This is a genomic window from Gordonia sp. NPDC058843, assembly GCF_042743165.1.
Taxonomy (GTDB): domain Bacteria; phylum Actinomycetota; class Actinomycetes; order Mycobacteriales; family Mycobacteriaceae; genus Gordonia.
The window spans coordinates 57,672-113,636 of record NZ_JBHYNC010000001.1 but is presented as its reverse complement, the minus strand read 5'-3'; the positions used below and the strand labels follow the sequence as shown (position 1 = coordinate 113,636).

Annotated in this window: 54 protein-coding genes and 4 tRNA genes (2 of these 58 running past the window's edge); 29 read left to right on the top strand and 29 right to left on the bottom strand. The window is 68.3% G+C overall.

The annotated features are described in order from the left end of the window. Together ACFW3F_RS00540 and ACFW3F_RS00535 are read left to right on the top strand one after the other, a co-directional pair. On the top strand, positions 1-846 hold the 3' portion of the coding sequence (locus ACFW3F_RS00540; RefSeq protein ID WP_388053241.1) for an acetoin utilization protein AcuC. 399 nt of this gene lie to the left of the window's left edge; only the last 846 of its 1,245 coding nucleotides appear in the window; the start codon falls outside the window, past its left edge; its stop codon occupies positions 844-846. Continuing rightward, entirely contained in the window at positions 839-3,706 is a 2,868-nt protein-coding gene (locus tag ACFW3F_RS00535; protein WP_388053239.1) for a GNAT family N-acetyltransferase, read from the top strand. Before ACFW3F_RS00540 ends, ACFW3F_RS00535 begins: the two co-directional genes overlap by 8 nt. 57 nt (positions 3,707-3,763) lie before the next feature. On the opposite strand, the gene ACFW3F_RS00530 is transcribed toward ACFW3F_RS00535, so the two are convergent. Then, on the bottom strand, positions 3,764-4,702 hold the full coding sequence (locus ACFW3F_RS00530) for a sigma-70 family RNA polymerase sigma factor (RefSeq protein WP_388053670.1): 939 nt from the start codon (positions 4,700-4,702) through the stop codon (positions 3,764-3,766). Positions 4,703-4,987: 285 nt separating this feature from the next. Beyond that, positions 4,988-5,440 (bottom strand): DUF3099 domain-containing protein, encoded by a 453-nt coding sequence (locus tag ACFW3F_RS00525; protein WP_388053668.1) that lies wholly within the window; start codon positions 5,438-5,440, stop codon positions 4,988-4,990. 117 nt (positions 5,441-5,557) lie between these two features. Between ACFW3F_RS00525 and ACFW3F_RS00520 the strand changes: the two genes are divergently transcribed. Beyond that, the gene (locus tag ACFW3F_RS00520) at positions 5,558-5,830 is read left to right on the top strand and encodes a DUF3039 domain-containing protein (protein WP_188329134.1); all 273 of its coding nucleotides are present in this window, start codon (positions 5,558-5,560) and stop codon (positions 5,828-5,830) included. Between the two features lie 43 nt (positions 5,831-5,873). Here the strand turns inward: ACFW3F_RS00520 and ACFW3F_RS00515 are convergent, their stop codons facing one another. Continuing rightward, positions 5,874-7,055: a YihY/virulence factor BrkB family protein gene (locus ACFW3F_RS00515; RefSeq protein WP_388053237.1), complete on the bottom strand. Its 1,182-nt coding sequence runs from the start codon at positions 7,053-7,055 to the stop codon at positions 5,874-5,876. Positions 7,056-7,398: 343 nt separating this feature from the next. Between ACFW3F_RS00515 and ACFW3F_RS00510 the strand changes: the two genes are divergently transcribed. After that, complete coding sequence (locus tag ACFW3F_RS00510; protein WP_388053235.1) at positions 7,399-9,159, top strand: DEAD/DEAH box helicase; 1,761 nt, start codon at positions 7,399-7,401, stop codon at positions 9,157-9,159. A gap of 95 nt (positions 9,160-9,254) precedes the next feature. Here the strand turns inward: ACFW3F_RS00510 and ACFW3F_RS00505 are convergent, their stop codons facing one another. From ACFW3F_RS00505 to ppgK, 5 genes are all read right to left on the bottom strand, one after another. Next, positions 9,255-9,464, bottom strand: a complete 210-nt coding sequence (locus ACFW3F_RS00505) for a hypothetical protein (RefSeq protein WP_388053233.1) — start codon at positions 9,462-9,464, stop codon at positions 9,255-9,257. Positions 9,465-9,722: 258 nt separating this feature from the next. Next, on the bottom strand, positions 9,723-10,766 hold the full coding sequence (locus ACFW3F_RS00500; RefSeq protein ID WP_388053231.1) for a sulfite exporter TauE/SafE family protein: 1,044 nt from the start codon (positions 10,764-10,766) through the stop codon (positions 9,723-9,725). 120 nt (positions 10,767-10,886) lie between these two features. After that, on the bottom strand, positions 10,887-10,988 hold the full coding sequence (locus ACFW3F_RS00495; protein WP_388053230.1) for a putative leader peptide: 102 nt from the start codon (positions 10,986-10,988) through the stop codon (positions 10,887-10,889). 162 nt (positions 10,989-11,150) lie between these two features. Next, positions 11,151-12,701, bottom strand: a complete 1,551-nt coding sequence (locus ACFW3F_RS00490; RefSeq protein ID WP_388053228.1) for an RNA polymerase sigma factor — start codon at positions 12,699-12,701, stop codon at positions 11,151-11,153. 56 nt (positions 12,702-12,757) lie between these two features. Next, a complete protein-coding gene (ppgK, locus tag ACFW3F_RS00485) occupies positions 12,758-13,561 on the bottom strand; it encodes a polyphosphate--glucose phosphotransferase (RefSeq protein WP_388053226.1) in 804 nt (267 codons plus the stop codon). Positions 13,562-13,718: 157 nt separating this feature from the next. Here ppgK and ACFW3F_RS00480 point away from each other — a divergent pair, with 157 nt between their 5' ends. Then, the gene (locus tag ACFW3F_RS00480) at positions 13,719-14,645 is read left to right on the top strand and encodes an inositol monophosphatase family protein (protein WP_388053224.1); all 927 of its coding nucleotides are present in this window, start codon (positions 13,719-13,721) and stop codon (positions 14,643-14,645) included. 15 nt (positions 14,646-14,660) lie between these two features. On the opposite strand, the gene cei is transcribed toward ACFW3F_RS00480, so the two are convergent. Further along, positions 14,661-15,353 carry an envelope integrity protein Cei gene (gene cei / locus ACFW3F_RS00475; RefSeq protein WP_388053222.1) on the bottom strand — a complete coding sequence of 231 codons (693 nt, stop codon included), beginning with the start codon at positions 15,351-15,353 and terminating at the stop codon, positions 14,661-14,663. 411 nt (positions 15,354-15,764) lie between these two features. Here cei and ACFW3F_RS00470 point away from each other — a divergent pair, with 411 nt between their 5' ends. Then, positions 15,765-16,064, top strand: a complete 300-nt coding sequence (locus ACFW3F_RS00470; protein ID WP_004018846.1) for a DUF4193 domain-containing protein — start codon at positions 15,765-15,767, stop codon at positions 16,062-16,064. A 95-nt stretch (positions 16,065-16,159) separates the two neighbouring features. On the opposite strand, the gene ACFW3F_RS00465 is transcribed toward ACFW3F_RS00470, so the two are convergent. Next, a complete protein-coding gene (locus tag ACFW3F_RS00465) occupies positions 16,160-16,732 on the bottom strand; it encodes a DUF3093 domain-containing protein (RefSeq protein ID WP_388053220.1) in 573 nt (190 codons plus the stop codon). 22 nt (positions 16,733-16,754) lie between these two features. On the opposite strand from ACFW3F_RS00465, the gene dut reads away from it, so the two are divergent. Together dut and ACFW3F_RS00455 are read left to right on the top strand one after the other, a co-directional pair. Then, positions 16,755-17,240, top strand: coding sequence for a dUTP diphosphatase (gene dut / locus ACFW3F_RS00460; RefSeq protein WP_388053218.1), 486 nt, complete (start codon positions 16,755-16,757; stop codon positions 17,238-17,240). A 105-nt stretch (positions 17,241-17,345) separates the two neighbouring features. Continuing rightward, the gene (locus tag ACFW3F_RS00455; protein WP_388053216.1) at positions 17,346-18,209 is read left to right on the top strand and encodes a DUF3710 domain-containing protein; all 864 of its coding nucleotides are present in this window, start codon (positions 17,346-17,348) and stop codon (positions 18,207-18,209) included. Positions 18,210-18,215: 6 nt separating this feature from the next. On the opposite strand, the gene ACFW3F_RS00450 is transcribed toward ACFW3F_RS00455, so the two are convergent. Continuing rightward, positions 18,216-18,947, bottom strand: coding sequence for an alpha/beta hydrolase (locus ACFW3F_RS00450; RefSeq protein WP_388053214.1), 732 nt, complete (start codon positions 18,945-18,947; stop codon positions 18,216-18,218). Between the two features lie 180 nt (positions 18,948-19,127). Here ACFW3F_RS00450 and ACFW3F_RS00445 point away from each other — a divergent pair, with 180 nt between their 5' ends. Both ACFW3F_RS00445 and ACFW3F_RS00440 read left to right on the top strand, forming a co-directional pair. Further along, positions 19,128-19,502, top strand: a complete 375-nt coding sequence (locus tag ACFW3F_RS00445) for an OB-fold nucleic acid binding domain-containing protein (protein ID WP_004018839.1) — start codon at positions 19,128-19,130, stop codon at positions 19,500-19,502. Then, a complete protein-coding gene (locus tag ACFW3F_RS00440) occupies positions 19,499-20,173 on the top strand; it encodes a DUF3159 domain-containing protein (protein ID WP_388053212.1) in 675 nt (224 codons plus the stop codon). The genes ACFW3F_RS00445 and ACFW3F_RS00440 overlap by 4 nt, the downstream gene beginning before the upstream one ends. Here ACFW3F_RS00440 and ACFW3F_RS00435 read toward each other — a convergent pair. Then, complete coding sequence (locus ACFW3F_RS00435; RefSeq protein WP_388053210.1) at positions 20,154-20,816, bottom strand: potassium channel family protein; 663 nt, start codon at positions 20,814-20,816, stop codon at positions 20,154-20,156. The genes ACFW3F_RS00440 and ACFW3F_RS00435 overlap by 20 nt on opposite strands. Before the next feature lie 22 nt (positions 20,817-20,838). Beyond that, on the bottom strand, positions 20,839-21,507 hold the full coding sequence (locus ACFW3F_RS00430) for a potassium channel family protein (RefSeq protein ID WP_388053666.1): 669 nt from the start codon (positions 21,505-21,507) through the stop codon (positions 20,839-20,841). Positions 21,508-21,585: 78 nt separating this feature from the next. Here ACFW3F_RS00430 and ACFW3F_RS00425 point away from each other — a divergent pair, with 78 nt between their 5' ends. The 4 genes from ACFW3F_RS00425 to ACFW3F_RS00410 all read left to right on the top strand — a co-directional run bounded on the left by ACFW3F_RS00425 (position 21,586) and on the right by ACFW3F_RS00410 (position 28,180). Continuing rightward, complete coding sequence (locus tag ACFW3F_RS00425; RefSeq protein WP_388053208.1) at positions 21,586-23,601, top strand: APC family permease; 2,016 nt, start codon at positions 21,586-21,588, stop codon at positions 23,599-23,601. Then, on the top strand, positions 23,598-24,911 hold the full coding sequence (locus ACFW3F_RS00420) for a class I SAM-dependent RNA methyltransferase (RefSeq protein WP_388053206.1): 1,314 nt from the start codon (positions 23,598-23,600) through the stop codon (positions 24,909-24,911). Before ACFW3F_RS00425 ends, ACFW3F_RS00420 begins: the two co-directional genes overlap by 4 nt. Positions 24,912-25,024: 113 nt before the next feature. Continuing rightward, complete coding sequence (gene dxs / locus ACFW3F_RS00415; RefSeq protein WP_388053204.1) at positions 25,025-26,983, top strand: 1-deoxy-D-xylulose-5-phosphate synthase; 1,959 nt, start codon at positions 25,025-25,027, stop codon at positions 26,981-26,983. A gap of 48 nt (positions 26,984-27,031) precedes the next feature. Continuing rightward, complete coding sequence (locus ACFW3F_RS00410) at positions 27,032-28,180, top strand: glutamate--cysteine ligase (RefSeq protein WP_388053664.1); 1,149 nt, start codon at positions 27,032-27,034, stop codon at positions 28,178-28,180. A gap of 19 nt (positions 28,181-28,199) precedes the next feature. Here ACFW3F_RS00410 and ACFW3F_RS00405 read toward each other — a convergent pair whose 3' ends face one another. From ACFW3F_RS00405 to ACFW3F_RS00395, 3 genes are all read right to left on the bottom strand, one after another. After that, a complete protein-coding gene (locus ACFW3F_RS00405; RefSeq protein ID WP_388053202.1) occupies positions 28,200-28,628 on the bottom strand; it encodes an SRPBCC family protein in 429 nt (142 codons plus the stop codon). A 91-nt stretch (positions 28,629-28,719) separates the two neighbouring features. After that, the gene (locus tag ACFW3F_RS00400) at positions 28,720-29,997 is read right to left on the bottom strand and encodes an HRDC domain-containing protein (RefSeq protein ID WP_388053200.1); all 1,278 of its coding nucleotides are present in this window, start codon (positions 29,995-29,997) and stop codon (positions 28,720-28,722) included. Further along, a complete protein-coding gene (locus ACFW3F_RS00395; protein WP_388053198.1) occupies positions 29,994-30,620 on the bottom strand; it encodes a DUF3000 domain-containing protein in 627 nt (208 codons plus the stop codon). Before ACFW3F_RS00395 ends, ACFW3F_RS00400 begins: the two co-directional genes overlap by 4 nt. 92 nt (positions 30,621-30,712) lie before the next feature. On the opposite strand from ACFW3F_RS00395, the gene hemE reads away from it, so the two are divergent. The 3 genes from hemE to hemQ are packed head-to-tail and all read left to right on the top strand — an operon-like array spanning position 30,713 to position 33,951. Beyond that, positions 30,713-31,777: a uroporphyrinogen decarboxylase gene (gene hemE / locus ACFW3F_RS00390; RefSeq protein ID WP_388053196.1), complete on the top strand. Its 1,065-nt coding sequence runs from the start codon at positions 30,713-30,715 to the stop codon at positions 31,775-31,777. Beyond that, positions 31,777-33,198, top strand: a complete 1,422-nt coding sequence (locus ACFW3F_RS00385) for an FAD-dependent oxidoreductase (RefSeq protein WP_388053195.1) — start codon at positions 31,777-31,779, stop codon at positions 33,196-33,198. Before hemE ends, ACFW3F_RS00385 begins: the two co-directional genes overlap by 1 nt. A gap of 57 nt (positions 33,199-33,255) precedes the next feature. Further along, positions 33,256-33,951 carry a hydrogen peroxide-dependent heme synthase gene (gene hemQ, locus ACFW3F_RS00380; RefSeq protein ID WP_388053193.1) on the top strand — a complete coding sequence of 232 codons (696 nt, stop codon included), beginning with the start codon at positions 33,256-33,258 and terminating at the stop codon, positions 33,949-33,951. A 30-nt stretch (positions 33,952-33,981) separates the two neighbouring features. Here hemQ and msrB read toward each other — a convergent pair whose 3' ends face one another. The 4 genes from msrB to ACFW3F_RS00360 form a co-directional block, all read right to left on the bottom strand. Continuing rightward, a complete protein-coding gene (gene msrB / locus ACFW3F_RS00375) occupies positions 33,982-34,410 on the bottom strand; it encodes a peptide-methionine (R)-S-oxide reductase MsrB (protein ID WP_388053191.1) in 429 nt (142 codons plus the stop codon). Positions 34,411-34,445: 35 nt separating this feature from the next. Then, positions 34,446-35,735, bottom strand: a complete 1,290-nt coding sequence (locus ACFW3F_RS00370) for a glycosyltransferase family 87 protein (RefSeq protein WP_388053189.1) — start codon at positions 35,733-35,735, stop codon at positions 34,446-34,448. A gap of 59 nt (positions 35,736-35,794) precedes the next feature. Beyond that, positions 35,795-37,405 (bottom strand): alpha/beta hydrolase, encoded by a 1,611-nt coding sequence (locus ACFW3F_RS00365; RefSeq protein ID WP_388053187.1) that lies wholly within the window; start codon positions 37,403-37,405, stop codon positions 35,795-35,797. A 79-nt stretch (positions 37,406-37,484) separates the two neighbouring features. Further along, positions 37,485-38,303, bottom strand: coding sequence for a pyrimidine reductase family protein (locus ACFW3F_RS00360; RefSeq protein ID WP_388053185.1), 819 nt, complete (start codon positions 38,301-38,303; stop codon positions 37,485-37,487). A gap of 35 nt (positions 38,304-38,338) precedes the next feature. Between ACFW3F_RS00360 and zapE (ACFW3F_RS00355) the strand changes: the two genes are divergently transcribed. Further along, positions 38,339-39,352 carry a cell division protein ZapE gene (gene zapE, locus ACFW3F_RS00355; protein WP_388053183.1) on the top strand — a complete coding sequence of 338 codons (1,014 nt, stop codon included), beginning with the start codon at positions 38,339-38,341 and terminating at the stop codon, positions 39,350-39,352. 245 nt (positions 39,353-39,597) lie between these two features. On the opposite strand, the gene zapE (ACFW3F_RS00350) is transcribed toward zapE (ACFW3F_RS00355), so the two are convergent. The 4 genes from zapE (ACFW3F_RS00350) to ACFW3F_RS00335 form a co-directional block, all read right to left on the bottom strand. Further along, positions 39,598-40,611, bottom strand: a complete 1,014-nt coding sequence (gene zapE / locus ACFW3F_RS00350; protein ID WP_388053181.1) for a cell division protein ZapE — start codon at positions 40,609-40,611, stop codon at positions 39,598-39,600. Positions 40,612-40,704: 93 nt separating this feature from the next. Beyond that, on the bottom strand, positions 40,705-41,280 hold the full coding sequence (locus tag ACFW3F_RS00345) for a GNAT family N-acetyltransferase (RefSeq protein WP_388053179.1): 576 nt from the start codon (positions 41,278-41,280) through the stop codon (positions 40,705-40,707). After that, the gene (locus tag ACFW3F_RS00340) at positions 41,277-42,095 is read right to left on the bottom strand and encodes a sulfurtransferase (protein ID WP_388053177.1); all 819 of its coding nucleotides are present in this window, start codon (positions 42,093-42,095) and stop codon (positions 41,277-41,279) included. Before ACFW3F_RS00340 ends, ACFW3F_RS00345 begins: the two co-directional genes overlap by 4 nt. 19 nt (positions 42,096-42,114) lie before the next feature. Next, positions 42,115-44,061: a flavin-containing monooxygenase gene (locus tag ACFW3F_RS00335; protein ID WP_388053175.1), complete on the bottom strand. Its 1,947-nt coding sequence runs from the start codon at positions 44,059-44,061 to the stop codon at positions 42,115-42,117. A gap of 138 nt (positions 44,062-44,199) precedes the next feature. Between ACFW3F_RS00335 and ACFW3F_RS00330 the strand changes: the two genes are divergently transcribed. Genes ACFW3F_RS00330 through ACFW3F_RS00315 form a run of 4 tightly spaced genes read left to right on the top strand, consistent with a single transcriptional unit; the run spans position 44,200 to position 48,164 of the window. Further along, positions 44,200-44,838, top strand: coding sequence for a nitroreductase family protein (locus ACFW3F_RS00330; RefSeq protein WP_388053173.1), 639 nt, complete (start codon positions 44,200-44,202; stop codon positions 44,836-44,838). Next, entirely contained in the window at positions 44,835-46,445 is a 1,611-nt protein-coding gene (locus ACFW3F_RS00325) for a class I adenylate-forming enzyme family protein (protein ID WP_388053171.1), read from the top strand. The genes ACFW3F_RS00330 and ACFW3F_RS00325 overlap by 4 nt, the downstream gene beginning before the upstream one ends. Continuing rightward, positions 46,426-47,070, top strand: coding sequence for a TetR/AcrR family transcriptional regulator (locus ACFW3F_RS00320; RefSeq protein ID WP_388053170.1), 645 nt, complete (start codon positions 46,426-46,428; stop codon positions 47,068-47,070). Before ACFW3F_RS00325 ends, ACFW3F_RS00320 begins: the two co-directional genes overlap by 20 nt. Next, positions 47,067-48,164 (top strand): CaiB/BaiF CoA transferase family protein, encoded by a 1,098-nt coding sequence (locus ACFW3F_RS00315; RefSeq protein WP_388053168.1) that lies wholly within the window; start codon positions 47,067-47,069, stop codon positions 48,162-48,164. Before ACFW3F_RS00320 ends, ACFW3F_RS00315 begins: the two co-directional genes overlap by 4 nt. Positions 48,165-48,212: 48 nt before the next feature. Here ACFW3F_RS00315 and ACFW3F_RS00310 read toward each other — a convergent pair. The 3 genes from ACFW3F_RS00310 to ACFW3F_RS00300 all read right to left on the bottom strand — a co-directional run bounded on the left by ACFW3F_RS00310 (position 48,213) and on the right by ACFW3F_RS00300 (position 48,477). Next, positions 48,213-48,287: transfer RNA gene (locus ACFW3F_RS00310), tRNA-Val, on the bottom strand. A gap of 21 nt (positions 48,288-48,308) precedes the next feature. Beyond that, a tRNA-Cys gene (locus ACFW3F_RS00305) sits at positions 48,309-48,382 on the bottom strand. Between the two features lie 22 nt (positions 48,383-48,404). Continuing rightward, positions 48,405-48,477 (bottom strand) — tRNA-Gly (locus tag ACFW3F_RS00300). A gap of 253 nt (positions 48,478-48,730) precedes the next feature. On the opposite strand from ACFW3F_RS00300, the gene ACFW3F_RS00295 reads away from it, so the two are divergent. Further along, a tRNA-Val gene (locus tag ACFW3F_RS00295) sits at positions 48,731-48,802 on the top strand. A gap of 89 nt (positions 48,803-48,891) precedes the next feature. Here the strand turns inward: ACFW3F_RS00295 and ACFW3F_RS00290 are convergent. Next, complete coding sequence (locus ACFW3F_RS00290) at positions 48,892-49,659, bottom strand: GTP pyrophosphokinase family protein (RefSeq protein ID WP_388053166.1); 768 nt, start codon at positions 49,657-49,659, stop codon at positions 48,892-48,894. 250 nt (positions 49,660-49,909) lie between these two features. Here ACFW3F_RS00290 and ACFW3F_RS00285 point away from each other — a divergent pair, with 250 nt between their 5' ends. Then, positions 49,910-50,284 carry a DUF732 domain-containing protein gene (locus tag ACFW3F_RS00285; protein ID WP_388053164.1) on the top strand — a complete coding sequence of 125 codons (375 nt, stop codon included), beginning with the start codon at positions 49,910-49,912 and terminating at the stop codon, positions 50,282-50,284. Further along, entirely contained in the window at positions 50,281-50,634 is a 354-nt protein-coding gene (locus ACFW3F_RS00280) for a hypothetical protein (protein ID WP_388053162.1), read from the top strand. The genes ACFW3F_RS00285 and ACFW3F_RS00280 overlap by 4 nt, the downstream gene beginning before the upstream one ends. A 101-nt stretch (positions 50,635-50,735) precedes the next feature. Here the strand turns inward: ACFW3F_RS00280 and ACFW3F_RS00275 are convergent, their stop codons facing one another. Continuing rightward, the gene (locus ACFW3F_RS00275; protein ID WP_388053160.1) at positions 50,736-51,326 is read right to left on the bottom strand and encodes a hypothetical protein; all 591 of its coding nucleotides are present in this window, start codon (positions 51,324-51,326) and stop codon (positions 50,736-50,738) included. Positions 51,327-51,441: 115 nt separating this feature from the next. Between ACFW3F_RS00275 and ACFW3F_RS00270 the strand changes: the two genes are divergently transcribed. From ACFW3F_RS00270 to ACFW3F_RS00255, 4 genes are all read left to right on the top strand, one after another. Continuing rightward, positions 51,442-52,839, top strand: coding sequence for a glycosyltransferase 87 family protein (locus tag ACFW3F_RS00270; protein WP_388053158.1), 1,398 nt, complete (start codon positions 51,442-51,444; stop codon positions 52,837-52,839). Between the two features lie 56 nt (positions 52,840-52,895). Beyond that, positions 52,896-53,420, top strand: a complete 525-nt coding sequence (locus ACFW3F_RS00265) for a TIGR02611 family protein (protein ID WP_388053156.1) — start codon at positions 52,896-52,898, stop codon at positions 53,418-53,420. Between the two features lie 121 nt (positions 53,421-53,541). After that, positions 53,542-55,635, top strand: a complete 2,094-nt coding sequence (gene thrS / locus ACFW3F_RS00260) for a threonine--tRNA ligase (protein ID WP_388053154.1) — start codon at positions 53,542-53,544, stop codon at positions 55,633-55,635. Then, positions 55,628-55,965, top strand: the 5' portion of a protein-coding gene (locus ACFW3F_RS00255) for an HIT family protein (protein ID WP_388053152.1). The gene runs 226 nt beyond the window's last position; 338 of the gene's 564 nt are visible here — the first part of the coding sequence; it begins with the start codon at positions 55,628-55,630; the stop codon falls past the right edge of the window. The genes thrS and ACFW3F_RS00255 overlap by 8 nt, the downstream gene beginning before the upstream one ends.

Genomic DNA, 55,965 nt, shown 5'->3' with positions numbered 1-55,965 from the left:
CATCATGCGATGCGTTCGCGCGCCGCCGGATTCTGCATCTACAACGACTGCGCCATCGCGATCAGATACCTGCTCGACCACGGTTTCGACCGCATCGCCTACATCGACGTCGACGCCCACCACGGCGACGGTGTCCAGGTCGAGTTCGCGGCCGACCCGCGCGTGCTGACGGTGTCGCTGCACCAGCACCCGGCGACCCTGTGGCCGGGCACCGGGTGGCCGACCGAGGTCGGCGACGGCGACGCCGCGGGCAGCGCGGTCAACCTGGCCCTGATGCCCAACACCGAGGACCGGCTGTGGCTACGCGCCTTCCACGCCGTGGTGCCGTCGGTGATCGCCGAGTTCCGGCCGCAGATCATCGTCAGCCAGTGCGGCGCCGACAGCCACCGGGCCGATCCGCTCACCGATCTGTCACTGACCGTCGACGGCCAGCGCGCGGCGATGATCGCGATGCGCGACCTGGCCGACAAATACTGCGAGGGTCGCTGGATCGCGGTCGGCGGCGGCGGATACGGCGTGGTGAACGTGGTGCCGCGCAGCTGGACGCATCTCCTCGGGGTCGCCCTCGACCGCGAGGTCGACGTGACGTCGGACATCGACGAATCCTGGTGCGCCACAGCCGAACAGATCTCCGAACAGGTGCACTCGGACTACGCCGCACCACCCGTTCGGGTCATGGGCGACGGGGGGATCGTCGACTACCAGCCCTGGGCGGGCGACGCCGGCCAGGAACCACCCGAGGGTGTGCCGCCCAACGCCCAGCGCCAGACCGACCGCGCGATACTCGCCACCCGACGTGCGGTGTACCCGCTCCACGGTCTCGACCCGGAGGACCCCCGTGACTGACGACGCCACTCCCGCATCATCGGACACCCCCGCCCCTCCGGACGGCGACGACCACACTCGCCGCGCGGTGGCCGACCAGCCGGAACCGCGCAGCCCGTGGGACTATCCACGTCACTGGATCGCCGACGTCCTGGCCTCCGACGGCGGCGTCGTGCATCTGCGGCCGATCGTGCCCGACGACGCCGACCGCATCGTCGAGTTCCACTCCACATTGTCCGAGCGGACGCGCTACATGCGGTACTTCGGTCCGACCCCGACACTGCCGCCGCGCGAGGTGGCGCGGATGACGACGGTCGACCACCAGCAACGTGTCGCGATCGTCGCCGAACTCGGGGGCGAGATCATCGCGGTCGGCATCTACGAAGGACTCGGCTTCGACGGCAAACCCGAATCGGCCGAGGTGGCGTTCGTCGTCGCCGACCGACACCAGGGCCGTGGACTCGGCCCCATACTGCTCGAGCACCTCGCCGGGGCGGCCGCGGAGAACGGTTTCACCCGATTCGAGGCCGAGGTCCTCAGCGAGAACCCGAACATGGTCGCCGTCTTCCGCGACGCCGGCTATCAGCTCGCGCGGAGCTTCGACGGCTCGACCGTGCACGTCGAGTTCCTCATCGATCCCACCGAGGCGCTGCTGTCGGTGCGTAACGCCCGGGAGCGCGCGTCCGAGGCCCGGAGCGTCGCGAACCTGCTGCGCCCGACCTCGGTCGCGGTCATCGGCGCCTCGACGGACCCGAGCAAGGTCGGTAACGCGCTGCTGGCCAACATCATCGCCGGCGGCTTCACCGGACCGGTGTTCCCGGTCAACGGCCCCGCCCGCGTCGAGGAGGAGCAGCCCGAGCCGGGGCGGCGCGGGTTGGGTCACGAATCCACACCGGCCCGTCGCCGCACCAGGGAACGGCCGCCGTCGGTGCGCGGGATCCGCGCGTACGAGACCGTGCGTGACATCCCCGACCCGGTCGACCTCGCGGTGGTCGCGGTGCCGGCCGCCCGCGTCGACGACGTTCTCGACGACTGCCTGGTCAAGGGCGTGCGCACCCTCGTCGTGGTGTCGTCGGGTTTCGGCGACTCCGGCGAGGAGGAGGGGCTGGAGAACGAGCGACGGCTGGTCGCCCAGGTACGCGAACACGGGATGCGGCTGGTCGGACCGAATGCGTTGGGAGTGGCGAACAACGATCCGACGGTCGCGCTCAACGCGACGCTCGCCCCACGCATCCCGGCCGCCGGACGGGTGGGGTTCTTCTGCCAGTCCGGAGCCCTGGGGATCGCCATCCTCGACACCGCCGCCCGACGGCAGATCGGACTGTCGACGTTCGCCTCGGCAGGCAACCGCGCGGACGTCTCCGGCAACGACCTGTTGCAGTACTGGGACACCGACGCCACGACCGACGTCATCCTGCTCTACCTCGAGAGCTTCGGTAATCCGCGCAAGTTCTCCCGGATCTCGCGGCGGGTCTCGCGGTCGAAGCCGATCATCGCGGTCAAGTCCGGCCGGGGGGCGATGACGCCCGTGCGCGCCGCGCGGTCGGCGGCCAGCCTCGACGACCAGATCGCGCGCATGATGCTCGAACAGGCCGGGGTGATCCAGGTCGACACGATTCCCGAACTGTTCGACTGTGCGGCCCTGTTCGCCTATCAGCCGCTACCGCGCGGCCCGCGCGTCCGCATCATCGGCAACTCGTCGGTGCTCGGCAGCCTGGCGGCCGACACCGCGCGCAACGGTGGTCTCGAGGTCGTCGACACCGTCGACCTCGGTGCCGGCGCCTCCGAGGAGGAGTTCGAGTCGACGGTCTCGGCGGCGATGGCCGACCCGGGCGTCGACGGGATCATCGTGGTGTTCGTGCCGCCGGTGGCGGTCGGGGCCGATTGGCACGCCCGTGCACTCATGGCGGCGGCGAACACCCCCGACGCCGACGGCGACAAGCCGATCGTCACGACCTTCCTCGCCGTCGACGGCATCCCGCCGGGCCTGACGAGGCCCGGTCCGGGTGGCATGCCGACGAAGGGTTCGATCCCGTCGTACGGGTCACCCGAGCGGGCGGCCGCCTCGCTGGCCCGGGCCTGGCAGTACGCCCGGTGGCGATTGCGGCCGGAGTCCGTCGTGCACCGTCCCGAGGGCACCGACCCCGAGGCGGCGCGGATGTTCGTGCGCGAGGCCCTGGCGGGTGACGGCCTGTCCGACCGTGCCGGCGAGCGTCTTCTCGGTCATGTGGAATCGGCGAAACTGTTGCGCTGGTACGGCATCGACGTGGTCCCGTTCCGCGAGGTCACCACGATGCACGAGGCGTCGGCGGCGGCACGCCAGCTGGGACTGCCGGTGGCGGTGAAGGCGACGTCGGACAAGTGGCGCGGACGTCTCGACCGCGAGGGTGCGCGTCTGGACCTACCCGACGCGACGACGGTGGTGACCGCGTTCGCCGAACTCACCGAGCTCACCGGCGACCGCGTGCTGCACGTGCAGAAGATGGCCCCGAAAGGGGTCGGCACAGTCATCCGGGTACGCGACGACCCGTCGTTCGGCTCGGTGATGTCCTTCGGTCTGTCCGGGCGTACCTTCGATCTATTGGGGGATCACGGCTACCGGGCCGTCCCGCTGTCCGAACTCGATGCCCGTGAGCTCATCGAGGAGCCGCGCTCGGCTCCGCTGTTGTCGGGCTATCGCGGCGAGGAGCCGGCCGACAAGGAAGCGCTCGCGGACCTGCTGCTGCGCATATCCACGCTCGTCGACGACATCCCTGAGGTGCGCGAGGTGGTCTGCGACCCGATTCTGGCCTCGGTCGACGGGGCGGCCGTTCTCAACGCCCGGATACGCGTCGGTCCGGTGCCCGACAGGCGGGACACCGGACCCAGACGACTCGGTTGACCGAGATTGCAGTAGCAGGGGACTCAGTGGAGGAGGCGGCGCAGCGTGCGGGGACGCTCAGCTCGCGTAGGCGCGCAGACGCTCGGCACGATCACCGTGGCGGAGCTTGCCCATGACCTCACGTTCGATCTGACGTACGCGCTCGCGTGACAGCCCGAACATCCGGCCGATCTGGTCCAGCGTGCGCGGCTGGCCGTCGTCGAGGCCGTAGCGCATCCGGATGACCTGATGTTCCCGCTCGTCCAGCGTCGCGAGAACGGCGCGGATGTCGGAGTGCAACAGGCCGGCGATGACGGCGTTCTCCGCGGAGGTGGCCTCGGCGTCCTCGATGAAGTCGCCCAGGGGAGCTTCTTCGTCGCTGCCCACCGGCATGTCCAGGCTCACCGGGTCGCGGCTGTGGTCGAGTAGGTCTGCGATCTTCTCGGCGGGGATGCCCGACTCGTTCGCCAACTCGTCGTCGGTCGCCTCGCGACCCAGCTGCTGGTGCAGTTCGCGCTTGATGCGAGCCAGCTTGTTGACCTGCTCCACCAGGTGGACAGGGAGCCGGATGGTACGACTCTGATCAGCCATACCGCGGGTGATCGCCTGTCGGATCCACCAGGTTGCGTACGTCGAGAACTTGAAGCCCTTCGCGTAGTCGAACTTCTCCATCGCGCGGATCAGGCCCAGGTTGCCCTCCTGGATCAGGTCCAACAGCGGCATGCCGCGGCCGGTATAGCGCTTGGCCAGTGAGACCACCAGGCGGAGGTTCGCCTCGAGCAGATGGGCGCGGGCGGCCTCACCCTCGCGGACGACGATCGCCAGATCGCGCTTCTTGGCGGCGGAGAGCCGCTTCTTGTTCGCCAGAACGTGTTTGGCATAGAGGCCGGCCTCGATCTGCTTGGCGAGGTCGACCTCCTGCTCCGCGTTGAGGAGAGCGGTACGACCAATTCCGTTCAGATACACACGGACCAGATCCGCCGCTGGAGACTGGGCGTCGAGATCCTGTTCGGTCATCGCCGGCCGCGTACCCGGAGGGGTGACTTCGGCGAAACCTTTGGTCGGGGTCGAACGTGCAACTGTCGAGCGTGACATGCGGCCTCCTGACTTGAGTGCGTTCACTGGGTCCAACGTCCATGTGTGGGCGATAGTTCCCGAGAGTGCTTCGGAGCAAACCTCGATGAGGCTTGGTGACCTGCGCATTCTTTTTCGCGGCTCGACAACCGGCTGAGAAGTTGCTGAGATGTCGCGCGCGGCGGAACTCCGGGCGTCGGGACGCACGTGGGCGGGGCCGGATGTGTCTCAGGTGCGGGGCTCGTCGGGGTCGACGACCTGTCCGTCCACGGTGCGGGACAGCTGGTACCCGGTGTCGGTGAGTGCCGGTGGACCGACGACGTGGTTGTCGGCGCCGTACTTGTACTGGGGTACCTCGCCGCGTTTGCGCGGTGGACGGTCATTGGCGATGAGGACCGCGGCCCAGGGAAGCGGGATGGAGATCGCGACGATGGCCAGGGCCAGGAGCCCGGACCCGGTGATGCCGTAGGCGATGCCTGCGATCACCAGTGCCGGCACGCGGAAAGCCATGAGAAACAGGTATTTCCGCACGCGGGCTCGGTGCTGGGCCTCGAGCGAGTCCGGGGCGTCGGTGATCAGGTAGGTCTCGGCGCCCGGACGTTTCGACACGGGGTCTGGATGCCCGTCGACGTGCGGTGACGTGCTGCTGTTGCCGTGCTGACCGCGGCCGGACTCGCCCATGGATTCCCTTTGTTCGAACACCCTCTCCACTGTCCCACTTTCGATGTGTGAATGCACCCGCCGGCCAATCGTGACTCGACTGGTCGGTCGGTCGGGCGGTGACGCACAATGGAACGCATGGGAACCGAAACCATCGAACGCCCGGACCTCGATGAATGGTCCGACACCAAGACCGACGAGCGCCCCGATGCCGACGCCACCGACCGGGATGACGACGACCGCCCCAAGTTCTTCCACTACGTGAAGAAGAACAAGATCGCCGAGAGCGCGGTCATGGGGAGTCACGTCGTCGCACTCTGCGGCGAGACCTTTCCGGTGACACGATCGGCCAAGCCCGGGTCGCCGGTGTGCCCGAAGTGCAAGAAGATCTACAGCAAGATGCGCAAGTAACGGCAGCTGTGCGGACGCAACGCGGTTGACCGGCGGGTGCCGGTCAGCCGCGTTCGCGTTCTCGCGGCTGGCGGCGGATCGGACCCGAGGACAACCGGTCGGGCAGGGTCCGGAGTTGTCCGGTGAAGTCCGAGGTCTGTGTGTTCACCCAGTGCCGCACCTGGGTCGTGGTCGAGGCCTTCGCCGGCCAGAACTGTTGCACCGCAGCATTGAACTCGGCGCCGATCACGATGCCGAACCCCAGAGAGAACGCGAAGAGCAGGAACGCGATCGGCGTGGCCAGCGCCCCGTAGGACACCCCGGCCTCGGTGATCTTGGTCAGGTAGACGCGCAGCAGGTAACTGGCGAGCCAGAAGAACACGCCCGCCACGACGGCGCCGCCGATCAGCCGATGCCAGGGCAGGGGATTGGGCAGGGCGAGGTGATACAGGGTCGTGAGGACGAGCAGCAGTAGCACGGCGACGAACGGGAAGTAGCCGTAGTCGATGAGGCCGGTGACGAAGGAGCCCCACGATTCCGGCACGACCGCCCGGAGGTAGTTCGGACCGAGGGCGACGAGGGGCAGCAGGAACACCGCGACGCTCAGGAAGCCGACGTAGAGGAACAGCGCGAAGAACCGCTGCCACACGGGGTTCCGGACCTCGTGCTGATCGTGCGCGTGTGCGATCGAGGCGATGAAGCACGAGACGGCCGACGAGCCCGCCCACAGTGACAGCACGAAGCCGACCGACATCAGTCCGATCCGGCCGCGCCCGAGCACGCTGTCGACGGTCGGGGTGATCAGATCGTCGACGACCGTCGGCGTGAACGTCCGGCCGGCGAAATCGACGATCCGGGCGTACACGACGTCGACGGTGTCGGGGCCGAACCACCCGGCGACGTAACCGACCGACCCGAGCAGCCCGAGCAGCAGCGGTGGCAGGGACAGCGCCTGCCAGAACGCGGCCTGGGCCGCCCAGCCGATGATCCCGTCGTCCCAGGACTTGACGATGGTGCGCCAGATCACGCGATGGATGTTCGGCAGTACCGGCAGCCCGGGCCCGGTGGGTGTCTCGACCCGAACCGGGTCGTCGTTGCCCGTCTTCGCCGCTGCCGCGCCCGGCTTCGGTGATCGATGCGTGTCGTGGAGTACCTCGACGTCGCCGGATGACGGGGCGGCGCGGAGCGGGGTGCGCAGGGGTTCGGTCGCGGCGTCGCCGATCGGCGCGGTGACCGCGGTCGACACGGGTGCTGCCGGCGGCGGGCCCCCAGGCAGGTTCGGCCCAGGCGGGTTCGGCGCAGCCACCGACGACGTGTCGTCGGCCAGCGGGGCCGGGTTCCTCTTGCGCGTTGTGATGTGTTCAATATCCCCGATCGGAGGGGCAGTTGGGTACTCGGGTCACCAGGCGAGTCGTTCGGATCGTCCACGAGGACCCAGTGCCGCAGCGACCGCGGCCCGGCGTCGGGATGCGGGAGCTGTCGGTCGTCGGCGGTACGATTGGCGAGTCCCCTCGGGCGCGGGTCCCGCACACGAGGGGTCGATTCATGTCCGGCAGGAATCCCGTACGCGTGGAGGAGCAGCACAGAAGGTGACGTCAGCCGAATCCTCCGCCCGCAGTCCGTCCGGGTCGACGACCGCCGAACCCCGAGTCCAGCTCCGCGCCTGGCAGCGTCGCGCGCTGACCAAATATCTGACGCAGCGGCCGAAGGACTTCCTCGCCGTCGCGACGCCGGGCGCAGGCAAGACGACGTTCGGTCTGCGGATCGCCCGCGAACTCCTCGACGATCGCACCGTCGACAAGATCACCGTGGTCGCCCCGACCGAGCATCTCAAGCACCAGTGGGCCGAGGCCGCGGCCCGGGTCGGGATCGCTCTCGATTCCCGATTCACCAACGCCGCCGGCCAGACCAGTTCGGACTTCCACGGTGTCGTCGTCACCTATGCGCAGGTCGCCGCGCATCCCGCCCGCCACCGGGTACGCACCGAGAACTACCGCACCCTGGTCATCCTCGACGAGATCCACCACGGCGGGGATGCCAAGTCCTGGGGTGAGGCGATCCGCGAGGCCTTCGACGACGCGGAGCGCCGGCTGCTGCTGACCGGTACGCCCTTCCGTTCCGACGATTCACCGATCCCGTTCGTCACCTACGAGCCGGAGGCGGGTGGTCATCAGCGCTCGAAGGCCGACCACACCTACGGTTACGCCGATGCGCTGAAGGACGGCGTCGTCCGGCCGGTGGTGTTCCTCGCCTACTCGGGCGAGGCGAGCTGGCGGGACAGCGCGGGTGAGGAGTACACCGCGCGCCTGGGCGAGCCGCTCTCCGCCGAACACACCACCCGTGCCTGGCGGACCGCGCTCGATGCACACGGCGACTGGATTCCGGCGGTCCTCACGGCCGCGCACACCCGGCTCGGGCAGCTGCGTGCCACCGGCACACCGGACGCCGGCGGACTGGTGATCGCCACCGATCAGACCGCCGCCCGTGACTATGCCGAACTCCTCACGGCCATCACCGGCAAAGCGCCCACGGTGGTGCTCTCCGACGACCCGAAGTCGTCATCGCGAATCGGTCAGTTCGCCGCGTCGACCGACGAGTGGATGGTCGCGGTCCGCATGGTGTCCGAAGGCGTCGACGTGCCGCGGCTGGCGGTGGGTGTGTACGCCACCAGCTCGTCGACCCCGTTGTTCTTCGCACAGGCCATCGGCCGGTTCGTGCGATCGCGTCGTCCGGGGGAGACAGCGAGCGTATTCCTCCCGTCGGTGCCGGTGCTGCTCGATCTGGCCAGCCAGATGGAGGTCGAGCGCGATCACGTGCTCGGTAAGCCGCACCGCGAGAGCGACGGGCTCGACGACCAGCTGCTGATCGACGCCAACAAGCAGGAGGACGAGCCCGGGGAGGACGAACCGAAGTTCCAGTCCCTGCACGCCGACGCCGAACTCGATCAGGTGATCTTCGACGGAACGTCCTTCGGCACGGCGACCTTCGCGGGCAGCGACGAGGAATCGGACTACCTCGGATTGCCCGGGCTGCTCGACGCGGATCAGGTGCGCGCGCTGCTGCGCAAGCGGCAGGAGGATCAGGTCACTGCGCGGACGGCCGCATCCACTTCCGAGTCGACGGCCACCGAACAGCCGACACCCGGCCGGCCCCCGGGCACGACCGGCGAGAACCTGCATGCCCTCCGCAAAGAACTGAACACCCTCGTCGCGATGCATCACCACCGCACGGGCAAACCGCACGGCATGGTGCACAACGAGTTGCGGACGAAGCTGGGTGGTCCGCCGACCGCGATGGCCAGCGCCGACCAGCTCAAGGAGCGGATCGCCGCGTTGCGGGAGTGGCGCTGACCGAGGCGGAACCCCGCGCACACGACAGGGCCCGGCCGGATGATTCCGGCCGGGCCCTGTCGTTGGGGAAAGCCCGTGTCAGATTGTCGGAGGTGTCAGACCAACTCGCCCGCGGACTCGACCACGGTGGCGCTGAGCTCGACCAGACGGGTCTCGTGCTCGTTGAAGTGGTGGCGGCAGAAGAGAAGCTCGCCGCCCTTGGGCAGGACAGCCCGTACCTTGGCTGCGGCGCCGCAGCGATCGCAGCGATCGGCGGCAGTGAGCGGCAGGTAGATCGGGGTTGTGGTGGTGGCGATGTCAGTCATGGTTGTCGTTCCTCCGTCCCGGTCCGGCGCCGGTGTCCGGTCGCCTTCCCTCCGAGCCGACACATCCGGGCGATGCGTCAACCTCACTCTGTCAGACGCTCGGGGCGTTCGTATTGTTCCGGGGGTGCACTCGGTGTGTCGTCACTCACCGTTTACACCAGGCAACAACTGAACAACGATCGCCCGAACGCAATGCGACCCGGCCATGGGGGCCGGGTCGCACCACTCTACGTGTTCTGCGGGGGACGGGTCGGTCGGTCAGCTCGTCCGGGAATGCGTGCCACTCGCGCCCGCATCGGGTTCGGGTGTGGACTCGGCGGCGGGAATGTCAGACGTCGTCGAACCCTCTGCGCCCGATCGGTCCGCGCCGTCGGCGCCCACGAGTGCCTCTTCCTGCTCCTCGCGGAAGTGGGTGATCGCGTCCGAGGACTCGTTCTCCCGGTCGCGCAGGTACTCGCGGAGCGAGTAGGCGAACGCCGCGGCCCAGGCGATGGCGATCACGATGTAGAAGACGTTGCGCACGCCGCCGGGGGCGTCGATGAAGTCGCTCTTCAACAGGCTGCGCGTGTTGGTGAGGACGATCAGGCCACCGACCGAGGCGCCCAGCAGACGCGGCGGGATGTGGCGCACGAGCCACGCGGCGATCGGGGCTGCGATCACGCCGCCGACGAGGATCGCGCCGACCCAGGCGAAGTTGATGCCCTGTGAGCCGAGGCTGAGCAGGAAGCCGAGGCTCGCGGCGACGGCGATGATGAACTCGCTGGTGTCGATCGAACCGATCACCTTGCGGGGCTCGAGGCGGCCGCTGGCCAGGATCGCCGGTGTGCCGACCGGTCCCCAGCCGCCGCCACCGGTGGCATCGACGAAACCGGCGACAAACCCGAGCGGGCTCAGGAACCGCTTGCGCAGCGGCTTGCCCAGGTTGTGGCGGGGGATGCCCTGGAAGGTGAACCGCACCAGGATGTAGAGGCCCAGGAGCAGCAGGATCACAGCCATCACCGGTGCAGCTGTCTCGGTCGACAGACTGGACAGGATCGTCGCCCCGAGGAACGCGCCGATGGCGCCCGGGATGGCGATCCTCCGCACGACGCGCCAGTCGACGTTACCGAACTTCCAGTGCGAGACGCCAGAGACCAGCGTGGTGCCGATCTCGGCAAGGTGCACGGTGGCCGAGGCGGCAGCCGGGTTCGTGCCGATGGCGAGCAGAAGGGTAGTGGTGGTGACGCCATAGGCCATGCCGAGACTGCCGTCGACTAGCTGGGCAGCGAAGCCGACGAGGCCGATCAGGACAATCGTTCTCATAGTGGGTCTTTCCGGGAAGTCACACCGTCAGGGGCGTGACGAGGCTGGGCGGGCACGAGGTACCCGCGACGAGGAGGAACTCAGAGAAGGCGCTGTCGCCATCGGGTGGGGTCTGTCGCGTCACAGACACAGCATCGAGGCGACGCGCAGCAGGTCGACGGCCGGGCGGCGCACCAACATGGCACCACGGTTGTTCCCGGAGGACGTCACTGCGTAAGTCACCGCGTCATCTTATGTAGTGCGCCACCGAATGCCGACTCTCCGACCGTGTCGAAATCGCCGCGCGCAGAAACCTTGACAGATGCCGTAACTGTGGGATAGGCGCGAACACAAACGCCCCCGGCGCCGAAAGGCGTCGGGGGCGGATGACGAAGGGTGCCGGTACTAGTCCAGATAGTCGCGCAGGACCTGCGAGCGCGAGGGGTGGCGCAACTTCGACATCGTCTTGGACTCGATCTGACGGATGCGCTCGCGGGTCACGCCGTACACCTGCCCGATCTCGTCGAGGGTGCGCGGCTGCCCGTCGGTGAGACCGAAGCGCAGACGAACGACGCCGGCCTCACGCTCGGACAGGGTCTCGAGAACCGACTGCAGCTGATCCTGCAGCAGGGTGAAGCTGACCGCGTCGACCGCGACGACGGCTTCGGAGTCCTCGATGAAGTCGCCGAGCTGACTGTCGCCCTCGTCGCCGATGGTCTGGTCGAGCGAGATGGGCTCCCGGGCATACTGCTGGATCTCCAGCACCTTCTCCGGGGTGATGTCCATTTCCTTGGCGAGCTCTTCGGGAGTCGGCTCGCGGCCGAGGTCCTGGAGGAGTTCACGCTGGATGCGACCGAGCTTGTTGATGACCTCGACCATGTGCACCGGGATACGGATGGTGCGGGCCTGGTCGGCCATGGCGCGGGTGATCGCCTGACGGATCCACCAGGTGGCGTACGTCGAGAACTTGTATCCCTTGGTGTAGTCGAACTTCTCGACTGCGCGGATGAGACCGAGGTTGCCCTCCTGGATCAGATCCAGGAATGCCATGCCGCGGCCGGTGTAGCGCTTGGCCAACGACACGACCAGTCGGAGGTTCGCCTCGAGGAGGTGGTTCTTGGCGCGGTTGCCGTCGCGTGAGATCCAGTTCAGGTCACGCTTCTGAGCGGTGCTGAGCTTCTCGCCGGCATCCATGATCCGACGGAGGCGTTCGGTGGCGAACAGACCGGCCTCGATGCGTTTGGCGAGCTCGACCTCTTCCTCGGCGTTGAGGAGGGCGACCTTGCCGATCTGCTTCAGGTACGCGCGGACGCTGTCGGCGGATGCGGTGAGCTCGGCGTCCTTGCGCGCCTGGCGCAGAGCCTCCGATTCCTCCTCGTCCCACACGAAGTCACCCGATTTCGCGGCGGCGGACTCGTCTTTGGCGGCGGCCTTCGAGGCGGCCGGCGCAGCACCGGCGACGGCCGGGGCCTTCGCGTCGGTGGACTCTTCGTCCTCGGACTCGTCGTCATCGTCGTCGACCTCGAGATCGTCGATCTCGACATCTTCGAGCTCCGCGTCGGGACCGTCGATGTCGTCGATCGAATCCGGATCGTCGGACTCCGCACCCGGATCGTCACCCGCTGCGGATGTGGCCTTCTTGGCGGCCTTCTTCGGCGCCGCCTTCTTGGTGGCCTTCTTCGCTGCTGCCTTCTTGGCGGGGGCCTTTCGGGCGGCGGTCTTCTTCGCAGCCTTCTTGGCGGTCCGCTTGGCCGGGGCGTCGGTCGCGGCGGGGGTCGACTCCGTCGACTCGTCGGCCTCTGCATCACCCTGGTGGGTCGTGATGGCTGCCACGTACAACCTTTCGAACTGTCTTCTGTGGTGTCGTCTGTCGTCTGTCTCCAGACGCGACACGGCAGCACGAGCCGCCGTGGACGAGGTCTTGGTTTCTCGGTTGGAATGACCGGTGACGACCATTGTAACGACATCGCCCTGCCCGGTGTGTCAAAGACCTGGTCAACCCAGGCGTGGCGCTAGGTTTTGAGCCCCTGCGACACCGCCATCGCGGCCCCCACGATCCCGGCGGTGTTGAGCAATACCGCCGGGACCACGGGTGTCTTGTTGGTCAGCAGCGGAATCCACTTGTCGGACTTACGGCTGATGCCACCGCCGGCGATGAAGAGATTGGGCCAGAAAAGCGCCTCGTAGGTCTCGAGAACCTCGGAGACCTTCTCGGTCCACTTCTCGTACGACCAGCCCTTCTCCTCCCGCACCCGCGACGACGCCTGGTGCTCGGCCTCCTTCTTGCCGACCTGGAGGTGGCCGAGCTCGGTGTTGGGTACGAGGGTCCCGTTGATGAGGATCGCCGATCCGATTCCGGTCCCGAACGTCAGCAGCATCACGACTCCCGCGACGCCCTTGCCCGCGCCGTACGCATCCTCGGCCATGCCCGCGGCGTCGGCATCGTTGAGCACCGAGACCTGTCTGCCGTCGAGGTGCTTGCTGAACAGGTCGTAGACATCGGTGCCGATCCAGGCCTTGTCGATGTTGGCGGCAGTGCGCATGATCCCGTCGGTCACGACCCCGGGGAGGGTGACACCCACCGGACCTGTCCAGCCGAAGTGCGCCACGACCTCGGCGACGCCGTCGGCGACGGCGTCGGGAGTGGCGGGCTGGGGGGTGAGCACCTTGAACCGCTCGCCGACGAGTTCACCGGAATCGAGATCGACGATCCCGCCCTTGATCCCGGAGCCGCCGACGTCGACCCCGAAACCGAGGTTGGTCGGAGGCGCCGAATCGTCGGCGTCGGACGATTCGGGGACGGACGTATCGGTCATGGCGGGGCTCCCTGTCCGGGTCGGCGGCAATCCGAATCCAGGCTATCCACGCGACCGGCCGAACGCGCGACATCCCAATACATGTCGACACGATCGGACCCCGGCAAGCGAGAGATCGGTCACCGCGATCGGTGGTGAGATCGGACGATGTGCTGACATGGAGGGCGTGGATCAGACAATTCCGGTGGACGAGCTCGCCGCGGTCGCCGACGCCGTGGCACGGGAGGCCGCCGCGCATGTGCGCCGCCGTCGGCCCGAATTGTTCGGTGCGACACCAGGACACGGTGAACCGCCCGAATCCGTGACGGTGGATGCGACGGTCCAACCCGTGTCGACGAAGACGACGGTCCAACCCGTGTCGACGAAGTCGACGGAAACGGATCCGGTCACTCTCGCCGACACCGAGACCGAGCGCCTGATCCGCTCGCTGCTCCGCCGGGCGCGTCCCGATGACGAGGTGCTGGGGGAGGAGGACGGCGGAAGCCGGGCGGTGCCCTCCGGCGTCCGATGGGTTGTCGACCCGATCGACGGAACCGTCAACTTCATGTACGGCGTGCCCGCCTACGCCGTATCCATCGCGGCGCAGGTCGACGGCCGGTCCGTCGCCGGCGTGGTCGTCGACGTCGCCCGCGACGTGACCTATGGTGCGACCCTCGGCGGGGGAGCCTGGGCTGCCGACGCCGCGGGAGTACGACGGCCGCTGCGCTGCAACCCCATCGAACGAGCGGAACTGGCGCTGGTGGCAACGGGTTTCGGGTACGACGCAGCACGGCGTCGCCAGCAGGGGCGCATCGTCGCCGAGTTGCTGCCGCGCGTGCGAGACGTTCGTCGCATCGGTGCGGCGGCCCTCGATCTGTGCATGGTCGCCGCCGGTGCGGTCGACGCCCACTACGAGCACGGCCTGAGTCCGTGGGACTGGGCGGCCGGTGGACTGATCGCCGCCGAGGCCGGCGCCGTCGTCCAGACACCGCCGCCGGACTCACGGGCCGACGAGGGACACATCACCGTCGCCGTCGCGCCCGGAGTGGCCGACGAATTCTTCGCGCTGCTCGACGAATTCGAGGCTCGCAGCCCACTGACCTGACCGGGCCGCGGGAAGTCAGCAGGGGGTGGAGTGCACGGCCTCGACGAGCACCGGGTCGGCGCCGCTCGCGGGGTTCTTCGGGTCTGCCGACCGCAGCGCCTCCAGTGCCGCCTGCGCGTCCTGTGACATCTCCCCGCCCGAGTGGTGGACACCCAGAGCGACGTCGACGGCCGTTCCGCGCCGGCCGTCGTCGACCATCTGCGCGCACGGGAACGCGAGCCACGTGGCCGCGGCCGCGGCGCGACCCGCGGGTCCGAACCGGATCTGTGCGACGCAGTTGAGGTCCCGGTTGGGGTACACCGGATCGTCGGCGTACGGATTGTCCGGCACCGGGGTGAATCCCTGTGCGGTGAGGTCGTCGGACACCGTGCGCGCCGCGCCGCGTTCGTCGGAGGCGTTGAGGACCCGCACGCCGAAGGTCGACAGCGGAGCAGGCGCGACGTCGAGCATCTCGTCCCGTCCGACGACGGTGAGCGTCGGGGGCGCGGCGGGAGGCGGTGCGCCGGCCTCCACCGAGGTCGGCGGAGTCGGCTGGTTGCACGCTGTCGGGACCGACTCGGTGTCGCCGCTGCCCAGCGCGATCGCCCACACCACCACTCCGACGACCATCAGCACGACGACCGTGACGATCGCGGGTACATAGCGCCGCCGACGGTAGGGTCGGCCCTGCTCGTCTGTCGGATAGCCGACCGTAATCTTCGACACCACCGTGGACTGACTCCTCAACTGGGCGTTGGCTGATCTCGGATCACTCTAGAGGGTGACCCGGCAGGTGCCCGCGTGCCTCGCCGGGAGCGGTGCGGCCGGCGTGCAGCCGGGACGCCTGCCGGGGGTCGTGCGCAACTTACCGACGAGTTCAGTCCAACGTATTGACCTTGAATAGTGGGTCGACTATGCTTCGGGCGCCCGCGCTTCCAGACCCGGGGTGCGCCCGATATCAAACCGTGATCGAAATCACACAATACGTCTGTTCCTCTGGTACGAATCTCGCCCGAGACGACGTTGCAGTGACCCCATCGGTAAGACAATCCCGGCGGAGTCGTGCGCAAGAACACCGGGTGGCGACGCCAGCGCCGTCACCGTGAGCGCCCCTCACACTCTCGACAAGTAAGGCACAGAATGGCTACAGATTATGACGCGCCGCGGCGGACGGAGACCGAGGACCTCAACGAGGACTCGCTCGAAGAGCTGAAGGCCCGGCGCAGCGAGGCGCAGTCCTCGGCGGTGGATGTCGACGAGAGTGACACCGCGGAATCCTTCGAACTTCCCGGCGCCGATCTCTCCGGCGAAGAGCTGTCGGTGCGCGTCATCCCCAAGCAGGCCGACGAGTTCACCTGTACCAGCTGCTTTCTCGTCTATCACCGCAGCCGGTTGGCCGAGGAGAACGGAAGCTCGCTCATCTGCGTCGACTGTGCGTGAGCTGGTCTGCGCGACGCGATGAACAGCTGACGAAAGGGGCCGACGCCGAACACGGCGCGGCCCCTTCGTCATGTCCGGGGTGAGGCTGTCCGGGATCAGGCGGTGGGTGCGGGGCGGTCGGCCGCCGCGTCCTCGATGCCCAGGGCCGCGAGGAGTTCGGCCGGACGGCGGGTGGACACGAGCCAGTACGGGGTCGGGTCGTCGGGATCGTCGAGCACGATGAGGACCATCGTCTTCACCCAGGATCGGTGCACGAGGTAGGCGGCCGGGTCGAGCTGCCGGCCGAGGGCCGCGCTCTTCGCGGACGCCGGGACCGTCGCGCCGCGTCCGACGACGGCTCGCGGCAGGACGGCGCGGTGCGCGTGTAGTTCACGATCCGGCGTCACCCGGATGCGGGTGCGGCCCATCGACCACAGCATCACCACGCACAGCACACCGGTGGCGACGTAGCCGATGATGCTCCAGGCGCTCCCGCGTGCCGACAGCTGGATCTCGTAACCCACCACGCCGGTGAGGACCACGGCTGCGAGCCACCACCACCAGGGGACGTACAGCCGCTCGTCGAACCGATCGGCGGTCGAGTCGGCGACGCCGGCGTTCCGCCCGGTGGTTGCTGGGGAGGCTTCCGGCGTGCCTCCGGGGCGCTCGGGCGAATGATCTTCGGTCACGTGACCAGCGTAGTCTGCGTGCGTGACCTCAGATCTCCCCCCTGCGCACCTCACCGCCCCGGCGTCGATCGCGGTCCGTCGCCTCGACCCCGACCTCCCGTTGCCGACCAGGGCACACCCGGGCGACGCGGGGGTCGACCTCTATTCGACGATCGATCTCGAGCTGCCCGCCGGACGCCGCCAGCTCGTCGGGACCGGGATCGCGGTGGCGTTGCCGTTCGGCACCGTCGGGTTGATCCACCCGAGGTCGGGGCTCGCCGCGCGAGCCGGCCTGTCGGTCGTGAACACCCCGGGCACCATCGACGCGGGCTATCGCGGGGAGATCAAGGTCTGTCTGATCAATCACGATCCGGAGCAGACGATCTCGATCTCGCGCGGTGACCGGATCGCCCAGCTGATCGTGCAGCGGGTCGAGTTGCCCGACTTCGTCGAGGTCGACGAACTCGACGACACCGCGCGCGGCGACGGCGGTTACGGATCGAGCGGCGGTTCGGCGATTCTCGCCTGACCGCCGCCTGTCACGAGACGATTACCGCCCGCCGGGAGTCGATTACTGTTCTCCGTGTGTCCGGCGGATCGTTGTCGCCGGCCGTGACGAACGAGGAGTGACGCGATGGCACAGGACGGGTCAGAAGAACTACGTGTCGGTCAGGCGCGCGGTCCCTACGACATCGACGCGTTGGCCACCCGGCCACAGGAGCTCGAGAACTCCCACCTCGACCTCGGTTCGGTGCTGGTCCCGGTGGTCGAGGGCGGCCAGGTCACCGTCGAGATGTCCGAGGCGCATCAGCCGCAGAACGTGTACCTGGTCACTCCCATCGGCCGGATCTCGGTGAGTGCGTTCGCCGCCCCCAAGTCGCCGGGCATGTGGCGCGAGGTGGTCCGTGAGCTGGCAGGCTCGCTGCGCGACGACGGAGCCGCCACGAGCGTCGAAGACGGGCACTGGGGGCGTGAGGTGGTCGCCGAGATGGATGGCGCGACCCACCGTTTCATCGGGGTCGACGGACCGCGTTGGCTCGTCCGGTGCGTGGGCAGCGGTCCCACCGAGAATGCGGATGACCTCGCGCGGCTCAGTCGAGCGGTCCTCTCCGAGACCGTCGTCCGACGCGGTTCCGAGCCCTTCCCGCCGCGGGACCCGCTGCCGATCGTGCTGCCCCCCGTGCTCGCCGAGCAGGTCGCGGCCGCTCAGCAGCAGATGTTCGCCGATCCCGCGGCAGGCCAGGAGCCGACGCCGGTGGCCGGGGGCGACGAGGGTACGACGGACGAGGCGGGGCCCGTCACCGGTGGCGCACTCGATCAGGTCGCGCACGCCACCGTGTACGGGGAGAACGCCTACCAGAACGAGTCGGATGCGGCCGTCACCGACACCGCGGACGAGGCTGCGACGGATGCGGCACCTGCCGAATCCGAGGTCGACGAGGAGCCGCAGCCGCCGTCGTCGGGCTCGGCGATGCAGCGCTTCCTCCGTCGTCGGTGACCGCGGTCACCACTCCAGGTCGGTCAGTTCGATGATCCCGTCCCGGGTGCTGTTGCCGAGCACACCCGGATCGCGTCCCCAGTCGTCGAGGGTGACCTCCGTGAGGACCGATCGCGGTGCGGCGGCGTGCCATTCGCGGGCGACGGCGATCGGGTGCACGGGATCGTCGGGGGCCCCGACGATCGCGATCGGCACCGCAAGCCCTGCGATCTCGGCAGGGACGGGCGCGCGGTAGCCGGCAGCCTCACGCAACGTGCCGGCGAGCCCCGGGTGCAGACGCCGCCACGACCGGGACAGCTCCGCGGCCAGCCAGTCCGGGCTGCTGCGCGCCATCGCGGCGATCGTCGCCTCGAGGCCGTCGCGCTCGAGCGACTCGGCTGTCGCAGCGGCACTCGCGGCAGCGGGAGCCGGGCGGGCGTCGCCACTCCACGCGGGCAGCGCGGCGAGCACCCCGGAGCATTGTCGACCGCCGTCGTGCAGGGCCCATTCGAGCGCGATGGCGGCCCCGATGGAGACGCCGCCCACGAGGACCGAGGGGTGTGCCCGCGCGGCGCGCGCCAGCCCCCGGCGGTGACCGTCGATGAGTGACGCCGTCGGCTCCAGCGCGATCAGCTCGACGTCGAGGTCAGCGGCGGCGCGGCGGAAGGATCGGGTGACGTGGTCGGCGTCGGAACCCGTTCCGGGGATGGCGACCAGGGCCGTCGGGCGTGGGCGGTGGAGGCCGTCGATGCCGGGCATCAGGGCATCATCCCCTAAGGTGTCCCGGGACCGCGGAATGCCCCCGTGGTCGACTACGTTGTCACTGGCCGAGGCCGGGGTCTACGCTGGCGGACAGGTCACCGATCACTCGTTCGGCGACCCACGGACACCGCTCTGTACAGCCCGCGGTGCCGGCCGAAATCCATTGGGAGGGTCGAGATGCCCACTGCCGGCTATCTCAAACGACTTACCCGTCGGCTGACCGAGGATCTCGGTGACGCCGACGCAGAGAAGATCGCCGAGGAGTCCAAGGCGACGGGTGCCCAGCGTGCGTCCGAGTGCTGCCGTGGTGACGAGGTCACCATGCACGGCGAACTGCGTGCGGTCGAGACGTGTTCGCGCTCGGCGAAGGCCGGGGTGAAGGCCGAGTTCTTCGACGGCTCCGACATCGTGATGCTCAAGTGGCTGGGCCGCAATCGCATCACCGGCATCGAACCCGGCCGCAAGGTCACCGTCCGGGGCAGGCTCGCCGAGCAGGACGGCCACAAGGTGATCTACAACCCCTACTACGAACTGCACGGCGTAGACGAGTGACCGGCCCGGTCCCCGAACAGCCGTCGGAGCGGACGACGCCGACGGTCCTCGAACAGATCGGCGGCGTGTCGGGCCTCGTCTACTCGACGGTGCCCGTGGTGGTGTTCGTTCCCCTCAACTCCTTCTTCGACCTCCGCACCGCCATCTATGCCGCGCTCGGTGTGGCGGCCCTGCTCTTCGTCGTGCGACTCGTGCGCCGCGAACCCCTCACGCCTGCGATCTCGGGTCTCCTCGGCGTCGCGATCTGCGTCTTCATCGCCGATCGGGTGGGTGATGCCAAGGGCTACTTCCTCTTCGGGATCTGGAGCACCCTCGTCTACGCGATCGTGTTCGCCGTCTCGATCGTGGTGCGATGGCCCCTCATCGGCGTCGCGTGGCACCTGATCAACGGTGAGGGTTCCGGATGGCGCAAACAGCGGTCGATCCTGCGGGCCTATGACATCGCCACCGCGTTGTGGGCGGTCCTCTTCGCGGCGCGCTACCTCACCCAGTCGGAACTGTACGACGACGGAGCGACCGGCTGGCTGGCGTTCACGCGCATCGCGATGGGGTGGCCCCTCACCGCGCTCGTGGTCCTCGCGACGATCCTCTTGGTCCGCCGCGCCAAGCGTGCCGAAGCGGCCCGCGCCGACCCCGCACCGGAGACGGACGTCAGCGCACGATCTGCATAGCCTCGTAGAGGGCGGGCTCGGCCTCGACGGGCGCGATGAAGATCAGTTCGTCGCCACCCTCGATGGGATCGTCACGCTGCGGGACGATGACCCGGCCGCCGCGCAGGATCGCGACGAGTGCCGCGTCGCGGGGGAGTTCGAGCTTGCGCACGGGTTTGCCGGCCAGCGGCGTGTTCGACGGCAGGGTGAGTTCGACGAGATTGGCCTGTCCCTGACGGAACGTCATCAGCCGGACCAGGTCGCCGACGGACACCGCCTCCTCGACGAGTGAGGCGAGGAGCCGCGGGGTCGAGACGGCGACGTCGACGCCCCAGTCCTCACCGAAGAGCCATTCATTGCGGGGATCGTTGACGCGCGCGACGACCCGGTTGACCGCGAACTCCGTCTTCGCGAGGAGGCTGACGACGAGGTTCGCCTTGTCGTCGCCGGTCGCGGCGATCATCACGTCGTAGGTCTGCAGCTGCGCCTGCTCGAGATTCGCGAGTTCGCACGCGTCGGCGAGCACCCAGTCGGCCCCGACGACGGAGTCGGTGTCGATGTGCCCGGCATTGCGTTCGAAGAGGGTGACCTCGTGGGCGTTCACCAGCAACTCGCGGGCGATGGAGCGCCCGACCGCGCCGGCTCCGGCGATGGCGACCTTCACTGCGGGACTCCTTCGGCCGGGGTCATCCGGACTCGTTCTGGGTGAACGGCGCCGCAGCGACACCGCGGGCGTTCTTGAGGTTGTCGAGCATGACCGCCCCGTAGACGACATCGTCTTGTTGGAGAACGGTTTTCGCGTCGGGCAGCACGGCTCGTCCAACACGGCTGAGGAAAGCGACACGTGCCCCGGTCTGTTCTTGGAACCGGGCGACCGAGATCCCGATCCAGGAGTCGTCGACGTCGATCTGGGCGATCGCCAGCGAACCGGACGGGTCGCGCCACTCCATCGTCGTCGTCTCGCCGAGTGCCGAGACGAACCGCTCGGTCGTCCAGGGCACGGTCGCGACCGTCGGGATCCCGAGACGCTCGTACACCTCGGCGCGCTTGGCGTCGTAGATGCGGGCCACCACACGCTCGACGTCGAAGGTCTCGCGGGCGACCCGCGCCGCGATGATGTTCGAGTTGTCTCCCGAGGACACCGCCGCGAACGCATCGGCGTGCTCGATACCCGCCTTGACGAGGATCTCGCGATCGAACCCGACCCCGGTGATCGTGCGGCCCGCGAAATCGGGACTCAACCGCACGAACGCGCTCGGATCGCGGTCGATGATCGCGACGTCGTGTCCGCGCTTCTGCATCGCCATCGCGAGCGAGGATCCGACCCGCCCGCAACCCATGATGACCACCTGCACGGCATTCCTCTCCACACGCGGCTCGTCTGCCGCGAGTCGAACCTACCCGCCTCGGCGCCGACGCTCTAGGGTTGCCTGGTGTCCACCGTCTCCAAGGTGTCCGTCGCGACGAAACGCCTCCTCCTCGGCAGGCCGTTCCGCAGCGACACGCTCGGTCACACGCTGCTGCCCAAGCGGATAGCCCTGCCGGTGTTCGCCTCCGACGCGATGAGCTCGGTGGCCTACGCGCCGCAGGAGATCTTCCTGGTCCTGTCGGTCGCCGGCATCAGCGCGCTCGCCTTCACCCCGTGGGTGGCGATCGCCGTCGCCGTCGTCATGGCGGTGGTCGTCGCCAGCTACCGGCAGAACGTGCACGCCTACCCCTCCGGCGGTGGCGACTACGAGGTCGCGACCGTCAATCTCGGTCCCAACGCGGGTCTGACGGTGGGCAGCGCACTGCTCGTGGACTACGTGCTGACGGTGGCGGTGTCGGTCACCTCGGCTGCCGAGAACATCGGCTCGGCGATCCCGTTCGTCGGCGAACACAAGGTCTGGTTCTGCGTCGGCGCGATCATGCTGCTCGCCGCGGTCAACCTGCGCGGCATCAAGGAGTCCGGGGCGGTCCTGGCCATCCCGACCTACGGGTTCATCATCGGTGTCCTCGGCATGCTCATCTGGGGCTTCACCGAGATCTATGTCCTCGGCCAGGACATCCATTCCGAGACCGCGGACTTCGGCATCGTGCCCGAGCAGGACGACCTCACCGCCTTGGCGCTGATCTTCCTCGTCGCCCGGTCGTTCTCGTCGGGCTGTGCGGCCCTCACCGGGGTCGAGGCCATCAGCAACGGGGTGCCGGCATTCCGGAAACCGAAGTCGCGCAATGCCGCGACGACTCTGCTGCTGCTGGGTGCCTTCTCCATCACGTTGCTGATGGGCATCGTGCTGCTGGCCGAGAAGATCGGCGCGAAGTACGTGATGAACCCGGCGCAGGACCTCGTCGGGGCGCCGGAGGGCTACCAGCAGAAGGCGATGATCGCCCAGTTGGCCCACGCGGTGTTCGACTCGTTCCCGCCGGCTTTCTTCTTCGTCACCACCGTCACCGCCCTGATCCTGTTGCTGGCCGCCAACACGGCCTTCAACGGCTTCCCGGTGCTCGGTTCGGTACTCGCCCAGGACCGATATCTGCCTCGTCAGCTGCACACCCGAGGCGACCGGCTGGCGTTCAGCAACGGCATCCTGTTCCTCGCGATCGCCGCGATCATCTTCGTGGTCGCGTTCGGTGCCCAGGTGACCGCCCTGATCCAGCTCTACATCGTGGGTGTGTTCGTCTCGTTCACGCTGAGCCAGACGGGCATGGTTCGACACTGGACCCGCCTGTTGCGCACCGAGACCGATCCGAACGCACGCCGCCGGATGATGCAGTCGCGAGTGGTCAACACGGTCGGTCTGGTGATGACCGCCACCGTCCTCGTGGTGGTGCTCCTGACCAAGTTCACCGAGGGCGCCTACATCGCGGTGATCGCGATGGTCTCGCTGTTCGTCATGATGAAGCTCATCCACCACCATTACGCATCGGTGCAGCGGGAACTCGACCGTGCCGAGGACGACGACGAGGCCGTGCTGCCCAGTCGTACGCATTCGATCGTGCTGGTGTCCAGCCTGCACATGGCGTCCAAGCGGGCCCTGCGATACGCACGGGCCACGCGTCCGGATGTCCTCGAGGCGATCACGGTCAACGTCGACGACCGCGACACCCGCAAACTCGTCTCGGAGTGGGAGGCCAGTGACATCACGGTCCCGCTGAAGGTGATCGCCTCGCCGTACCGCGAGATCACCCGGCCGGTCATCGAATACGTGCGCCGGGTGCGGCGGGAATCACCTCGTGACGTGGTGACCGTGTTCATCCCGGAGTACGTCGTCGGACACTGGTGGGAGCAGATCCTGCACAACCAGTCGGCGTTGCGGCTCAAGGGACGTCTGCTGTTCGAACCCGGCGTGATGGTGACCTCGGTGCCCTGGCAGCTCACCTCGTCGGACCGGCGCAAGGAAGACCGCGCGTACTGGGCGCCGGGGGAGACCCGCCGCGCGCTCGGCGAACCCGAACGACGACTGTGACCGGGTCGGGATCCCCGCGTCGGATCGAGGTCGGCGTCGACCGGCCGGCCAACGGTGGTGAGGCGGTGGGGCGCGCCGACGGCCGCGTCGTGTTCGTCCGCGGAGCGATCCCGGGCGAGCGCGTGATCGCCGAGATCACCGACGACCGGCACGATTCGTACTGGCGGGGCGAGGTGGTGGAGGTGCTCGACGCCTCGCCGCACCGGGTGGCTCCGCTGTGTCCGGCGGCCTCGGCCGGTGCCGGGTGCTGCGACCTCGGCCATGTGGCACCCGAGCACGCCCGAGAGCTGAAACAGGCTGTGCTGCTCGACGTCCTGGACCGGGTCGGCCATCTGCCGAGCGAGGTCGTCACCGGCACCGAGCTGGCGAGCGGCGGCGTGCAGCGTCTCGGCGGCGCCGACACCGGCTGGCGGATACGAACACGGCTGGCAGTGGACGGCCAGGGGCGACCGGGGCAGTCGGCGTTCCGCGGAACGCGGGTCGTCACCGAGGCCTGCGTGCAACCCGCGCCGGGGATGCTCGCCGGGCTCGCCGACGGTGGATTCACCCCGCACTCCGAGCTCGCCGTCGTGCTGGATGCCGAGGGCGCGCGGCACATCACCGAACTCGCGCCGGTCGAGACACCGCGCCGGGGTCGCGCCGACAGCAGGCGTCGTGCGCAGCAGAATCGGGTCCGGCGGGCCCGGTCTCGTGCCCAGGTCGTCGTCGAGGGCGAGGCGAACGCGGTCCAACGCGTCGGCGGAAGGTCATGGGACATCCCGGTCGTGGGATTCTGGCAGGCGCACCGGGACGCACCGGGGGCTTACGCCGAGACCGTCGTCGAGTTCGCGGCGACGCATCTCGGGACGACGCCACGGGTGGCGTGGGATCTGTACGGCGGGGCGGGGGTGTTCGCGGGCGCTCTGCTCGGCGGCGTGGACTCGGTGGACGGTGTGGACTCGGTGGACATCGTCGACTCCGATCCGGCCGCACTCGCGGCTGCCGAGCGCGCCTTCGCCGACGAGGGCGAACGAGTGCGCACCCACCGCGGGGATGTCGCGGCCCGGGTTGGCGATCTGACCGGACGTCCGGACGTCGTGGTGCTCGACCCGCCACGCACGGGTGCCGGGGAACGGGTGATCTCGGCGGTCGCCGCCGCACGGCCCGGCGTGGTGATTCACGTGGGCTGTGACGCCGCCCGGTTCGCACGTGATCTCGGACTCTTCGTCGAGCGCGGTTTCCGTGTCGTGGAGATCCGCGGTTTCGACGCGTTCCCGCTGACACACCACGTCGAGGCGGTGGCCTGCCTGATCCCGTCCGCCTCCGGGTGAGGAGCGCGACGTCGGGAGGTCTGCGCAACGCACGCATCGGCCATCCGCGGGTCGGGCTCGCGACGAATGCTTCCGTAGACTGACCTGACATGTGCCGGACGATGGAGGAAACGATGGGTGTGCTCGACCGGATCAGCTCGCCGGCCGATCTTCGGCCGTTGTCGGACGAGGAGATGGACACGCTCGCCTCGGAGATCCGGACGTTCCTGATCGAGAAGGTCGCGGCCACCGGCGGACACCTCGGTCCGAACCTCGGCGTCGTCGAGCTGACGCTCGGCATACACCGCGTCTTCGACTCGCCGTCCGACCCGATCCTGTTCGACACCGGTCATCAGTGTTACGTCCACAAGATCGTCACCGGTCGCAAGGACGGCTTCGATCAGCTGCGCCAGCGCGGTGGTCTCACCGGCTACCAGGAGCGCGCGGAGTCCGAACACGACTGGGTGGAGTCGTCGCACGCCTCGGCGGCGCTGTCGTATGCGGACGGGCTCGCCAAATCCTTCGAGCTGACCGGTCAGTCGCACCGCACGGTGGTCGCGGTCGTCGGTGACGGCGCCCTCACCGGCGGGATGTGCTGGGAGGCGATCAACAACATCGCCGCCTGCAGTCGTCCGGTCGTCATCGTCGTGAACGACAACGGGCGCTCGTACGCGCCGACGATCGGCGGTCTCGCCAGCCACCTGACAGGACTGCGGCTGCAGCCTGGATACGAGAGGTTCCTTGACGAGGGTCGTCGGGTCGTCAAGCAGGTCCCCGTCGTCGGCGAGCCGGCGTACGCGGTCCTGCACGGAATGAAGAGCGGACTCAAGGACCTGCTGGCCCCGCAGGCGATGTTCACCGACCTCGGACTGAAGTACGTGGGCCCCGTCGACGGCCACGACATCGACGCGGTCGAGTCGGCGTTGCGTCAGGCGCGCGACTTCGGCGGACCGGTGATCGTGCACACCGTCACCCGCAAGGGCATGGGCTACGCCCACGCGGAGAACCACGTCGCCGACCTGATGCACGCCACCGGCATCATCGACCCGGTCACCGGCCGGCCCACGAGCGTGTCCCCCCAGGACTGGACGGCGGTGTTCTCGGCCGCACTGCTCGACGCGGGAGCCAATCGACCCGACGTCGTCGCGATCACCGCGGCCATGCCGGGACCGACGGGACTCACACCGTTCGGCGAGCGCTACCCGGACCGCATGTTCGACGTCGGCATCGCCGAGCAGCATGCGATGACCTCGGCGGCCGGTCTGGCCCTCGGCGGACTGCACCCGGTCGTCGCGATCTACTCGACGTTCCTCAATCGCGCGTTCGACCAACTGCTGATGGACGTCTCGCTGCTGCGGCAGCCGGTGACGCTCGTCCTCGACCGCTCCGGGATCACCGGACCCGACGGCCCGAGCCACCACGGCATGTGGGACCTCTCGCTCATGGCGATGGTGCCCGGTCTGCGCGTGGCTGCCCCGCGGGACGCCGTCCGGCTGCGCGAGGAATTCGACGAGGCACTCGGCGTCGCCGACGGCCCGACAGCGCTGCGTTTCTCCAAAGGCGCTGTCCCCGAGGACATCCGGGCCGTCGAACGGCTCGATGACGGCGTCGACGTGCTGCATCGAACCGACCGTGACCTCGGTCCGGCGGGTGGCGATGTGCTCATCGTCGCGGTCGGGGCGTTCTGCGGCCTGGCCGTCGACACCGCCGAACGGCTCGCGCGCCAGGGCATCGACGCGACGGTCATCGATCCACGCTGGGTGCTGCCGGTGCCGACATCGGTGGTCGAGGTGGCGCGCAGGCACCGCTTGGTCGTCACGCTCGAGGACGGGTGCACCAGTGGCGGGGTCGGTTCTGCGGTCGCCGCCGCACTCTCGGCGGCCGAGGTGCTGGTGCCGGTGCAGATCAAGGGCATCCCGCAGGAATTCGTCGCGCACGCCTCCCGCGGCGAGATCCTCGCCGAACTGGGATTGACCGCCCAGGATCTCGCCCGGTCGATCACCGCCACCGTGTCGGGCATGCAGGCCGGCCCCGGCCTGGACCGCGCGATCCAGAACACGCCCGATCCGGCGGAGAGCCACGCGGACGACTGATCCACGGCGGTCTGAACTCCGGACGGTGCGATGACGGAGAGGTCCGGTTTGGCCGGTGCTGCCGCTGGGCATTTTCTCCCTGTGAGCCACGTTGCCGCGCCGGTGCCGACCATCGGGGTCGAGGAGGAGTTCGTCCTCGTCGATCGCGAGACCGGACGCCCGGTCGGGCGCAACCGGGAGGTCGCCGCCGCCGCGTCGGCGCGAGGCCTCGATCTCGAGTTGGAGCTGACGTCGTCGCAGGTGGAGATCGCCACGCCCACTTCGGCATCCACTCAGGAGATCGGCGATCATCTGCACCGGTTACGGGGCATCCTGACGGCCGCAGCCGACGACGTGGGCGTCGACGTCGTCGCGTGCGGGGTGCCGCCGCGTGTGCCCGACTCCTTCCCGGTGACCGACACCGGCCGCTACAGCGCGATCGCCGACCGCTACGGGATGCTCGCGCACGAACAGGGCATCAGCGGTTGCCACGTCCACGTGGGCGTACCCGACACGGACACCGCGGTTGCGGTGTGCAACTGGCTGCGCCCGTGGTTACCGGTGCTGCTCGCCCTGGCGGCGAACTCGGCGGTCTACCGCGACGCGGACTCCGGGCACGCCAGTTGGCGGTCGGTGCTGTGGTCTCGATGGCCGGCGGCCGGACCGCCTCCGCATCTTCGCTCGGCCCGGCACTTCGCCGAGACGGTCGAGCTCCTCGTGGCGACGGGCGCGATCCTGGACCCGCACATGCTGTACTGGGACGCCCGGCCGTCAGATCATCTCCCCACGGTCGAGGTGCGGGTCGGCGACGTGCAGATGCGGGTCGAGGAGACCCAGGTCTTCGCCACCGTTGTCCGTGCCGCGGTGATGACTGCCTTCGACGACCTCCGGCAAGAAGGACGACGATCACGCACGGATGCGGTCCTCGACCCGGCGCTCCTGTCAGCCGCCTACTGGATCGCCGCCCACGACGGCGTCGACGGACGCGCGCTGGACCCGGCGACCGGGGCCCTGACCCCGATCGAGAACCGCCTGGATCGGATGCTCACCGTTCTCGCGCCGGCGCTGGACCGGCTCGGTGAACGTGACGGTGTGCAGCAGGCGCTGGACCGGCTGGGCCGTGAGGGCAACGGGGCCACGCGTCAGCGGCGCATCTTCGCAGAATCGGGGTCGGCGCTCGAGGTCGTTCGTGCGGCCACGCTCCGCCGGTGCCGTTGATCGGCCGGGGAAGGACGGTTCAGCGCAGGGTCGCCAGATTCGAGATCGACTTGTGCACATCGGATTCCAGCACCTTGGCGACGAGGCGGCCGACCGGTCCGTTGAGCAACCCGCCGGACAGCTCAGCCGACAGGTCGAAGTGGGAGCCGTCGGCGATCTCGTCGACCTTCATCGCCAGATCGATGTTCACCCCGCCGCGACCGGTGCCCGACAGTGCGATGAGCCGCGGCTCGTCGTAGTCGGTGACGGTCCAGTGGATGACGTTGCGGAAGCCCTTGACCTTGATGAGCGAGGAGATGGTCATCCCCTCGGTGATCGTCTCGGGGACCGGTGAACGCCAACCGCCGAAGATGGTCATCCACTCGTCGAAGCGCGAGAGGTTGCTCGCGAGCGCCCACGCCGCGCTCGGGTCCAGGTCGGAGTCGATGCCGACAGAGACTGTGGCCACAGAACTGCTCCCATCGCAGAAGGTCGTGACCGAATGTACGCGAAGGAGGCGATGCGGGTCGGTCGTAGCGGACCCTCCCCGTGCCGTGCGGCTACTCGCCGGCCGCCGTCGGACCTGGTCGGGCGGCCTCCAGGAGTGCTCGTGTCAGGGCTTCTGCACAGAGTGTCCGCTGCCACGCGCGGGCGCCCGCCGCGGCGAGATGCGCATCGAGCGCCTCGGTCGTGACCGGTTCGGGCAGGCCGTCCCAGCACAACTGTCGGACCACATCGGGCGCGAGGAGGTTCTCCATCGGCAGTGTGTGGGCTTCGGCGATCTCCTTCAGCACCGGCCGGACCGCTTGCAGTCGTGCCGCGGCCTCGGGATTGCGCTGATCCCAGCGGCTGACCGGCGGCAGGCCCGGTCCGGTCGTCTTGCGCGAGGGCAGCTTGCTGTCCGGGATCTCGCGGGCCCGTTGCAGAGCCGACAGCCAGATCCCCGCCTGGCGGCGCTGACGCGGACCGCCGAAGACCGGCAACGCGGTGAGGTCGGCGGCCGACTCCGGGTTCACGGTCGCGGCGTTGACGATGGCGGTGTCGGGCAGGATGCGCCCGGGCGCGACGTCGCGGCGCTGCGCCAGTTCCTCGCGCGCGGTCCACAGTTCGCGGACCGCGGCCAGCGCGCGGCTGGACTTGACGGTGTGGATGTTCGAGGTCTTGCGCCACCGATCGGTCCGCGGCGGTGCCGGCGGTCGGGTGAGGATGTATGCGAATTCCTCACGCGCCCAACCATCTTTGCCGGCAGCCGCGAGCGCGGCGTCCATCGCGTCGCGCAGCTCGACGAGGACCTCGACGTCGAGTGCGGCGTAGTTCAACCACTCGTCGGGCAGGGGGCGACGCGACCAGTCGGCGGCGCCGTGACCCTTGAGGAGCCCCAGCCCGAGGAATTCGGCCACCATTGCCGCGAGGTTGACCTTCGCCAGGCCCAGGAGACGTCCGGCCAGTTCGGTGTCGTACAGCTCGACGCACTCGAAACCGAGCTCACGCAGGCACGGAAGGTCCTGGTCGGCGGCGTGCAGCACCCACTCCGGTCCGCGCAGCGCATCGATCACCGGCGCGAGTGCGTCGGGATCGCTGATCGGATCGAGCAGGAAGCTGCCCGATCCGCGACGCTTGATCTGGATCAGATAGGCGCGCTGAGAGTAGCGGTAGCCCGACGCGCGCTCGGTGTCGACGGCGATCGGTCCGCTACCGGCCGCGAGAGCTGCTGCGGCATCCGCGAATTCGGCGGCGGTCGCGAGCACAGGGGGCACGCCGCCCGCCGGTCGGAGCAGCGGGGTGACCTCCGGGGCGGGGTCCTCGGGAGCTGGGTCCTCGGTAGCGGAATCGTTCACGTCGCGCCGAGTTCGGTCACCCCGACCGGCGGGAGGCCGGCCGCGGAGGCGAGGACGTCGCAGAACGCCTCGAGGTGGCCGTTCAATCCGTCCGCGGTCGGCGCGGTCCACGAGGCCCGCACCTCGAGCTGATGTGCGCGCGGGGGTCCGGCGATGTCGCCGTAGCGCACCGACGTCGTGGAGGTGACGGTCCCGCCGAGCGCGGTCACGTCGACGTGATGCGAGGAACCCTCGGGGGTGGCGGTGGCGCCCACCGGCACGCCCAGCGCGTCGCTGAGCCAGCTCCACGCCACCTCGGGCAGCAATGGGTCCATGGCGAGCGCGGCCTCGACCTCGGCCTGTAGGAACGCGACGAGGCGCATGGTGCCGTTCCAGGCGTCCTGCCCGGCGGGGTCGAAGAGCAGGATGAGGCGCCCGAACGCGCTGCCCTGCGAGTCCGTGGGTACCTCGTCGAGGTCTTCGGCCGGTCGCACCTCGGCGCCGACCGCGTAGCTGTAGGGCGCCAGGCGCTGCGGCGGGCGGATGGGTCCGACCTCGATCTCGCGGCGCACCCGGGCAGCGTGCAGCGACTCCACCGCCGCGCGGAAATCAGCAGGCTCGTCCGGAGCTCCCGAAGAGGTCACCGCTCGACCGTAGAGCTGGGGTGCCCGGGCACGGCGGAGGCGCGCCGACACCACCCGCGTGGAGATCGGCGGGCATGGCAGAGTGAGCGGTGATGTCGAACGCAACTGGTACCCGGGTCCACAGGTCGCACCTACCGCTCGTCGCCGCGGCGACCGGCGCGACCCCGTCACGCCGTCCGGTGTGGTTCATGCGGCAGGCGGGCCGCTCGTTGCCCGAATACCGGGCCATCCGTGCCGATCACGGCATGCTCGAGTCCTGCTTCGACGCGGAACTGGTCTGCGAGATCACCATGCAGCCGGTCCGCCGGCACGACGTCGACGCGGCGATCCTGTTCTCCGACATCGTGGTGCCCCTCAAGGCCGCCGGCATCGACCTCGACATCGTCGCCGGGACCGGACCGGTGATCGCCGAGCCGGTGCGCTCGCCCGACGCGGTGTCGCGGATCCCGCGCCTGGAACCGGCCACGGTCGGGTCGATCGCGCGTGCCATCGAACTGTTGCTCGGCGAGCTGGGCGACGCCACGGCGCTGATCGGCTTCGCGGGTGCACCGTTCACCCTCGCCTCGTACCTGATCGAGGGTGGCCCGAGCCGCAACTACGAGCGGACCAAGGCGATGATGCACGGCGATCCCGAGACGTGGGCCGAGCTCATGGCACGCCTCGCCGACATCACCATCGCGTTCCTGCGCGTCCAGCTCGACGCCGGTGTCGACGCGATCCAGCTCTTCGACTCCTGGGCAGGGATGCTGTCGGCCGCGGACTACCAGCGTTTCGTCGCGCCGCACAGCGCTCGCGTGCTGGCCGAGGTCGCCGGATACGGGGTGCCGCGCATCCACTTCGGCGTCGGCACCGGCGAGCTGCTCGCCCCGATGGCGCACGTCGGCGCCGATGTCATCGGCGTCGACTGGCGCGTGCCGCTCGAAGAGGCCGTGCGCCGGGTCGGACCGGGCAAGGCCGTGCAGGGCAACCTCGACCCGACCCTGCTGTTCGCCGGCACCGATGTCGTGGACGCCGAGGTGCGACGGGTCGTCGCCGACGGCGACCGGGCGATCGCCGCCGGGGCGGTCGGTCACATCTTCAACCTCGGCCACGGCGTGCTCCCCGGCACCGACCCGGATGTGCTGACGCGGGCCGTCGAAGTGATCCACAGCCTCTGATGTCCTCGCGGGTCCGGATCGCGATCGTCGGCGGTGGGATCTCCGGTCTGACCGCCGCTTACCGTCTGCGTCATGCCCTCGGGCCCGACGCACACATCGACCTCGTCGAGGCCTCCGGACGGGTGGGCGGCGTGCTGCACACCACGACCGTCGGCGAGCGCGCCGTCGATGTCGGAGCGGAGGCGTTCATCGTGCGGCGCCCCGAGGCGCTCGAACTCGTGACCGAACTCGGCCTCGCCGACCGGATCGTCTCGCCGACGCCGCGGCGTCCCGCGGTGTGGTCGGGAGAGCGTTTGCATCCGTTGCCCACTCCGGCGCTGATGGGCATCCCGGCCGGGCCGGCGGTCGTCGACGGCCTCGTCGACCCCGACGACCTCGACCGAATGACCGGTGAACCCGAACGTCCGTTGCGCTGGGAGGCCGGCGGGGACATCGCTGTCGGACAACTGGTCGCCGAGCGGTTCGGTCCCTCTGTGGTCGCCCGCAGCCTCGATCCGATGCTCGGCGGTGTGTACTCCAGCCTCGCGGGCGACATCGGGGTCCGTGAGGCACTACCGGCGCTCGCCGCGCGCCTCGACGCAGGCGCGCCGTCGCTCACCGCCGCCGTCGGCGATCTCATCACCGCGGGTGCGGGTGTCTCCGGGCCCGTCTTCGGCGCACTTGTCGGTGGATACGCGGTCCTTCTCGACGCACTGCGGACCGCGGCCGGCGTCGAACCCGAGATCCTCACTCCGGTCACCGAACTCGCTCCATCGACGGAAGGGTGGAGCCTGGGATTCGGCGCGGGCCGCGACCCGCGATCGTACGACGGGGTGGTCTTGGCGGTGCCGGCCTGGCGGGCGGGTGACCTCCTGCACCAGTGCGCGCCGGAGCTGTCCGCCCCGCTGCGGGCCGTCCGGCGAGCCTCGTCGGTCGTGGTGTCGATCGCCCTCGCGCCGGGCACGGTGCTGCCCGAGCACTCCGGCGTGCTGGTGGGTACCGGAGAAGGGCTGCGCGCCAAGGCATTCACGTTCAGTTCGCAGAAGTGGGCGCATCTGGCCGGGCCGGACCTGTCTGGCGCGGACCGGCCGGTGTCGGTCCGCGCGTCGTTCGGACGGTTCGGTGCTCCGGTACCGGATGAGTCGACCGAACCCGGTGTCGCCGACCGGTTGCGTCGTGAGGCACTCGAGGACCTCGACGAGGTGTGTCGCGCAACCGGAGTCGCACCGGTGTCGTCGCGGGTCGTCGACGTGTACGTGCAGCGCTGGGACGACGGTCTACCGGTCTATGCGCCCGGGCACCTCGCCGCGATGTCGCAGGTGCTGGCCGCGCGGCCGTCTCGTCTCGCCCTGGCCGGGTCGTCGTATGCCGGGGTCGGGGTACCGGCCTGCATCGGCCGAGCCGGCCGCGCGGCGGCCGAACTGCTCGACGATCTGGCATGACCGCACACGGTTGACCTGCCTGGTCGTCGGGTGGGCGGCGGTGGCACGATGGCATCCATGAGCCGCTTGGATTACGCAGAACTCAACTCGACGATCCGCTACCTGATGTTCTCGGTGTTCGCGGTCCGCCCCGGTGAACTGGGTGCCGATCGCGATCAGGCCAAATCCGATGCCGCGGACTTCTTCAAGTCGCTCGAGGACAGTGGCGTCGTGGTCCGCGGTGTCTACGACGTGTCGGGACTGCGCGCCGACGCCGACTTCATGATCTGGTGGCACGCCGAAGACGTCGAGCCGATCCAGGCCGCCTACGCCAAGTTCCGCCGCGAGACGGTTCTGGGACGCGCGTGCAACCCGGTGTGGAGCAATGTTGCGCTGCATCGCCCGGCGGAGTTCAACAAGAGCCACATCCCGGCCTTCCTCGCGGGCGAGGAAGCCGGCAACTACATCTGCGTGTACCCGTTCGTGCGGTCCTACGAGTGGTACCTGCTGCCCGACGAGGAGCGTCGTAAGATGCTCGCCGACCACGGCAAGGCCGCCCGGGCGTACAAGGACGTCCGGGCCAACACCGTGTCGTCGTTCGCGCTCGGCGACTACGAATGGCTGCTCGCCTTCGAGGCGCCCGAGCTGCACCGCATCGTCGACCTCATGCGCGATCTGCGCGCCACCGAGGCCCGGTTGCATGTGCGCGAAGAGACGCCCTTCTTCACCGGTCCGCGGGTCGAGGTCCCCGCGCTGATCGACGCTCTGCCCTGAGCATCGCGATCGTCGCCGAGATCCGCGAGGCTAGGCCTCTTCGAGGGTGAGGCTGATCGAGTTGATGCAGTAGCGGAGGTCGGTGGGGGTGTCGTAGCCCTCACCGGCGAAGACGTGGCCGAGGTGGCTCTTGCAGTTCGCGCAGAGCACCTCGACGCGTCGCATGCCGAGCGAGGTGTCCTCGACCTCGATGATCTTGTCGCCGGCCAGCGGGGAGAAGAACGACGGCCAGCCACAATGCGATTCGAATTTCTGCTCGCTGCGGAACAACTCGGTGTTGCAGGCGCGGCAGCGGTAGATACCGACCGCCTTGGTGTCGGTGTACTCACCGGTGAAGGGTGCTTCGGTACCCGCTTGGCGTAGAACCCGGTATTCGGCCGGGGTCAGGCGCTGCCTCCACTGGTCGTCGGTGAGGTCGGCGAGATTCTCGGCGTCGGTCGACGGGGTGCTGTCGGTCATGTCCTCCACGGTAGCGCGCGGCAGGATCGGCTGCGTCAGCCCTGTTTCGACAGGCCGACGGTGGCCGTGCTCGCCGCGGCTTCGTCCTGGCCAGTGGGGATCCGCGGCGCGTCGGATTCCGACCGGACCGGCGGCATCATGCCGGCCACCCCGTCGGACCGCATGTCGAGATAGCGGAACAGCAGTGAGCAGAACACGGCGACCATCAGCAACGACCAACCCCAGGTCACCTTGTTGTACTCGACCATCCATCCGAACGCCGTCCAGCGCTGCGAGTAGAAGCCGTCGAAGGTCATGCACCCGTAGACGCCGAGCCACGCGGGCCAGTTGCGCATCGGTGACCCGGGCAGCAACACCGTCATCAGCAGCGGGAACAGGAGCATCGAGTAGTACCCCTGACCGAGGGACCCGACCAGGAACGTGGTGCACAACAGCACTCCGGACGAGGCGGCCAGCCACAGCAATTCGTTGGTCCGACGGTAGTAGCGATACAGGAACCACAGCGAGAACGCGGCCATCGCGACGAAGCCGACGCGGAGGAGCAGGATCAGCCACGGCGAGACCCCGAAGTACGCACCGTTGCCGGCGATCGAACTGTTGTAGTAGTCGCGTGCCTCACCGAGATACGGGACCGTCCGGCTGACGAAGTCGTCGGCGTCGACCGAGAGGGGCCAGGCGACGATGGTCAGGACGATCGGGATCGCGATGGCGAGCGCGAACACCCGCCACTGGCGGTTGAGCAATGGCAGGAGCATGAGTGGTGCCAATACCGGTTTGACGGCCAGGGTGAGGCCCATGGGCACTCCGGCCCACCAGTCGTGCCTGGTCAGCATCAGCATGAGAAATGCGACGAGCCCCAGCAGCACGAACGAGTTGAAGTTCGTGAAGACCAGTGTGTGCGAGACGGTCTCGGTACTGAAGAAGAAGAAGAGGACCGTCGGCATGACCCACGAGTTCAGCGCGAACCCGAACATCCGGGTGAGCAGGTACGCACAGACCAGCAGTGCGACCACGCTCACGGCGATGAAGGCCCACCGCGCGCGCTCGTAGTCGATCACCGCAACCGGCGCCATCAGCAGGGTGCCCGACGGCGGGTAGAGGTAGTGCGGGTCGACGGTTGCGTAGTTCTCGCCGTAGACGGGCAGGCCGTTCAGGAAGTTGAAGGCCGCGTTGTACACCGGTTTGAAGTCGTCGGTGCGGTCACCGTTGACCCCCAGGAACACCGAGCGGTGTACGACCATGAGCAGGCTGATCGGCCACAGGATCATCGGAATGATCCGTTGAGCACTCATCGGGGGGTAGAGATACCTGTCGAGATTGGCCACCCGCGAACCGTACTACGTGCGCCGTCGAGCTCAGAACTGTGCGACGCGGTCGGGCGACGTCAGGTGGGACAGCCGCGCTGGGTCGGGCCCTGCAGATCTGCACGGTCGACATACTCGGTGACCACCTCGGCGGCGCAGGCGCTTCGCCCCAGCACGGAGAACCCCAGGCCGTCCCAGGTGACGGTCACCGGTTCGGCCTCGGCATTCATGAACAGGGGGACCAGCGCGGCGGCTCCCTCTCCGCCGTTGATCGGGTCACGCGTGCCGTTGAGGATCAGTGGGTCGGCGGGCAGCGACGTGGGCGGCCGCACCGCATTGCCCGAGGCCCAGCCGTTGCACCGGACGAGCGACAGCGCGCTGTTGGCGCCGGTGAGGGGGTTCTGCTTCGACCACGCGTCCACCAATCCCGGCACCTCGTTCTGGCCGACCGGGCCGGTGACGTCGTTGCACCGGGAGACCAGAGCTCCGTCGGTGAGTCGGAGGGTCGCGGCGCGATCGGCGAGACGGACCAGCGCAGCGGTCTGACCGCGGTCTGCGGCCGCGATCGCGTCGGCGAGATCGAGGAGCGATTGCGGCCGGTCCGAGGCGAGTGCCAGCGTCGTGGTGATCGCGCTGAGCGCTGCGGTGTCCGACAGCGACTCGAGGTCGCCCGCACGTGCCTTGCCGAGCATGCGTGTCATCGTGGCGACGCCGTTGGAGCCGAGCGCACAGCCGGGGAGCGCCGAGCACCGCTGCGCGAAACCCTGGAGCGCGACCTGCACACCCTGCGCCTGCGACTGGGCGCGGTCGCGTGCGTTGGCGCCGAACGGAGTCGGGGTGTCGAGGATGATCCGCGCGGCACGCCCGCCGTACAGCGACGCATAGCCGAGCACGACGTCGGACCCTTCGCCGGAGCCGATGAGCCCGAGATGCTCGACGCCCCATCGTTGACGGAGCGACTCGAGGTCCGCGGCGGCGCTCGCCGCCCCGAAACTCAGCTGATAAGGGGTCAGCGTCTCCGTACATCCGTCGGAGGCCGATGACGCGGCGGCCGCGAGGCGGGAGATCCGGGCGTCGGTGGTCGTCCCGCGGTCGGTGAGGCCGTTGTTCGCGATCGTCGCGCGTTCCAGTCGTGTCATGCAGTCGATGTCGGTGCTGAGCGGGATTCCGCGATGGTCGACCGCCACCACCGGATGCGATGCGAGGAGAGCGCCGCCCGGACCGGAGGACATCACCATCAGGGTTCGTGAGGATGGCAGGTCGGAGCCGGAGGTGAGGACGAGCGGCGCGGCGTCGGGCGGCGTGTCGGCGGTCCGGGCGCGAGTCACCGCGATCGAGACCACTTCGCCGTCGGGCCGGTCGCGGTCGATGGGCGAGTCGTACTCGGCGCATTCGATCGTCACGCCCTCCGGACGTGCCACCCCGTACCGTTCGCTCGTCTCGGCCGCGCACTCACTCCACTCGAGATCGGTCTTCGGCACCGCGAGAGCCGGTACGGGGGGAGCGGTCGACGATGACGTGGCCGGCCCCGGTTGTCCTCCGCCGCCGGGGATCAGGTCCGGCCCGCGATCGGGACCGACGGCGCAGGAGGACAGGACGATCGCTGCGATCACGCCGGCGACGACACCCGAGAGAGCCCTCGGGCGGGTGCTGCGTCCTTCGCCGACGGCCGGGGTGTGCGCTCTTGGCATGTCCGCGAGAGTAGTCAACGGATCCGAGAAGACGCCCGGGCCGGGTGTCGGGGGCGCCTCGGGGACAGGGCCGACAAGGTCACCGGGTCGACGAGCGTCCGTGACGGAGCCATCGGGTGAACACGAACCCGTCGTCGTCGGTGATGATCGACGCGGGGCGCAGGGCGTGCAGGACCGCCGAGCTGTCGCCGGACGCCGAGCTGTTGCCGGACGCCGAGTCCCCGGTGACCGCGATCCGGCCGGCGTTCCCGCCGACGAGGTGTGGGCTGGTGGTCAGACACAGTTCGTCCACGGCGTCGGCGGACACGAGCGAACCGAGCAGACTCGGCCCGCCCTCACAGAGCACGCGTGACCAGCCACGGTCAGCGCAGTGTTCGAGGATCGCCGAGGTCGACACGGTGTCGTCGCCGCAGTCGACCAGCGTGGCACCCGCGTCGAGCAGCCCCTGCCGCCGATCTGTGGGCGCACTCGTACAGGTGAGGATCACTGTGTTCGGGTCGGATATGGGTTCGTAGTCAGGCGGTACCGACAACGATCGTGACACCAGTGCGAGCGCCGGCGCAGGCGCCTGCCCCAGCGATTCGCGATGCGCGGCGAGCGCCTCGTCGGGTCCGGGCTGCCCGTAGCCCTCGGTGGTAGCAGTGCCCGCACCCACGAGGATGACGTCGGCGAGCCCCCGGAGTACACGAAACAGGGCCTTGTCGCCGGGCCCGCCGAGCCCACCGGATTTGCCGTCATAGGTGACGGCGCCGTCGATCGACGACACCATGTTCGCGCGCACGAACGGTGCACCGGCGCCCGGACCCGAGGACGGGCGAGGCGGGTACCGGTAGAGCTCGGTCAGGAGATGTAGCTCGTCGTCGTATGTGACCTGGGTCGCTTTCTGCAGGTGGAACATGTGTTCATCATTCCGTGGATGGCTACTCTCCACACATGGTGGCCCGACTCTGCGATCGCAACCCTGCGACCTCGCCCGACGCACTCATCGACGAGATGGTGCCCCCGTCGACATTCGACGACGTGAGCTTCGACTCCTACATCCCCGACCCGAACGAGCCGTCGCAGGCCGAGGCGGTGGCCAAGGCTCGCGACTTCGTGGTGCGGGCGTCGAAGGCGCGCTCGGGCAAGAAGGGTCTGTTCTCCCGTAAGGCGGCGCCCCAGGGTGTGGGTCTGTATCTCGACGGCGGCTTCGGTGTCGGCAAGACCCACTTGTTGGCGTCCATCTACCACTCGATGCCGGCGCCGAAGTCGTTCGCGACGTTCGTGGAGGTCACCCACGTGGTCGGCGCGCTCGGCTTCGTGAACGCGGTCGAACGCCTGTCCCAGCACACAGTGCTGTGTATCGACGAGTTCGAACTCGACGACCCGGGCGACACGATGCTCGTCTCGCGGCTCCTCACCGAGCTCACCGCCAAGGGCGTGTCGATCGTGGCCACCTCCAACACCCTCCCCGGTCAGCTCGGCGAAGGCCGGTTCGCCGCCCAGGACTTCCTCCGCGAGATCCGCAAGCTGTCCGCGGTGTTCGAGACGATCCGCGTCGACGGTCCCGATTACCGCCACCGCGACCTGCCGCCTGCTCCGGAACCGCGCAGCGAATCCGAACTCACCGAGATCGCCGAGGCCACCGAGGGCGCGACCCTCGACGACTTCGACGCCCTGTGTGATCACCTCAGCACGCTGCACCCGTCGAAGTACAAAGACCTCGTCGACGGTGTCTCCCTTGTCTGCATCTCGGGAGTGCATCCGGCGCAGGACCAGTCGGTGGCGCTGCGGCTGGTGGTCCTCGCCGACCGCCTCTACGACGCGCACGTCCCGGTCACCGTTGCGGGAGCGAAGCTCGACGAGATCTTCACCGAGGAGATGCTCGCGGGTGGTTATCGCAAGAAGTACCTGCGTGCCACGTCGCGCCTGCTCGCCCTGTCGCGGTTCGCCGAGTCGGCGGCCTGACATCCGGGCCGACGACAGGTCGGCCCGCACACTGTGGAGTTGTCAATGTTCGTGTACGGCCCCGGGTTCCGGGGCCGTCCCGGCAGCGTGCCCAAACGGGCGCGCTTTTCACACCCCATGTCCGGGCCAACAAACAAACCCACCCCTTTTCCGTGAACCCACCCGGTCCGAGCGCGGTGGGTTTACGGAAAAGGGGTGCGTTTGCGGGTGGGGCGGGCCAGTGGGTCAGGTACTTGTCGCTGCGACTACGGAGTCGGACGGATCAATTGCATGCGACTGGTCATACGGAAGGCGTCTGGACGGGATGCGGTGGCGGCGGTGCAGAAGACGGGCAAGGTGTGGTTCGAGGTGAAGGTGACGGCGATGTCCTCGTCGACCAGGATGTCCACCAGGTTGATGAACCTCTGCTGCGCTTCCTCGTCGGCGACATCGAATGTCGGTACGTCGCTTATCGTCCAGCGGGGAAACATGCGCGCCCACGTCAGATACTCGATCGTCGACACCGGCGCGTCACACAGTTGCCCAAACGAGGCCTGCAGATGCCCGTCACGCTCGGACTGGACCTCGAATCGTCTTCCGCGAACGGTCAACACGACCGTCTCCGTGTCGACGGACGGGCGATCTGATGGCAGCGTCGTCCAGGTGCCTGCGGCGAAGCCGACAGCGTGGCCGCGGACAGACGTGCGGTAGTCGGTCTGTCCGCTCAGATGGTGGACGTCGAAATGGTTCTTGATCAACGTGATCCCGCGCTCGAACAGTTGGTGCCAGATGGGATTCGGCAGCAGATCGTCCGGGGCGTAGTTCGATGTCGCCAGGACGCTGATGCGGCGGGCGAGCACATACTCCAGCAAGCGCGTGAGCAGACGTGCGTCCCCGGAGTCGTGCACATGGAGCTCATCGAAATACAACAACTCGCTGTCGCCGACGACGCCGTCGATACCCAGCCGTAGCGATTCCGGGTCGTCCCGGTGCTCGTGGACGCGGCGATGGAGTTCCTCGAAGAAGCCGTGGAAATGGACTCGCGCTTTCCTGGCTGTCGGAGACGCGTCGTAGAAGGCGTCGGCAAGCCACGTCTTGCCTCGGCCGGCCGAGCCGTAGATGTAGAGGCCGCGCTGGATCGATGAGCGTCGTGTCCGCCGGTGTTCCTCCAGGTTCGCGAGCCGATCGACGAGCAGTCGCTGCTGAGTGTCCAGTGCGATGCCGGCGTCGACGGCCGCCGCGGAGATCGCGGCGGCTACGGTATGACGCGCTGCGGACACCCAGAAATAGTCACACGGAAACTACGGTGCCTCGACGGTGCGTGGGCAAAGTCACGAGACCTGTTCGCGGGCCGAGCCACCCGAGCCGACGCCTCACAGCCGTTGCGTGAACACGTAATCGTGTTCGATGCTGTCCCCGAGGGTGAAGGTCTTCACGCCTGCGCGCTCGAAACCCATCTTCGTGTAGAAACGCTGGGCGCGGGCGTTGAGTTGGTTGACGCCCAGCCAGATCAGCGAGCTGCCGTGTGCTCGTGCACGTTCGAGCGCGGCACCCATGAGGAGATGGGATGGGGTGGCGCCCTGCCGAGAATGATGATCGCGCAGCACGTACATCTTCGACACCTCGCTCACCGGACGCTCGGTGACGACCGCGCACACGTCGGGGTGTGTCGGCTCGGTGTGCATCAACAGCGCGTAGCCCAGGATCGGGCCGCCGACGCCGTCGCGGGCGACGAGGACATCGGCACGCGGATCGGCGATGTGGGCACGAAAGTTGCTCTCGCGCAGATTTGTCGCGACGAAGTCGTCGATGTCGGCGGGTGCGGCGTGCGGCGGGCACGCGAGCGGGAACGTGAGTGCGGCGACCTCGGCGACACCCGCTGCCGCCGCGGGGTCGGTCACCACCTCCACGGTGACTTCGGTGACGCCGGTGCTGTCGGGATCGCTCACGACAGCGGCCGTGCCGGGTCGGCGGTCCAGGCGTTCATCGAGCCGTCGTAGACCGCGACGTCGTCCCGGCCGAGGGTGCGCAGTGCGAAAGCGGCTGCGGTGGCCGCGATCCCACCGCCGCAATAGGTGACGGGCCGCACCGACGGGTCGAGGGCGCCCGCGGCACCGAACAGCTCGCGCAGCTCCTCGAGTGGCCGGAGGCGGCCGGCGTCGTCGACCAGTTCGGCGAACGGCACGTTGACACTGCCGGGAATGTGGCCACTCGCGAACGACTCCCGGTCGAGGGCGTTGACCAACAGGACCGAGGAGTCGTCGGTGGCGGCGGCGACCTCGTCGGTGGACACGATCCGTCCTGGTCGGCGGTGCGGGGTGAATGATGCTGCAGGCCGGTCGACCTCGCCGGTCTCGACCGGAAGGCCCGCCGCGGTCCAGGCGGAGTATCCGCCGTCGAGGACGAGCACGTCGTCGAATCCCTCGAGTCCGAACTGCCACCACAGGCGAGTGGCCCAGATCCCGTTGACGGTGTCGTAGACGACGACCGTCGAGTCGTCGCCGACGCCGAGGCCACCGATCGCCGCGGCGAATCGAGCCGAGTCGGCCGCGGCGAAGGGCGCCTCGCCGTCGGGGTCGCTGAGGTCGGCGATCTGGTCGGCGAACACCGCACCGGGCAGGTGTCCGGCCAGATAGCTGTCGCGGCCGGAGGCCACATGCGCGCCGTCGGCGTCGAAGGTCAGGTGAACAGTGGCGTCGACGATACGGAGGTTCTCCTCGCCGAGGCGCGCGGCGAGGTCGGGGGCGGAGATGAGCGAAGTCATGTCCGACACGGTAGTCCCGTCAGTCGCCGAGCGGTTCGGCGACGAAGTCCGCGAGGTCGACTGTGCGCGTCCGCGCCCAGTAGTCGACGATTCGCCACGGCAGCACGGCGACGACGCGGCCGTCGGGATTGCGATACCAGTTGGTCATCGCCGGGTGCGTCCACACCATCTGCGCGTGGGCGCGGTCAACGGCGTCGTTGTACTCCTCGGTGACGTCACGCCGGACTTCCAGTGCGCCCAGGCGGTTCTCGATCATGGCGCGAAGGGCGTCGCACACGTAGCGCACCTGGTATTCGAGGATGCTGATGAAGCTGCCGCCGTGCCCGAGCGCCGTGTTCGGTCCGGTCAGGATGAACAGGTTGGGGAAGTCGGGCGCGGTGATGCCGAGGTAGGCGTAGGCGTCGTGATCACCCCACGCCTCGACCGTGTTCTGTCCGCTGCGCCCCGCTATGTCCATGGGGTAGAGGTAGCGGTCGCTGTGGAATCCGGTGGCGAAGACGATGATGTCGAAGTCGCGGGCGGACCCGGTGCCGTCGACGAGTCCGTCGGGTGTGACCCGGTCGACGCCGTGCGGAACCAGTTCGACATTCGGCCGGCGCAGCATGCGAAACCAGCCGTTGTCCAGCAGCATCCGCTTTCCGAAGGGCGGATAGTCGGGAGTCGACAGTTCGATGAGGTCCTCGCGGTCGCCGAGTTCGGTGCGCAGATAGCGCAGGTAGAACTCGCGGTGACCGTGGTTGGTGGCGTTGATCGACGCGGTCGGCTCGGGCCAGTCCGGGTCGACCCGCAGAGTGGAGTGGACCTTGTCGTTGAAGATCCACGACAGCCGCGCCCGGTACCACTCGCGGTATCCGGGGAGGTTGTCCATCAGCCAGTGCACGTTGTCGCCGACCGGCGCGAAGTAGTCGTCGTTCGGTGCGATCCACTGCGGTGAGCGCTGGAAGATCGTCAGCGATCCGACCCGATCGGCTATCGCAGGCCCGATCTGCATCGCACTGGCACCGGACCCGACGATGGCGACCCGCTTGCCCGTGAGAGCGCCTGGTTCGTCGAGTTCATCCGGCCATTGCGCGGAATGGAAGATCGGACCGGTGAAGTCGGCCATGCCCGGAAGCTGGGGGAGTTTGGGACGGTTGAGGAGTCCGACCGCGCTGATCAGGATCCGGGCGGTCAGGGTGTCCTGGTGGCCCTCGCGGTCCCGGATGTGGACCGTCCATCGCTGGGTGTCGGAGCTGTAGGCGGCCGAGAGGACCTCGGTGCCGAAGCGGATCCGATCACGCACCGCGTGCCGGTCGGCGAAGGCCTGCAGGTAACCCTGCACCTCGTCGCGCTTGCCGAAGTGTGTCGACCACGGGTGATCGAAGGACGAGATCGAGTAGAGGTAGCTCGGCGTGTCCACGCCCGCCCCTGGGTAGCGGTTCTCGTACCAGGAGCCACCGACCTCGTCGTTCTTCTCCAGCACGGTGTGCTCCACGCCGGCGGCGGCGAGTTGGGTGGATATCAGCATGCCGGCGACTCCGGCGCCGATCACCAGAGCGTCCATCGAGGTGGCGAGATCCTCGGGCACGGGCGGCAGGTGCGTACGACGAAGGTCGCCGCGCACGATCTCGGTCATCATCGGTCCGAATTCCGGTGCCACTTCCTCGCCGGCGGTGAACGACATCAGCGATGCGACGAGCGCTTCGTCGGCCGGTGTCCGCTCGGGACGACCCCGGCCATACCAGTCCTCGAGGGTTGCGACGACCGCCTCGCGGATCTCGTGCTGAATGTCCTCGTCGAGCCCACCGGAGGCGTTGTCGTCCATGCCGCGGCTCCGTGTGGGGCGGTATCGGTCCGCCATCCACCGGGTGTCGCCCGTCATCTCCACGAGGACGGCGAGCAGGGTCGGGATGTTGCCGGCGGCGACGGCCGCGCGGATCTCCGCGGTGTGCGGTGGGGTCCCCGACTGCAAGGAAACGGATGTCATGACTAGAACTAACCACTGTTAGTAACGCGACGTCAACACCTGAAAGAATCCGGAAAGTTGGCTATTGACGCCGCAAACTCGGTGTGCAACTGTGTCCTCAGTCATACTAACAACGGTTAGTGATCACGGAGGATTGTCATGGATCTCAGCGAGGCGATGCGCACTACGGGTACCTGCCGCTACTTCAGCGAGCGGCCGGTCGAGGACGAGGTGCTGTACCGGGCGTTCGACGACGCGCGGTTCGGCCCGCAGGGTGGCAACCGCCAACCCGTCCGGTGGATCGTCGTCCGCGACGAGGTGGTGAAGAAGGCTCTGGCCGACCTCTACCTGCCGTTCTGGGAGGGCTACTACGCCGCCGTGGTCGAGGGGTCGAAGAAGGTCGGTGCGATTCCCAAGACAGTGGAGAGCGCCAACTACTTCGCACACCACCTCGCCGAGGTGCCGGCCCTGATCGTGGTCTGCGCCGAGATGGACGGCTTGCATCCCACCGACCACGAACTCGGCAGGCTCAGCGTCGTCGGCGGCGCCTCGATCTACCCGAGCGTGCAGAACCTCACCCTCGCGCTACGGCAACAGGGCGTGGCGACCGCGCTGACCACCTTGCTGTGCGCCGCCGAGAACGAGGTGAAGGATCTCCTCGGAATCCCCGAGGGCTACCTCACCGCCGCGCACATCGCCGTCGGCTACCCGCGCGACGACTTCCCCCGCAAACTGACCCGGACCCCGGTCGAGGAGATCACGTTCCTCGATCGCTTCGACAACCGGATGTTCGCGTGAGCGCCCCCGCAGTGAAACCCGCGACGCGCACGCTCACACCCGCACAGACCTCGATGCTCGGCCGGGCCACCATCGGCGACCAGCTGCGGCGCCTGGCCCGGTCCCAGGGTTCGACACCGGCGATCGTGGCCTATGACGCGCAGGGCGGACGGACGTCGACGTCGTACGCCGAACTCAACGCGCTGGCCAATCGGGTTGCGCACGTGCTGCTCGACCTCGGCGTCGGCCGAGGGGACCGGGTTGCGGTGATGAGCCGCAACCGGGTCGAGACGGTCGCCACCTACTACGGTGCCCTCAAGGTCGGCGCTGCGTACTCCGGCGTGAGCCCCATGTTCCGGGAAGGCGAAGTCGCCCAGCAGCTCCGCCACCTCGAGCCGACGGTGCTCGTCGTCGAACAACCCCTGTCGGAGCTGGCCGGTCCGATCGCCGACGGTCTCGGCATCTCGGTGCTCGTCGTCGGCGACGCCGAGGCGAACTCGTGGAACTCTCTCGACGAGTCGATCTCCAAGGCCGACGATTCCGAACCCGAGTGCGACGTCGACGAACACGACCTCGCGATGATCGTCTACACCAGCGGCACCGAGTCGACGCCCAAGGGCGTCGAGATCGCCCACCGGAACTACCTCATCTCCACCTCGCCCGCGTACACGTGGGGGCTGCGCTGCCGCAACGACGACGTGTGGCTCTATGTGATGCCCTTCCACACCATCGCCGGGATCGGCTCGCTGACGTCGCTGACGCTGCTGGGCGCCACCCTGGTGCTGCCCGCCGCAGTCGACCCGGCGACGGCGTTGCGGATGATCCGGGACGAGCGGATCTCGGTTCTCGCGCAGACGCCGACCTTCTTCATCGCGCTGGCCAATCACCCCGACTTCGGTCCCGACACAGTCGGTTCGGTGCGTCGCTGCCTGACCTACGGCGGGCAGGTGTCGCCGCACGCCGTCGACGCGTGGGCCGCGGCCACACCGGAGTCGGTGTGGGGAACCTACTGGGGACAGTCCGAGCTCACCCAGCTCGGCTCCGTCGGCTGGTTCCGTCGGCTCGAGGACGTGCCCGACCAGGACCCCACCTGGATCGGCAAGCCGGTCGGTCATCTCGAGGTGCGGGTCGTCGACGCCGACGGCAACGACGCCGAGGAGGGCGAACTGCTGTGCCGCACACCGTCGGTGATGCTCGGTTACCACAAGGATCCCGAGCGCACCGCGCAGGTCTTCGAGGGTGGCTGGGTCCACACCGGCGACATTGTCCGTATCGACGCAGAGGGCAATCTGTTCTTTCGCGACCGCCGCAAGGACATGATCAAGACCGGCGGCTACAACGTCGCCTCGCAGGAGGTCGAGCGAGTCCTGCAGGCGCACCCCGACGTCGAGCGCGCAGCGGTTGTGGGCCTGCCCGACCCGTACTGGTCGGAGGCTGTCACGGGGTTCGTGGTGCTGCGTGCCGGTGCCGAACACACCGGCGCGGACATTCGTGAGTACTGCCGGACCGACCTGGCATCGTACAAGGTGCCCAAGGAGGTTCATGTCGTCGACGCACTGCCGACCGACGCCCAGGGCAAACTGCTCAAACGCGAGTTGAGGAAGGCCTATGGAACCGGTCAGGGCTGAGGACGACGCCGCACCGGCAGCCGGCGATCACCGGCAGCGGACAGATCGGCGGCCGCGACGCCGTCGCGACGAGATCGTCGAGGCAGCCGCAAGCTACTTCGCCGATCACGGGTACTCCAACGCCGGCATGCGCGACATCGCCCAGGCGGTCGGCATGCGCGGGGCGAGCCTCTACAACCACTTCCAGTCCAAGGAGGAGATCCTCTACGCGATCGCGCTGCGGATGACCGAGGATCCGCAGCAGGATCTGCTGCTGCTCGACGCCGAGGGCGGACCGGTGGAACGGCTGACGAATCTGATCGAGGCGCATGTCCGGCGTCTCGCGCGCCACCGGGTGGAACACCTTGTCGCCCTTCGTGAGCTGTCGGCGCTGACACCCGAGCACCGCCGGGTGGTCACCGACTATCGCAAGTACTACCAGCGTCGGATCCGCGATGTGATCGACGCCGGCGCGCGGCTGGGACTGTTCGAGGTGCGCGACCCGCATCAGTCCGCGATCGCCGTGCTGGACCTGATGAACGGGATCAGTTGGTGGCTCAACGACTCCCACGATGTCGACCTGTTGGTACGCGACTACGTCGACTTCACGATCGGTGGCGTTCTCCACCACCGTCCGACGTCGTGAGCGGCCCACTCGTGGGCGTACGGGTGGTCGAGATGCACGGACTCGGGCCGACGCCGCACGCGTGCATGCTGCTCGCCGACCTGGGCGCCGACGTCGTCCGTATCCGGCGGCCCGGCCCCGACCTGCCCGGGCCAGATGGCATCCCGGACGCCGACGCCGGTCTGTACCGGTCGCGACGCAGCGTCGACGCCGACGTGAAGGACCCCGACGACCTCGCGGGTATCCGCGAGCTGATCCTGCACTCCGACATCGTCGTCGAGGGATTCCGGCCGGGCGTGATGGAACGCCTCGGACTGGGCCCCGAGATCTGCTCCGATGCACCGCAACTCATCTACGCACGAATGACCGGGTGGGGTCAGGACGGAGACCGGGCTCTGAGCGCGGGACACGACATCAACTACCTCGCCGTCACCGGTGTGCTCGAGGCGATGGGCCCGGCCGGATCGCCTCCGGTGCCGCCGCTCTCGCTCGTCGGCGACTTCGGCGGGGGATCGATGCTGCTCGTCGTCGGCGTGCTGGCTGCCCTGCACGACCGGACTCGTTCGGGGCGCGGTCAGGTGATCGACGCCGCGATGGTTGACGGCGCCGGACTGCTCGCCGCGCTCCAATGGTCGTGGAAGGCGGCCGGACGCTGGGGGACTCGCGACCAGGGCAATCTGCTCGACGGGTCGGCGCCGTTCTATGCGACGTACCGGTGCGCCGACGGCAGGTTCGTCGCCGTCGGTGCTCTTGAGGAGAAGTTCTGGCGGAATCTGGTCGACACGCTCGGGGTGGGCGATCTGCCCGACCGGTGGGACCGTGCCTCGTGGCCCGTGATCGGCGCGGCGCTGCAGGCCCGCTTCGGCACGCGTACACACGACGACTGGGGGAGTGTGTTCGCCGACGTGGACGCCTGTGTGACACCGGTTCTCGACTTCGACGAAGCCGCCGCGGACCCGGCCGCGGTGCAGCGGGGCTCCTTCGTGCGCGTCGACGACGCGATCGCGCCGGCGCCGGCGCCGCGTTTCTCCCGGACGGAGTTGCCCCCGCCCTCCGGGCCGACGGCCGCTTCGCTGGGGCAGATCGTCGACGAGTGGACCTCGGCGGCTTCGTAGGAACGCGATGACAACGAAAAACCCCCGGCGAGACCGGGGGTTTTGTCGTGGTGCGCGATACAAGGATTGAACTTGTGACCTCTTCCGTGTCAGGGAAGCGCTCTCCCACTGAGCTAATCGCGCGGGTATGAAATTGTGCAGCGTTGGAGGTGGCGACGGGAATCGAACCCGTGTACACGGCTTTGCAGGCCGTTGCCTCACCACTCGGCCACACCACCAGATGCGAGTCGACTCGCGCCGAGCGGATGACGGGATTCGAACCCGCGACCCTCACCTTGGCAAGGTGATGCGCTACCAGCTGCGCTACATCCGCATGCCCACGAGCGATCTTGTGGATCTTGCTGCTCGCGGTGCGAAGAGAAACTTACGCGATGGTTTCCGAACTATCCAAATCGCCTGGTCAGAGGCGCGGCCGCGGGTGAATCCCCAGCGTGTGATTCAGGCGGTGGGGCGCGGTGCGACGCTGTGACATGGCCCACCACCGGAATTTGGGAGTTCCGCGCATCCCGTGTAATCTTCTGGCTCGTGCACAGGCGCCCATGGCATCGACAGTAGGCGCCCGACACGGTCCCGTGGCTCAGTGGAAGAGCGTCCCGTTCACACCGGGAAGGTCGCTGGTTCGATCCCAGCCGGGACCACCGAACAGACAAGAGCCCCGCCGAATCCTCGGCGGGGCTCTTGTTGTCGGGGCCCGGTTCGGCGACGCCGTGCGGGGGCACCTACGTGGTCATGGCGATTGCGTCCGGCGTTCCGGTGTGGCCGGCCGGGCGGAACGCGCTTGCTGCAGGTACCGGATCACGTCATCGTCGAGGGGGTTTCGCTCCGAATCGGACCCGTCGCCGTGCACCTCGGTGTGGAGTCGTTCCATCCGCTGGTCCAGTTCGTTCGCCGTGCGGGCTGCCGAAGCCAGCTCCGCGGACAGGTGGTCGGGAACCCGGCCGTCGTACTTGTAGAAGATCTTGTGCTCCAGCGTGGCCCAGAAGTCCATCGCCACGGTGCGGATCTGGAGTTCGACCACGACGTCGACGGGTCCTGTGGACAGGAAGACCGGGATCGCGACGATCGCGTGCAGACTCTTGTAGCCGTTGGGTTTCGGCGCCGCGATGTAGTCCTTGATCTCGATGATCCGGATGTCGTCGTGAGACGTGAGGGTCTCCAGAATCCGGTACGTGTCCGCGATGAAGCTGCACGTGACGCGGATACCCGCGATGTCGGTCAGGTGAGCGCGAATCGAGGGCAGATCGGGAGAGATGCCCTTGCGCATGGCCTTGCGCAGGATGCTCTCCGGTGTCTTGACCCGCGATGTCACGTGCTCGATCGGGTTGTAGTGGTGCAGGTGGAGGAACTCGGTACGCAGGATGGTCACCTTGGTCAGGATCTCGTCGACCGCGAACTGGTGTTCCATCTGGAACCGGGTCATGTCGTCTCGCAGTCGCGCCAGATCGCCGAGAATCTCTCGGTCGATCGAACTGTCGCTGTCGCCGGATGCTGCCATCGCTCCTCCGCGGTGTCTCGAGCCGATGGACGCCCAATCGACCCACCGACCATCGACGATAGAAGCCCGCGGGAGCCGGCCACGCCACCCGAGCGCGACGGCGGACCGGATTCGCTGGTCAGGGTCGCGTTCGATTGATCGGATGAACAATGCCATCGACCCCAGTTTTCGGTGCCTCGGGTGGATACGATGCGGCGGCAGCTGTGGCGATCGGTGGCTCACAGCTGCAGGCGGACGCTTGGAGACAGACATGACCCGACGCTGTGGCCGGCTCGGCGTACTCGCCGTGCTCACATCGGCTGTCATCGTCGCTCTTGGTGCAGGTGACGCCTCAGCAGCGCGCGGCGACTATCTCGCCGTTCTGGAGTCGCACGGTATCTACACGACACCTCCTGGAGCGGCGTCGTGCATCGATTATCCCGGTGACGGCACCAGCGGCTGCAGTAAACGGTTCACCACAGCCGACGATGCACTACATACCGGCTACTGGGTTTGTGATCAGTTGGGCACGGGCCGTTCGGCATCTTCTATCGCGCACGCGCTGTACACAGCGGATGGGTTGTTCCTCAGCAAGGAGAACTCCGCCATCGTCGTCGACGCTGCCCAGACAAGGCTCTGCACATGAAACGACTCATCACCGGAATGCTGGCCACGATGGCTCTGGGTGCGGGGCTGCTCGCCGGCACCGGGCAGGCGTCCGCCATCACGGTTGCCGAGCAGGCGTTCGTCAACAAGGCGCAGACTCTGCCCACTGCCGCCTGGCCAAACGGTCGGTACACCACCGACGCCGAGATGGTGGAGGGTGGCTATCGAGCCTGCGGCGTCATGGATCGCTACCGGGACACCCAGGTTGCCGAGCGGGTCTTCTACAACCCTGACGGCAGCTACCAGCCCGTGTACGAACAGCGACTGTTCCTGCTCTACGCGACCCAGGACCTCTGTCCTCGCCACGCGTATCGCTACGAGAACTTCTGACGGCACCGCCACCTGCCGGCAGTCGAACAGCGCCGGTTTGCGGTGGCAGTGGTAGCCGCACACCGGGATCTCCGTGCGTTCGGCGCGACCATCGGTTGAGGTCAGTAGGGACTGCACCCGTGGACGAACACGGGACGGTACGGCGGTCCCGCAGCAGCGTCGATCTCGGCGAGGATCCGCGCCAGCACGATGACCGAGTCGTCTGCGATTCGCTGTTGTGGTGCGGCGAGGAGTGCGCGACCGTGCTGCATCGTCACCGTGGTGACGACGCGCACCCGCCAGCCGAGGGCGTCGGCGGGCGGTGCCTTGATGTCACGCAGAACGCGGCATGTCGACCTCTGGGCGAGTCTTTCGCCGTCGCTGCCCGTCGACAGATCACCGAGTATCTCGACGGCGCGCCGTTGGTCCGGCCGTAGCGCGGAGTCGTCGGGAAGCGGCCAGGGATCGATCCGCGGGCGCACGATCTCGGGTGGGGTCTCGACGGCGATGCGGACCGGTGGTGGCGGGCCGTCGACGGTGGTCGCTTGCGGGGCCCTCGGAACTGTTGCCGTCGTCACCGCGACCGGCTCGATACCGGTATCGACACAGGCGATGGTCAGTGGCAGCGCTGCCGCCGCGATGGTCAGTACGAAACCGAGGTTTGTTCGTAGTGGTCGCATGGTGTCGTCCCCCAAGGTGATCTCGTCACCCACCGAGGTCAACGGTAATCCGGCCCGAACCGTCGGGACCCGACTGTCCGCCGAACAACCGACCGCACCCACGGCGTTTCGCGTGATCACGCTCACAGTCGGGGCGTACTCTCGCCGCGTGGCCGCGAAGACTGCCGTCGATTTGCCGGAGTCGTCACGCGCTGTGCCCGCGCGGATCTCGACGGCGGCGATCGTCGTCGCGGCCGTCGTCGCACTCGGAGTGATCGCCTGGCACGTCGCGGCGTTCCCCATCACCAACCCCTTCTACGGACTCTTCGAGAACGCCACCGACGTCCGCGTCTACCGGGCAGGCGCCGCCACCGTGCTCGACGCCGGGCCCCTGTACGACGCCCCCGTCCTGTGGCGACTGCACTTCACCTATCCGCCGTTCGCCGCCGTGGTCTTCGTCCCGCTGGCGCTCCTCGGTGGAGCTCTTGCCCAGATCGCTTGGTGGGCAATCGGTTTCGTTGCGCTTGCGGGTGTGGTCGTGATGAGCCTGCGAAGTCTGGGCTATCGGGTGGATGGCCGTCTCGGTGTGTTCGCCGTGTCGATCGCGATCTCGTCGACCGCCCTCGAACCCATCCGCACCACCATCTGGCTGGGACAGGTCAACCTCCTGGTGATGACGCTGATCCTCGCCGACCTGGTGTTTCTCGGGAGATGCTCACGGTGGCGCGGCGTGGCCATCGGGATCGCCGCCGGAATCAAACTCACGCCCCTGTTCGCCGTCGTCTACCTGCTGGCGACCCGGCAATGGCGGGCGGCCGTCACAGCGGTGTCGACGTTCGTGGCAACCGTGGCGATCGGATTCCTGGTCGTCCCGGCCGACTCGTGGGCGTACTGGACCCGCCACCTCACCGACACCGAGCGCATCGGCCGGGCCGATTCACCGGCCAACCAGTCGGTGCGCGGATTCGTGTCGCAACTGCTGGCCCACTTCGACCTCGCACGATTCGCCGAGCGCGCAGTCGGCGGGCCCGTCTTCGTGGCGCCGGGGTGGCTGTGGCTGCCGCTCGCACTGATCGTCGCCGTAGTCGGGTTGCTCGCTGCGGTCCTTGCCCACCGCGACTCGCGCGACCTTCTCGCCGCAACGATCGTCGGGATGACGATGTGTGCCGTCTCGCCCTTCGCGTGGGGCCACCACTGGGTCTGGTGTGTGCCTCTGTTCGTCATCGCGCTGGACCTGGCCATGCGGCGGGGGACCACGGCCTCGACATGGTGGTACTGGCTCGCGCCGGCGGGCGTGGTGGGTCTGACCTTCACCTGGTGGCGGCACTGGTGGGACAGCGGTCCGTACCTGACATCGGATCACGCGATCGCGCTGGGCCTGTTCATGATGTCTCGTGACGGGAACGGATCGGCCGTCGGCGACATGCTGGTCGTGCTGTACTCGGGTTGCTACCCGCTGCTGCTCGCGGTGACGGTGTTCGCGACGTTGTTCGACGTCGCCCGGACGCGGCGCCGGGGTCGTATGGCCCGTCGGCCGGCGCCGGAGGACGCCGGCTCCATCGCGTAGCCTGGACGTCACGTTTCCGGGCCAGGCACCGGGCCGAACGAACAGGGTGGGAGACGATGCCGACACCGGGGGCGAGTGAGTCCAGAGTGAACGAGACGTCCACACCGAACCACGCGCGGAGCCGGCGGCCGAGTTCGGCCGCAGGGCGTGCCGACGCCGACCGCGGGTCCATGCGGCACCGTCTGCGCATCCACGCTCGTCATCGTCGCTATATCGTGCGCAGAAATCCGAAGTGGCATGGCATCTACCGCATCGCGGTCGGAACCATCGGCACGATCGTCCTGCTGTGCGGCATCGTCGCGATCCCATATCCGGGCCCCGGTTGGCTCATCGTGTTCCTCGGACTGGGGATCCTGGCGTCCGAGTTCGCCTGGGCGCACCGCTTGCTGAAGTTCGCGCGGTCGAAGTACGACGCCTGGATGGAATGGATGGGTCACCAGCACTGGTCGGTGCAGGCGATCTTCTGGCTCGGTACCTGCGCGATCGTCATCGCGACCCTGTGGCTTCTGGGCGCCCTGCACACCGTCGCCGGTTGGGTGGGCCTCGACTACGGCTGGCTGGCGAGTCCCGTCTTCGGCTGACGACCCGGCGCGCAGGGTAGGGGTGCACTCCGCGACGACGCGGCGCGGATACCATCAGAGTCGCAAACGTCCCGATCCGGACGCGTCTTCGCGTGTCCGCCCCGACCCTAGGAGCGCCCCCGTGCCCGACGACGTCCAGGTGACCAGCCCCGCCACGATCCGTGTGCCGGCTGGGACGACCGCGGGCACCGCACTGCGCGAGGCCGAGTTGCCCAACAAGGGGCCGGAGGCCATCGTCGTCGTCCGCGATGCGGCCGGTGATCTGCGTGACCTGTCGTGGGCACCCGACGCCGACACCGACGTCGAACCGGTTGCCGCGAACACCGAAGCCGGCCGTAGTGTGATCCGGCATTCCGCTGCACACGTTCTCGCGCAGGCGGTCCAGGAACTGTTCCCGGAAGCGAAGCTCGGCATCGGTCCGCCGATCAAGGACGGCTTCTACTACGACTTCGACGTCGCCGAGCCCTTCACCCCCGAGGACATCACCGCCCTCGAGAAGAAGATGAAGCAGATCATCAAGTCGGGGCAGCGGTTCTCGCGACGGGTGTATGCGTCGAAGGACGAGGCCCGCGCCGAACTGGCCGGTGAACCGTTCAAGCTCGAACTCATCGACGACAAGGGTGCCGCGGACGACGCCGAGGTCATGGAAGTCGGTGGTGGGGAACTGTCGGTCTACGACAACCTCAATCCTCGTACCGGCGAACGCATCTGGTGCGACCTCTGCCGCGGGCCGCACGTTCCGACCACGAAGTACATCGCCGCCTTTAAGCTGACCCGCAGTTCGGCCGCGTACTGGCGCGGGGATCAGGCCAACGCCGATCTCCAGCGCGTCTACGGCACCGCCTGGGAGTCGGCCGAGGCGCAGGACGCGCACCTGGTGATGCTCGCAGAGGCCGAGAAGCGCGACCACCGTCGTCTGGGTTCCGAGCTGGACCTGTTCAGCTTCCCCGACGAGATCGGTTCGGGCCTGCCGGTGTTCCACCCCAAGGGCGGCATCATCCGCAAGGAACTCGAGGACTACTCACGACTTCGTCACTCGCAGGCGGGCTACGAGTTCGTGTACACCCCCCATGCGACCAAGGGGGATCTGTTCAAGAAATCGGGTCACCTGGACTGGTACGCCGACGGCATGTATCCGCCGATGCAACTCGACGAGGAGCAGGATGCCGACGGCACGGTCCGCCGCCCGGCCATCGACTATTACCTCAAGCCGATGAACTGCCCGATGCACAACCTGATCTTCAACTCTCGTGGGCGGTCTTATCGTGAACTGCCACTGCGCTTGTTCGAGTTCGGCACCGTGTACCGCTACGAGAAGTCCGGTGTCATCCACGGCCTGACCCGCGCGCGTGGCTTCACCCAGGACGACGCCCACATCTACTGCACACGCGAGCAGATGGGCGAAGAGGTCCGGTCGCTGCTGCAGTTCGTGCTCGATCTCCTGCGCGATTACGGGCTCGACGACTTCTACCTCGAGCTCTCGACTCGCAACCCGGACAAGTCGATCGGTTCCGACGAGGCATGGGAGGAGGCCACCGAGGTCCTGCGCGACGCGGCGTCTAGCTTCGGACTCGACCTCGTCGACGATCCAGGGGGCGCAGCCTTCTACGCGCCGAAGATCTCCGTGCAGGCCCGCGACGCCATCGGCCGGACGTGGCAGATGTCGACGATCCAGGTCGATCTGATGCTCCCGGACCGGTTCGAGCTCGAGTACACCGGTTCCGACGGCGCCAAGCACCGGCCGGTGATGATCCACCGTGCGCTGTTCGGGTCCATCGAGCGCTTCTTCGGAGTGCTCACCGAGCACTACGCTGGTGCGTTCCCGGCCTGGCTCTCGCCGGTCCAGGTTGTGGGCATCCCGGTTGCCGAGGCCTTCGCCGAGCACCTGCAGGGCGTCGTCGACGACCTGTTCGCCGAGGGTGTCCGCGCCGAGGTCGACTCCTCCGACGACCGGATGCAGAAGAAGATCCGCAACCACACCACCGGCAAGGTGCCGTTCATGCTGCTGGCCGGCGAACGCGACGTCGAGGCCGGCGCGGTGAGCTTCCGCTTCCGCGACGGCACGCAGGTCAACGGCGTGCCGGTCGCCGCCGCGGTGGCCGTGATCGTCGAGTGGGTCCGGAGCAGGCGCAACGAGTCGCCCACCAAGGAACTGATCGAGGCCGCCCTGGGCGACGTGGAGACGGTCGTGGTGGCGGGGGCGCTCGATGAGTGACGCCGCGTTCGGGGACGCGCCCGGCGAGATCCGGGACGAGGGTGTCGGTGTCGGCGATCGCCTGCAACGGCTGTGGAGTCCGCACCGGATGACCTACATCGCCGACCCGCAGCCCGCGGAGAAGACCGGTCACCCGTTCCTCGACATCCCGACCATGTCCGACGAGGACGGCCTCATCGTCGCCCGCGGCGAGGCCGTGTACGCGGTGCTCAACCTCTACCCGTACAACCCCGGGCACACCATGGTGGTGCCGTACCGGCAGGTCGCCGACCTCGAGGACCTCACCGCCACGGAATCAGCCGAGCTGATGTCGTTCACGCAGCGGATGAT

What these genes read in the sequence shown, in the direction of transcription:
- ACFW3F_RS00365 (WP_388053187.1), bottom strand. Translation starts at nt 37,405, where the DNA reads ATGCCAAGAGCGCACACCCCGGCCGTCGGCGAAGGACGCAGCACCCGC.
- ACFW3F_RS00280 (WP_388053162.1), top strand. Translation starts at nt 50,281, where the DNA reads ATGAAACGACTCATCACCGGAATGCTGGCCACGATGGCTCTGGGTGCG.
- dxs (WP_388053204.1), top strand. Translation starts at nt 25,025, where the DNA reads ATGGGTGTGCTCGACCGGATCAGCTCGCCGGCCGATCTTCGGCCGTTG.
- ACFW3F_RS00500 (WP_388053231.1), bottom strand. Translation starts at nt 10,766, where the DNA reads ATGAGAACGATTGTCCTGATCGGCCTCGTCGGCTTCGCTGCCCAGCTA.
- ppgK (WP_388053226.1), bottom strand. Translation starts at nt 13,561, where the DNA reads ATGACCGATACGTCCGTCCCCGAATCGTCCGACGCCGACGATTCGGCG.
- ACFW3F_RS00320 (WP_388053170.1), top strand. Translation starts at nt 46,426, where the DNA reads ATGGAACCGGTCAGGGCTGAGGACGACGCCGCACCGGCAGCCGGCGAT.
- ACFW3F_RS00450 (WP_388053214.1), bottom strand. Translation starts at nt 18,947, where the DNA reads ATGCCCGGCATCGACGGCCTCCACCGCCCACGCCCGACGGCCCTGGTC.
- ACFW3F_RS00285 (WP_388053164.1), top strand. Translation starts at nt 49,910, where the DNA reads ATGACCCGACGCTGTGGCCGGCTCGGCGTACTCGCCGTGCTCACATCG.
- ACFW3F_RS00480 (WP_388053224.1), top strand. Translation starts at nt 13,719, where the DNA reads ATGGAGGGCGTGGATCAGACAATTCCGGTGGACGAGCTCGCCGCGGTC.
- ACFW3F_RS00455 (WP_388053216.1), top strand. Translation starts at nt 17,346, where the DNA reads ATGGCACAGGACGGGTCAGAAGAACTACGTGTCGGTCAGGCGCGCGGT.
- ACFW3F_RS00445 (WP_004018839.1), top strand. Translation starts at nt 19,128, where the DNA reads ATGCCCACTGCCGGCTATCTCAAACGACTTACCCGTCGGCTGACCGAG.
- ACFW3F_RS00340 (WP_388053177.1), bottom strand. Translation starts at nt 42,095, where the DNA reads ATGACTTCGCTCATCTCCGCCCCCGACCTCGCCGCGCGCCTCGGCGAG.
- ACFW3F_RS00335 (WP_388053175.1), bottom strand. Translation starts at nt 44,061, where the DNA reads ATGACATCCGTTTCCTTGCAGTCGGGGACCCCACCGCACACCGCGGAG.
- ACFW3F_RS00330 (WP_388053173.1), top strand. Translation starts at nt 44,200, where the DNA reads ATGGATCTCAGCGAGGCGATGCGCACTACGGGTACCTGCCGCTACTTC.
- ACFW3F_RS00530 (WP_388053670.1), bottom strand. Translation starts at nt 4,702, where the DNA reads ATGACCGAACAGGATCTCGACGCCCAGTCTCCAGCGGCGGATCTGGTC.
- msrB (WP_388053191.1), bottom strand. Translation starts at nt 34,410, where the DNA reads ATGACCGACAGCACCCCGTCGACCGACGCCGAGAATCTCGCCGACCTC.
- ACFW3F_RS00470 (WP_004018846.1), top strand. Translation starts at nt 15,765, where the DNA reads ATGGCTACAGATTATGACGCGCCGCGGCGGACGGAGACCGAGGACCTC.
- zapE (WP_388053183.1), top strand. Translation starts at nt 38,339, where the DNA reads ATGGTGGCCCGACTCTGCGATCGCAACCCTGCGACCTCGCCCGACGCA.
- hemQ (WP_388053193.1), top strand. Translation starts at nt 33,256, where the DNA reads ATGAGCCGCTTGGATTACGCAGAACTCAACTCGACGATCCGCTACCTG.
- ACFW3F_RS00525 (WP_388053668.1), bottom strand. Translation starts at nt 5,440, where the DNA reads ATGGGCGAGTCCGGCCGCGGTCAGCACGGCAACAGCAGCACGTCACCG.
- ACFW3F_RS00360 (WP_388053185.1), bottom strand. Translation starts at nt 38,303, where the DNA reads ATGTTCCACCTGCAGAAAGCGACCCAGGTCACATACGACGACGAGCTA.
- ACFW3F_RS00265 (WP_388053156.1), top strand. Translation starts at nt 52,896, where the DNA reads ATGCCGACACCGGGGGCGAGTGAGTCCAGAGTGAACGAGACGTCCACA.
- ACFW3F_RS00520 (WP_188329134.1), top strand. Translation starts at nt 5,558, where the DNA reads ATGGGAACCGAAACCATCGAACGCCCGGACCTCGATGAATGGTCCGAC.
- hemE (WP_388053196.1), top strand. Translation starts at nt 30,713, where the DNA reads ATGTCGAACGCAACTGGTACCCGGGTCCACAGGTCGCACCTACCGCTC.
- ACFW3F_RS00385 (WP_388053195.1), top strand. Translation starts at nt 31,777, where the DNA reads ATGTCCTCGCGGGTCCGGATCGCGATCGTCGGCGGTGGGATCTCCGGT.
- ACFW3F_RS00290 (WP_388053166.1), bottom strand. Translation starts at nt 49,659, where the DNA reads ATGGCAGCATCCGGCGACAGCGACAGTTCGATCGACCGAGAGATTCTC.
- ACFW3F_RS00490 (WP_388053228.1), bottom strand. Translation starts at nt 12,701, where the DNA reads ATGGTCGTCACCGGTCATTCCAACCGAGAAACCAAGACCTCGTCCACG.
- ACFW3F_RS00505 (WP_388053233.1), bottom strand. Translation starts at nt 9,464, where the DNA reads ATGACTGACATCGCCACCACCACAACCCCGATCTACCTGCCGCTCACT.